This window comes from Streptomyces sp. NPDC025618, from assembly GCF_055558795.1.
In genome coordinates, this window is sequence record NZ_JBVHLW010000007.1 from 1 (window position 1) to 47592 (window position 47592).

At 73.6% G+C, this 47592-nt stretch carries 38 protein-coding genes; 12 read left to right on the forward strand and 26 right to left on the reverse strand.

Going from position 1 to position 47592, the window contains the following annotated elements:
* Positions 1-95: 95 nt before the first annotated feature.
* From ACZ4A5_RS09105 to ACZ4A5_RS09120, 4 genes are all read right to left on the reverse strand, one after another.
* A complete protein-coding gene (locus ACZ4A5_RS09105; protein WP_467580226.1) occupies positions 96-1187 on the reverse strand; it encodes a YlbL family protein in 1092 nt (363 codons plus the stop codon).
* Positions 1188-1310: 123 nt separating this feature from the next.
* Positions 1311-1490 carry a hypothetical protein gene (locus tag ACZ4A5_RS09110; RefSeq protein WP_116215901.1) on the reverse strand — a complete coding sequence of 60 codons (180 nt, stop codon included), beginning with the start codon at positions 1488-1490 and terminating at the stop codon, positions 1311-1313.
* A gap of 288 nt (positions 1491-1778) precedes the next feature.
* Positions 1779-2237, reverse strand: coding sequence for a molybdenum cofactor biosynthesis protein MoaE (locus ACZ4A5_RS09115; protein WP_467580229.1), 459 nt, complete (start codon positions 2235-2237; stop codon positions 1779-1781).
* Positions 2238-2372: 135 nt separating this feature from the next.
* Entirely contained in the window at positions 2373-3500 is a 1128-nt protein-coding gene (locus ACZ4A5_RS09120) for an SDR family oxidoreductase (protein WP_467580233.1), read from the reverse strand.
* A 195-nt stretch (positions 3501-3695) separates the two neighbouring features.
* On the opposite strand from ACZ4A5_RS09120, the gene ACZ4A5_RS09125 reads away from it, so the two are divergent.
* Complete coding sequence (locus ACZ4A5_RS09125; RefSeq protein WP_467580236.1) at positions 3696-5132, forward strand: zinc-dependent metalloprotease; 1437 nt, start codon at positions 3696-3698, stop codon at positions 5130-5132.
* A complete protein-coding gene (locus ACZ4A5_RS09130; RefSeq protein WP_467580239.1) occupies positions 5129-5653 on the forward strand; it encodes an NUDIX hydrolase in 525 nt (174 codons plus the stop codon). The genes ACZ4A5_RS09125 and ACZ4A5_RS09130 overlap by 4 nt, the downstream gene beginning before the upstream one ends.
* A gap of 57 nt (positions 5654-5710) precedes the next feature.
* Here the strand turns inward: ACZ4A5_RS09130 and ACZ4A5_RS09135 are convergent, their stop codons facing one another.
* From ACZ4A5_RS09135 to ACZ4A5_RS09150, 4 genes are all read right to left on the reverse strand, one after another.
* Complete coding sequence (locus ACZ4A5_RS09135) at positions 5711-6472, reverse strand: AIM24 family protein (protein WP_467580242.1); 762 nt, start codon at positions 6470-6472, stop codon at positions 5711-5713.
* A 17-nt stretch (positions 6473-6489) separates the two neighbouring features.
* Positions 6490-7173: an AIM24 family protein gene (locus ACZ4A5_RS09140; RefSeq protein WP_467580682.1), complete on the reverse strand. Its 684-nt coding sequence runs from the start codon at positions 7171-7173 to the stop codon at positions 6490-6492.
* A gap of 17 nt (positions 7174-7190) precedes the next feature.
* A complete protein-coding gene (locus ACZ4A5_RS09145) occupies positions 7191-8945 on the reverse strand; it encodes a TerD family protein (protein WP_467580245.1) in 1755 nt (584 codons plus the stop codon).
* Positions 8946-9061: 116 nt separating this feature from the next.
* On the reverse strand, positions 9062-9658 hold the full coding sequence (locus ACZ4A5_RS09150) for a M48 family metallopeptidase (protein ID WP_398870381.1): 597 nt from the start codon (positions 9656-9658) through the stop codon (positions 9062-9064).
* A gap of 425 nt (positions 9659-10083) precedes the next feature.
* Between ACZ4A5_RS09150 and ACZ4A5_RS09155 the strand changes: the two genes are divergently transcribed.
* Both ACZ4A5_RS09155 and ACZ4A5_RS09160 read left to right on the forward strand, forming a co-directional pair.
* Positions 10084-11211 (forward strand): ThiF family adenylyltransferase, encoded by a 1128-nt coding sequence (locus ACZ4A5_RS09155; protein WP_467580248.1) that lies wholly within the window; start codon positions 10084-10086, stop codon positions 11209-11211.
* A gap of 42 nt (positions 11212-11253) precedes the next feature.
* Positions 11254-12618 (forward strand): ABC1 kinase family protein, encoded by a 1365-nt coding sequence (locus ACZ4A5_RS09160; RefSeq protein WP_467580251.1) that lies wholly within the window; start codon positions 11254-11256, stop codon positions 12616-12618.
* Positions 12619-12636: 18 nt separating this feature from the next.
* Here the strand turns inward: ACZ4A5_RS09160 and ACZ4A5_RS09165 are convergent, their stop codons facing one another.
* From ACZ4A5_RS09165 to ACZ4A5_RS09185, 5 genes are all read right to left on the reverse strand, one after another.
* Positions 12637-12852 (reverse strand): hypothetical protein, encoded by a 216-nt coding sequence (locus ACZ4A5_RS09165; RefSeq protein WP_390749352.1) that lies wholly within the window; start codon positions 12850-12852, stop codon positions 12637-12639.
* Between the two features lie 135 nt (positions 12853-12987).
* Positions 12988-13314, reverse strand: coding sequence for a hypothetical protein (locus ACZ4A5_RS09170; protein WP_467580256.1), 327 nt, complete (start codon positions 13312-13314; stop codon positions 12988-12990).
* Positions 13311-13673: a WhiB family transcriptional regulator gene (locus tag ACZ4A5_RS09175; RefSeq protein WP_116213773.1), complete on the reverse strand. Its 363-nt coding sequence runs from the start codon at positions 13671-13673 to the stop codon at positions 13311-13313. The genes ACZ4A5_RS09170 and ACZ4A5_RS09175 overlap by 4 nt, the downstream gene beginning before the upstream one ends.
* 136 nt (positions 13674-13809) lie before the next feature.
* Positions 13810-14112: a hypothetical protein gene (locus tag ACZ4A5_RS09180; protein WP_467580259.1), complete on the reverse strand. Its 303-nt coding sequence runs from the start codon at positions 14110-14112 to the stop codon at positions 13810-13812.
* 142 nt (positions 14113-14254) lie between these two features.
* On the reverse strand, positions 14255-16450 hold the full coding sequence (locus ACZ4A5_RS09185) for an ATP-dependent DNA helicase UvrD2 (protein WP_467580262.1): 2196 nt from the start codon (positions 16448-16450) through the stop codon (positions 14255-14257).
* A 228-nt stretch (positions 16451-16678) separates the two neighbouring features.
* Here ACZ4A5_RS09185 and ACZ4A5_RS09190 point away from each other — a divergent pair, with 228 nt between their 5' ends.
* Positions 16679-16936: a mycoredoxin gene (locus tag ACZ4A5_RS09190; RefSeq protein WP_467580266.1), complete on the forward strand. Its 258-nt coding sequence runs from the start codon at positions 16679-16681 to the stop codon at positions 16934-16936.
* 217 nt (positions 16937-17153) lie between these two features.
* On the opposite strand, the gene nudC is transcribed toward ACZ4A5_RS09190, so the two are convergent.
* The 5 genes from nudC to ACZ4A5_RS09215 all read right to left on the reverse strand — a co-directional run bounded on the left by nudC (position 17154) and on the right by ACZ4A5_RS09215 (position 27244).
* The gene (gene nudC, locus ACZ4A5_RS09195; RefSeq protein WP_398870375.1) at positions 17154-18101 is read right to left on the reverse strand and encodes an NAD(+) diphosphatase; all 948 of its coding nucleotides are present in this window, start codon (positions 18099-18101) and stop codon (positions 17154-17156) included.
* Positions 18102-18151: 50 nt separating this feature from the next.
* A complete protein-coding gene (locus ACZ4A5_RS09200; protein ID WP_467580269.1) occupies positions 18152-19546 on the reverse strand; it encodes a dipeptidase in 1395 nt (464 codons plus the stop codon).
* A 47-nt stretch (positions 19547-19593) separates the two neighbouring features.
* Complete coding sequence (locus ACZ4A5_RS09205) at positions 19594-23220, reverse strand: UvrD-helicase domain-containing protein (protein WP_467580272.1); 3627 nt, start codon at positions 23218-23220, stop codon at positions 19594-19596.
* A 70-nt stretch (positions 23221-23290) separates the two neighbouring features.
* Positions 23291-26524, reverse strand: a complete 3234-nt coding sequence (locus tag ACZ4A5_RS09210) for an ATP-dependent helicase (protein ID WP_467580685.1) — start codon at positions 26522-26524, stop codon at positions 23291-23293.
* Positions 26525-26839: 315 nt separating this feature from the next.
* Positions 26840-27244 (reverse strand): MGMT family protein, encoded by a 405-nt coding sequence (locus ACZ4A5_RS09215; RefSeq protein ID WP_467580275.1) that lies wholly within the window; start codon positions 27242-27244, stop codon positions 26840-26842.
* Positions 27245-27591: 347 nt separating this feature from the next.
* On the opposite strand from ACZ4A5_RS09215, the gene ACZ4A5_RS09220 reads away from it, so the two are divergent.
* From ACZ4A5_RS09220 to ACZ4A5_RS09250, 7 genes are all read left to right on the forward strand, one after another.
* The gene (locus ACZ4A5_RS09220) at positions 27592-30222 is read left to right on the forward strand and encodes a lysylphosphatidylglycerol synthase transmembrane domain-containing protein (RefSeq protein ID WP_467580688.1); all 2631 of its coding nucleotides are present in this window, start codon (positions 27592-27594) and stop codon (positions 30220-30222) included.
* A gap of 125 nt (positions 30223-30347) precedes the next feature.
* Positions 30348-30743 carry a molybdopterin-binding protein gene (locus ACZ4A5_RS09225; protein WP_398870371.1) on the forward strand — a complete coding sequence of 132 codons (396 nt, stop codon included), beginning with the start codon at positions 30348-30350 and terminating at the stop codon, positions 30741-30743.
* Between the two features lie 20 nt (positions 30744-30763).
* Positions 30764-31528, forward strand: coding sequence for a molybdate ABC transporter substrate-binding protein (gene modA, locus ACZ4A5_RS09230; protein ID WP_467580691.1), 765 nt, complete (start codon positions 30764-30766; stop codon positions 31526-31528).
* Positions 31525-33456 (forward strand): ABC transporter permease, encoded by a 1932-nt coding sequence (locus ACZ4A5_RS09235; protein WP_467580278.1) that lies wholly within the window; start codon positions 31525-31527, stop codon positions 33454-33456. Before modA ends, ACZ4A5_RS09235 begins: the two co-directional genes overlap by 4 nt.
* Before the next feature lie 301 nt (positions 33457-33757).
* Complete coding sequence (locus tag ACZ4A5_RS09240) at positions 33758-35230, forward strand: alpha/beta hydrolase (protein WP_467580694.1); 1473 nt, start codon at positions 33758-33760, stop codon at positions 35228-35230.
* Between the two features lie 106 nt (positions 35231-35336).
* The gene (locus ACZ4A5_RS09245; RefSeq protein WP_467580281.1) at positions 35337-36413 is read left to right on the forward strand and encodes a hypothetical protein; all 1077 of its coding nucleotides are present in this window, start codon (positions 35337-35339) and stop codon (positions 36411-36413) included.
* Positions 36414-36466: 53 nt separating this feature from the next.
* Positions 36467-38020: an alpha/beta hydrolase gene (locus tag ACZ4A5_RS09250; RefSeq protein ID WP_467580284.1), complete on the forward strand. Its 1554-nt coding sequence runs from the start codon at positions 36467-36469 to the stop codon at positions 38018-38020.
* Between the two features lie 127 nt (positions 38021-38147).
* Here the strand turns inward: ACZ4A5_RS09250 and moeZ are convergent, their stop codons facing one another.
* The 8 genes from moeZ to ACZ4A5_RS09290 all read right to left on the reverse strand — a co-directional run bounded on the left by moeZ (position 38148) and on the right by ACZ4A5_RS09290 (position 47553).
* Positions 38148-39326: an adenylyltransferase/sulfurtransferase MoeZ gene (moeZ, locus tag ACZ4A5_RS09255; protein WP_467580287.1), complete on the reverse strand. Its 1179-nt coding sequence runs from the start codon at positions 39324-39326 to the stop codon at positions 38148-38150.
* Between the two features lie 79 nt (positions 39327-39405).
* On the reverse strand, positions 39406-40185 hold the full coding sequence (locus ACZ4A5_RS09260) for a spherulation-specific family 4 protein (protein ID WP_467580290.1): 780 nt from the start codon (positions 40183-40185) through the stop codon (positions 39406-39408).
* Complete coding sequence (locus tag ACZ4A5_RS09265) at positions 40173-41087, reverse strand: NAD-dependent epimerase/dehydratase family protein (RefSeq protein WP_366002751.1); 915 nt, start codon at positions 41085-41087, stop codon at positions 40173-40175. The genes ACZ4A5_RS09260 and ACZ4A5_RS09265 overlap by 13 nt, the downstream gene beginning before the upstream one ends.
* 46 nt (positions 41088-41133) lie before the next feature.
* Entirely contained in the window at positions 41134-42252 is a 1119-nt protein-coding gene (locus ACZ4A5_RS09270; protein WP_467580293.1) for a hypothetical protein, read from the reverse strand.
* Positions 42249-43838: a DUF3492 domain-containing protein gene (locus ACZ4A5_RS09275; RefSeq protein WP_467580296.1), complete on the reverse strand. Its 1590-nt coding sequence runs from the start codon at positions 43836-43838 to the stop codon at positions 42249-42251. The genes ACZ4A5_RS09270 and ACZ4A5_RS09275 overlap by 4 nt, the downstream gene beginning before the upstream one ends.
* A 168-nt stretch (positions 43839-44006) precedes the next feature.
* Positions 44007-45629: an ABC transporter ATP-binding protein gene (locus tag ACZ4A5_RS09280; RefSeq protein WP_467580299.1), complete on the reverse strand. Its 1623-nt coding sequence runs from the start codon at positions 45627-45629 to the stop codon at positions 44007-44009.
* Positions 45626-46615, reverse strand: coding sequence for an ABC transporter permease (locus ACZ4A5_RS09285; protein WP_467580302.1), 990 nt, complete (start codon positions 46613-46615; stop codon positions 45626-45628). Before ACZ4A5_RS09285 ends, ACZ4A5_RS09280 begins: the two co-directional genes overlap by 4 nt.
* Positions 46612-47553: an ABC transporter permease gene (locus tag ACZ4A5_RS09290; RefSeq protein ID WP_467580304.1), complete on the reverse strand. Its 942-nt coding sequence runs from the start codon at positions 47551-47553 to the stop codon at positions 46612-46614. The genes ACZ4A5_RS09285 and ACZ4A5_RS09290 overlap by 4 nt, the downstream gene beginning before the upstream one ends.
* Positions 47554-47592: the final 39 nt, after the last annotated feature.

Consider the following 47592-nt stretch of genomic DNA (forward strand, 5'->3'; position numbering starts at 1 on the left):
GAGGGCCCCTGCCCCCCCCCTCGAAGACACCCCCCCCCCCCCCCCCCCCCCCGGGCCCCCCCCCCCCCCCCCCCCCGCCGGCAAGGGAGTTTCCGCTACTTCCCCGCCGCGCACTGCGTCAGGCCGGCCGTGTCGCCCTTGCGGATCTTCTGCAGGGCGCCGAGGGCGTCCCCGATGGTGTCGACCTTGACCAGGGTGAGGCCCGAGGGCTTGTCCTTCGCGGCGGCCGCGCAGTTGTCCTTCGGCGTCAGGAAATACCGGGCGCCCTTGGAGCGCGCGCCCACCGTCTTCATCTCCACGCCGCCGATCGGCCCGACCTTGCCGTTGTCGTCGATCGTGCCCGTGCCGGCGACGAACTTCCCGCCGGTCAGGTCGTCCGGGGTGAGCTTGTCGACTATCCCGAGGGCGAACATCAGCCCGGCGCTCGGCCCGCCGACGTCCGCCAGCTTGATGTTGATCGAGAACGGGAAGGTGTGGTCGGTCGCGGCCTGGATGCCCACCACGGCCCGCTTGTCGTCAGGGGCCTTGGTCGTGGTGAGGGTGACGGTGTCCTCCCCCTTGGGCTGCCGCTTCTCCTTCTCCGCCGCGGCCGCCTCCTTGGCGGGGACGATCAGGAAGGTGGCCTTCTCGCCGGGCTGGTGCCTGGTGACCAGCTTGGCCACGTCGCCGGGCTGCTTGATCTCCGTACCGTCGACGGACTTGATCACATCACCGGCGTGCAGCTTGCCCTCCGCGGGGCTGCCCTTGACGACGGACGACACGACGACGCGGCTGCCGACCGGGATGTCCAGCTGCTTGAGAGCCGCCACCTTGGCGCTCTCCTGGGACTGGCTGAACTCCTCGGCCGTCTCCTGGTTGAGCTCGTCGGGGCTCTTGTCGTCGGGGTAGAGCGTGCTGTGCGGGACCACCAGATTGTCGTGCCCGAGCCAGCCGGTGATCGCCTCGACCAGATTCATCCGGTACTGGGAGCCGGTCACCCGGACCGTCGTCATGTTGAGGTTGCCGGTCGTCGCATAGGTCTTGCGCCCGGAGATCTGGAGCACAGGCTCACCGTCGTGCTCACCGAGTGTGTTGACCGTCGGCCCCGGGGACATCTCCGCGTACGGCACGGGGATCAGCACACCCACGCAGAGCAGCGCGATGAGCGTCAGGAGGGAAGCGAGCATCGTCGCAGTGCGGCGGGGCATGGAACGACAGTACGGGACGGGTCCGACAGTCCACCTTCGGGGCGGGCCGTCCGGGGAAGCGGTGAGGGGCGCGCCCCGCACACGGGGGCGCCCGGGGATTCCCGAGCGCGGTTCCGGACGGCGCTAGGAGACGCCGCTGCCCGTGTCCGAGCGCTCCATCGCCTCCCGAAAACGCGCATAGCCTGCGAGCTCCGCGACGTCGCCGGATTTGCGGTTGCGGGCCGCCCAAGCTGCCCAGCTTCCCCACATGACGGCGACGATGACCGCGGCGACGGGAATCAGCAACCACACGAGCGCTGCCATGCCACCCTCCCGGCCCCATGCACCACCATGACTGAGTGATGAGCAGATTAATCGTCCGTTCCCTCAACGCTCACGTCAGGGGGGCGGTTACGCAACCGGGGGCGGTCCGTGAGGGGTTGACGCAAGTGACGGGAGGGGAACCTGTGCCGTCAACGGCGGACGCTACGCCCCGACCCTCCCCCAGCTACCGCTGGGAGGTGCCCCCAGATCTCCCGCCCGACGGCGCTACGCGCCGACCCTCCCCCAGCTACCGCTGGGAGGTGCCCCCAGATCTCCCGCCCGACGGCGCTACGCGCCGACCCATTCCTCTGTTCCGTCCGCGAACGTCTGGTGCTTCCAGATGGGCACCTCGCGCTTGAGGTCGTCGATCAGCCGACGGCAGGCTTCGAACGCCTCCGCCCGGTGCGGGCACGACACCGCCACCACGACGGCCAAATCACCGACGGACAGTTCGCCGACCCGGTGCACCGCCGCGAGAGCCCGTACCGGGAAGTCCGCCGCGACCTTCTCGGCGATCCGGCGCAGCTCCGCCTCGGCGGACGGGTGCGCGGAATAGCCGAGCCCGGTGACGTCCGTACCGCCGTCGTGGTCACGCACCGTGCCCACGAACAGCGCGGTGCCGCCTGCGGCGTCGTCCCCGGCCGCGGTGAAGACCTCGTCCACGGACAGAGGGGTGTCGCGGATCGCCAGCAGGCGGATCGGGTCGGCGGCGGCGAGCTCGCCGGGGTGCTCGTAGATCGGTGCCATGCGTCCATCGTGCCGCACCCGGGCGGGCGCCCGGCATGGATGTTCGACAGACCGCCTGTGCGCTCCTGTGGAGGCTCCTCCAGCGCACACGGCTTCCGGATGCGCCGCGGGAGCCCGCACGGCCCGCACGCGGCGCTACAGCCTGCGGCGTGCCTTGCGGGCGCGGCGGACGAGGGCGGCGGTGCCCAGCAGTGCCACGGTCGCCCCCGCGGCGCCCGCGGCGGTGGCGTCCTTGCGGCCGAGCCTGCGGCCCGCGACCGTGTGGCGCCCGGCGACCTCCTCCAGCAGCTCCGCGAGGACCTCTTCGTTGGTCCAGCGGGGCCGCCAGCCCGCGTCGTGCAGCCTGCTGCCGCTGACGACCCACGGGTGCATCGTGTATTCCAGGTCGCCGGCGGGCGAGGGCGTGAGCCCCAGGCGGTGCAGCCGGGAGGCGGCGCCGAGCGCGACGGCCGAGGGCAGTTCCATGCGCCGGATGCCGGTGAGCTCCTCGACCTCCTCCTGCTCCAGCCAGCCGTCGCAGCCCACCGCCAGCTCGCCCTCGGCCTTCTCCAGGGCGGCGAACTCCAGCGCGCTCACGAGGTCCTCCACGTGGCAGAACTGCCACGTGGGCCGGGACCCGGCGACGACCAGGAGGCGGGGCGATTCGAAGTAACGCGTCAGGGCCGTGTCGGTGCCGCCGACGAGGACGGCGGGACGCAGCACCGTGACGTTCAGCCCGGGGTGCGCACGCGGCGCCCGCCGGGCGAGCCGCTCTATCTCCAGCAGATCGCCCACACCCGTCGCCTCCGCGGTCGCCCGCAGCTCCGCGTCCTCGGCGAGCGGCACGTCGTTGTCCGGCAGCGCGCCGTAGACCATCGCTGAGGTGCACAGCACCACGCGGTGCACCCCGGCGGCCGCGGCGGCCGTCAGCACGGTCTGGGTGCCCCGCACGTTGTAGGCGGTGCGGGCCGCCGGGTCGCCCTCAAGGTCGAGGTCGACCGCGAGGTGCACCACGACGTCGACGCCGCGCAGCTTCTCGGCGATCACCGGGTCCCGCACGTCCAGGACGTGCCACTGCGCCTCCAGGATGTCGCCGCGGCGCTCGTCGATGGCGACGACCTGCTTGATCTCCTCGGAGGCGGCGAGCCGCTGCGTGAGCAGCGCGCCGACTCCGCGGGCGGCACCGGTGACCGCTACGACCGGCCGGCGGCGGGCATGCGGGCTCGTACTGTCACGCGCGGAACCGTTTCGCGCTGCGCGAACTTCTCGGTCAGGGGAACTCACCGGGCATCTCCAGCGGTTGTCTTCAGTACGTACGGGTCATGACACGTACGTACCAGGTGACGTCCATCCTGCCGCAGGCCCAGGGTCGGCGAAGCACCAAGCCCGGATACGGGCGGGGGTGTCTACGCTGGGTGGTGTTGTCGGGCATTCGCCGCCGGTCCTGAGAGCCGGCGGCCCTACGAGCCGAGGAAACCCGTGAGTGACACCCCATTCGGATTCGGTCTGCCGCCGGAGGAGCCGGAGAACGGCGGCGACGGCAAGAAGAAGGGCGACGGCCAGGGCGGCCAGGGACCCGCGAATCCGTTCGGGTTCGGCGGTCCCGCGGGCGGTGGGGACAACCCCTTCGCCGCGATGTTCGGTTCCCTGAACCCGAACGACCTGGGCGCGGCCTTCCAGCAGCTCGGGCAGATGCTCTCCTACGAGGGCGGCCCGGTGAACTGGGACATGGCCAAGGACATCGCACGGCAGACCGTCGCGCAGGGCACTGCCGACGGCGGCAAGGACGCCAGCGTCACGTCCGGTGAGCGGGCGGCGGTCGAGGAGGCCGTGCGCCTGGCGGACCTCTGGCTGGACGGCGTGACGTCGCTGCCGTCGGGTTCGGGCACGGCCGTGGCCTGGAGCCGCGCCGAGTGGGTCGAGGCGACCCTGCCGGTGTGGAAGGACCTGGTCGACCCGGTCGCCGAGCGCGTCGGCGCGGCCATGGGCGATGTGCTGCCCGAGGAGATGCAGGCCATGGCGGGCCCGCTGCTCGGCATGATGCGCTCCATGGGCGGCGCCATGTTCGGCCAGCAGATCGGCCAGGCCGTGGGCGTGCTCGCGGGCGAGGTCGTCGGTTCCACCGACATCGGCCTGCCGCTCGGCCCCGCGGGCAAGGCCGCGCTGCTGCCGGTGAACATCGAAGCCTTCGGCTCGGGCCTCGGTGTGCCGCAGGACGAGGTGCGGCTGTATCTGGCCCTGCGCGAGGCCGCGCACCAGCGTCTGTTCGCCCACGTGCCGTGGCTGCGCTCGCACCTCTTCGGTGCCGTCGAGGGCTATGCCCGGGGCATCAAGGTCGACACCTCCAAGCTGGAGGACGTGGTCGGCCAGCTCGACCCCTCGCACCCCGAGCAGCTGCAGGACGCCCTCCAGCAGGGCATGTTCCAGCCGCAGGACACCCCCGAGCAGAAGGCCGCCCTGGCCCGCCTGGAGACCGCGCTCGCGCTGGTCGAGGGCTGGGTGGACGCGGTCGTGCACGCGGCCGCCGCCCCGCACCTGCCGTCGGCGGGCGCGCTGCGCGAGACGCTGCGCAGGCGGCGTGCCACCGGCGGTCCGGCGGAGCAGACCTTCGCCACGCTGATCGGCCTGGAGCTGCGTCCGCGCCGGCTGCGCGACGCCTCCCGGCTGTGGGCCTCGCTGACGGACGCGCGCGGCCTGGAGGGCCGTGACGGCCTCTGGGAGCACCCGGACATGCTGCCGACGGCCGCCGACCTGGACGACCCGGACGGCTTCGTCCACCGCGAGCACCTGGACTTCTCCGAGCTCGACAAGATGCTGGGCGAGGCGGCCGGCGGCACGAAGCCGGACCTGAAGAAGGACTCCGGCACGGAGCCCGGCGCGGGCGACGACTCCGGCGAGGGCGACGACAAGAAGTGAGCCTGCACGAGAACGCCGTCCTCGTGCTGAAGGAGTACGAGGACCAGCCGGAGCTGCGCGGGCTCTATCTGGACCACCTCGCCGCGCATCCGGACGGCATGTGGAAGGCGTGCGGTGCCGGGCACATCACGGCGAGCGCGCTGGTGATCGACCCGGCGGCCGGGCGCGTGCTGCTCACGCTGCACCGCAAGCTGCGGATGTGGCTCCAGATGGGCGGCCACTGCGAGCCGGGCGACAGCACGCTCGTGGAGGCCGCGCTGCGGGAGGCCACGGAGGAGTCGGGCATCGCGGGCCTGGCGCTGCTGCCGGGCGGTCCGGTGCGGCTCGACCGGCACCCGATCCCGGCGCCCTGCCACTGGCATCTGGACGTGCAGTTCGCGGCGCTGGTCCCCGAGGGCGCCGTCGAGGCGATCAGCGACGAGTCGCTGGATCTGCGGTGGTTCCCGTACGACGAGGTGGCCGGCGTCGCGGACGCCTCGGTCGTCCAGCTGCTGGAGCGGACGCTGGCGCGGCTGGCGTAGCGGATTGAGGCATGTGTAAGGGGCGGTCGCAATGGCGACCGCCCCTTACACATGGGTTCAGCGGTTGGACCAGATGTTGCCCTGGTTCTGGCCGTGCGCGCCCTGCTGGCCGATGCCGTACTGCGCCATCAGCCCCTGGCCGATCTCCGCGCCCTGCGGCGGGAGCAGCTCGCTGGGCTGGACGAGCGCGTACCCGTGGCCCTGGAAGTTCAGCTCCCAGCCCTCCCCCGTGCTGCCCCGGCGCCGCCAGACGCCCGATGAGGAGGTGGGTGCCTGCATCTGGACGACCAGGGAGGTCGACCAGGCGACGACGGCGTCCGCGTCGGCGTTGACGTATTTGTCCGGGGTGACCTGGAGCATCAGCGGCTGACCGGAGGTCATCAGGGCGACCTTGCCCTGTCCGCTGATGACGAGGTTGTACGCGCCGGTGCCGGAGATCCCGAACTGGCTGTCCACCGCGATGGCGTCCCAGTGCAGGGTGGAGTCCAGCGCGAGGACGTAGGCGCTGTCGACGGTGAGGCCGTTGTGGTCCACGTCGACCACGTGGATGTACTGCGCGAGGTTGGCGAAGTAGACCGTGCCCTGCCCCGAGCAGCGCATCAGGTCCAGGCCCTCGCCCGTGTGCGCCTGGGCGGTGCGCTGACCACGGGACTGGTACTCGCCGTCGAACTCCATCATGCCCTGGTAGGCGACCATGGAGCCCTTCCGGGCGAGGACGTCGTCGTGGCCGGTGAGGGAGACCCGCAGCAACTGCGGGTTCTGCAGGGCGTAGCGCTCCTGCGTCTGTGCTTCGGTGTGGCCGAAAAGCGGGCTCTGCATGCTGTCTTCGCTTCCCCTCAGCCCCGCGCCCGGAGCCGGTCGGTGCTGTCCTCGCTGGGCTGTACGACCACGAACCCCTGGCCGGAGAAGCCCAGTTGATAGGCTTCCCCGCTGCCCCGGCCGATCATGGAGGATGCCTTGAAGCTGCGCTTCCCCTTCATCTTGAGGCCGGTGGACCAGGCGACGAGCGCGTCCGGGTCCACATAGGTCTCGTCGTCGCCGCGGCCGCAGTCGACGACGATGGGGGTGCCACGGGAGGTGAGCGCCACCCATCCGGTGCCGGAGATGGCCACGTTGAACAGGCCCTGACCCGCGAACTTCGCCATACCCTTCACGCGCTGCACGCCCCACTGCAAGTGGGCGTCGAAGGCGAGGATGTTGGTGCCGTTGACGGAGATCGAGTCGCCGTCGAGCTGGAGGCAGACGACGTTCGCGCCGTAGTCGGCGAGGTAGAGCAGCCCGTCGCCGTGGCACTTCATCAGCGGCATGCCCTCTCCGGTGAGCCACTGGGAGGCCATCTGCCGGAGGGCGGGCGGGTTCGCCTCGTACTGGACGTAGCCCTCGTACGCGACCATCGAGCCCGTCCGGGCGAACAGGTCCTGGCCGGACTGCATGGCGACCTTCAGCATGCTGCTGCCGTGGTTCTCCATGCGTGTCACGACGGGGGTCGGGGCGTAGCCCGCGAACGGTGTCTGGTTCATGGTCATTTCGGGCTCCCTCAGACCTCGTAGGGCTGGACGACGATGAAATTGCCGGGCGCGCCGCGGAATTGGAGGTTCACGGTCTCTCCGCTGTGGCCCGGGTAGGCGTTGCGGCGCAGCCGTACCTGGCTGGAGATGATCACCTGTGCGGCGGCGGACCAGGCGACGATGGCGTTGCTGTCCGCGTACGTCGTCGGGGTGACGGGCAGCACCACGGGGACGCCGTGCGTCTTGACGACGACGGTGCCGTGGCCCTGGAACTGCATGGTGAACAGGGCGCCGCCGGGGATGCCATGGCCCTCGATCCGGCGGACCTCGTGCTGGAGCGACTCGTCGAAGGCGAGCACCGAGTCCGCGGAGACGCAGATGGCGTCGCCCTGGAGCTCGATGGGGTGCACGTGGGAGGCGTTCTCGGCCAGGAACACCTGTCCGCGGCCCGTGCAGCGCATCAGCTGCATCTCCTGGCCGGTGACGCTGCCCATGATGCGCCCGGCGAAGCCCGCGCCCTTGTAACCGAAGTCGACCTTGCCCTGGTAGAGCACCATGCTGCCCTGCCGGGCGAGCACGGGCTGCTGGTCGACGCCGAGGTCGACGCGGATGAGCTTGGCGTTCTGGAGCGTCCAGCGCTGGCCGGTGGGCACTTCGCGGTACTTCTCGAAGGCCGCCTGAACACCGCCGGAGGCGGCGCCGGGCGCCCCCTGGCCGTACGGGGCGGGCTGCCCGGGGTAGGGCACGCCCTGGTGCGGCGCCTGCGGCGGGGCGCCATAGGGCTGCTGCGGTCCGGGGTAGCCGTATCCGCCGGGCTGCTGGCCGTGGGGAGCGTGCTGGCCGGGTACGCCCGGCGGGCCGGGCGGCGGCGGGAGCTGGCCTCCGTGCCCGCTTCCGTGCCCGCCTCCGTGCTCCGCGAAGTAACCGGGCGGGGCGATCGGCGCGGCGAGCGTGGGCGCCGCGTGCATCTGCCCGGGCGCCGGCGGCGGGGTGCTGCCCTGCGGCGGCGGGAAGCCCTGGTGGGGCGGCGGGGTCTGCTGCTGGTACGCGGACGCGGGAGCGGGCGCCGGAGGCGGGGTCTGGAAGGGCGCCTGCGGCGTGCTCGGAACGGGGGGCGGTGCCTGATGGGGCTGTGTCTGCTGGGCCGGTGCCGACTGGGCCGGAGGGGCGAAGGCAGGGGGCGCGACGGCCTGCGCCGGGGGCGCGAACGCGGGGGCGGCCGCCTGGGGCGGCGCCGGGTCGAGCTCGGGCTCTTCCTCCAGCACCTCGCCGCCGAAGTTCCTGAGGAGCGCCTCCAGTCCGCCGTCGAAGCCCTGGCCCACGGCGGCGAACCGCCAGACGTCCTTCATATAGAAGTCGCCGAGCATGACAGCGCGTTCGGTGCTGAATTCCGCACCGGTGAAGGAGTAGCGCGCGACTTCCTCGCCACCCGCGACGACACGGAGATAGCCGGGGCCGATCTGGGACATCTGACCGGCGCCGTCGAGGGTGGCGGTGAAGCTCAGTTTCCGCACCTGCGGGGGAATCCGGTCGAGGGTGACGCGGAAGGATTCCGTGTCACCGGCCTGTGCGCCGAGTTGCTGAATGGCACCCTCGGGAGACGCCGGCTGGTTGAAGAAGACGAAGTACCGGTCGTCGGACAGCCGCTCCTGGGCGTCGAGGCCGAAACAGCTGATGTCGAAGGTCAGGCCGGGACCGGCGATCTGCACACCCACGTACAGATCGGTCCCCGCCGTCAGGTCACTGATCTTGGCCTTGTGGCCGCGCTGGAATTCCCTGGCCATGCGTAACGACCGTCCCCCATCCGAACGTGTGATGAATGCGTCGCGTCAGGCTAACGGCTCAGCCCGGCCCTTACGGCTCCGGGCCGTGCGCACGCCGAGCCGAAACGCCGTCCGCGCTATTCGCTGCGTGCCGCGGGAAGATGGGGAAGCCGGTCGGCGGAGACCACACCTTCGAGGTATCCACGGGCGCGCTCGGTCCTCGGATATGCCTCCAGGAGCCGCCAGAATCCGGGCCCGTGGCCGGGGACGAGCAGATGTGCCAACTCATGGAGCAGCACGTAATCCACGACGTACTCCGGCATGCCCTGCAAACGGTGCGAGAGACGAATGCTGCCCTCGGCCGGGGTGCAGGAACCCCAGCGGGTGTTCTGGTTCGTCACCCAGCGGACCGTCTCCGGGCGGGCCCGGCCGCCGAGATACTGCGCGGAGAGCCGTCCCGCCCGCTCGGCGAGCTCGGCGTCGCCGAGCACCCGCTTGCTCTCCTGGGCCGCGAGCTTGTCGAGCATCACCGTCACCCAGCGCTGCTCCTCCGCCTCCGACATCCGGGCGGGGATCAGCACCACGGTCCGGTCGCCCTCGCGGTACGCGGACACCGTTCTCCGGCGGCGCGCGCTCCGTCTGACCTCGACCGCACTGGTCTCCGATCCGCCGGTGAGCGGGCTCGGAATGCTGCGCGGTGGTCTTGCGGCACTGTGCAGAGGATCGACGGGCACGCCCCGACGTTACCCGCTGGCGGCGCGTGAAGTCCCGCCCATCGCTCCTTGTCGGGGGAAAGACACCGGAGAGTGCACGGCTTGTACGACAATCACCCCGCGCTTGTGGATAACTTCGCACGACCCACCGGCCGTCGGCCCATTCTGGAGGCCGACGGAGGGGGAAGGCCATGCAGACGAACGCAACGCCGTGCACGGAACCGACGCGGGGCGGCGCCGTGCGCGGAGCTGACACACGAGGCGGCTCCGCGCGGGCGACCGTGGATACGACCACGGGTGCCGGCGGTACGGGCTTCGGGCGGGCGGACCAGGATCGTGCGGGGCGGGGGTCCGCGGGCCCGGGGCGGCCCGGCTCCAGGTCCGCGGGCCCAGCGCCGAGAGCCTTCGCGCCACCGGGTCCCGTCCAGCCGGACTCCGCGCATCCGATGCTCAAGCCAGCCCTGCGGCGGAGCTGGCGCAATCGGGACACGGTGCAGTTCGGCGTGGCTCCCGCGCACGCCGTGGCGGTCGGGCCGGTGGACACGGCGACGAGCAGCTTCCTGCCCCTCCTGGACGGCACGCGCGGCATGCCGTTGCTCAGGGAGGAGGCCAGAGCCGTCGGCCTGCCCGAAGGCCGGGCCGACGCCCTGGTCGAGAGGCTGACGCGGGCCGGGCTGCTCGACGACCCGCGAGCCGGGGGCGAGGAGGCCACCGCGCTGCGCGAGCAGGGGCCGGCCATGGAGCGGCTGCGCCCCGACCTCGCCTCCTTGTCGGTGCTCCACGCAGGTGCGGGGGCGGCGATGGGGATCATGGCCACCCGCCGGGCGCTGCGGGTGCGGGTGCGTGGCGCCGGGCGGGTGGGATCGGCCGTGGCGGCGCTGTTGTCGGCGTCGGGAGTGGGCCAGGTCGATGTCCAGGACGGCGGTTGCGTCGAGCCATGGGACGTGGGGCCGGGCGGCGTGGGGCCCGAGCGGATCGGGGAGCGCCGCGACGGCGCCGCCGGACGGGTGGTCCGGCAGGTCGCGCCCGTGCCCCGGCCCCGGGCCCGGGGAGGAGGGAGCAGTGCTGAGCCGCCGCTGGCCCTGGTGGTGTTCGCCCCTCGTGACGGACTCGCCGCCTATGCCCCCGACCCGGCGGCCGCGGAGGAGCTCGTCCTGTCCGGAACTCCCCATATGTACGCGGGCGTCCTGGAAGCCACTGGAGTGGTGGGGCCGTTGGTGCTGCCCGGCGGGACGGCGTGCGCGGGCTGTGTGGAGCTCGGGCGGTCCGAGCGGGATCCGGCCTGGCCCCGAATGCTCGCCCAGTGGCGGTCCGGCCGCGCCTCGGGGGTACCGTCGTGCGACATGGCACTGGCCACGGTGGTGGCGGGGCTGACCGTGGGGCGGGCGCTGGCCTTTCTCGACGGTGGGTCCCCGGCGAGCGCGGGGGTGCGGCTGGAACTGGCCCTGCCGGGCCCGGCCTGGTCCCCGCGGCCCGTCGAGCCGCATCCGCGGTGCCCGTGCGGCGCGGCGGGATCTTCGGATCCCGGATATGCCTCGGCCGCAGGGGTGCCGCACGGGACAATGAGCAGGTAACCGCCGTCCGCGGCGTGGCTGTTCGGCTAGTTGGAGGGGCGCATGTCTGATCTACCCCGCAAGGCGGTCACTCGTACCGCCAAGTTGGCGGCGCTGCCCTTGGGGTTCGCCGGGCGCACGGCGCTCGGGCTCGGCAAACGCATCGGCGGCCGACCCGCGGAGCTGATCGCCACGGAGTTGCAGCAGCGCACGGCCGAGCAGTTGTTCGCCACCCTGGGGCAGCTCAAGGGGGGCGCGATGAAGCTGGGTCAGGCGCTGTCCGTCTTCGAGTCGGCGCTCCCCGAGCAGGTGGCGGGCCCCTATCGGGCGGCGCTGACCAAGCTTCAGGAGGCGGCCCCTCCGATGCCGACGAAGTCGGTGCACGCGGCCCTGGCGGAGCGGCTCGGGCCAAACTGGCGTGATCTCTTCGAGGAGTTCGAGGATCAGCCGGCGGCGGCCGCGTCGATCGGGCAGGTACACCGGGCGGTCTGGCACGACGGGCGCGAGGTCGCCGTGAAGGTGCAGTATCCGGGCGCGGGCCAGGCCCTGCTCTCCGACCTCACCCAATTGGGGCGCTTCGCCCGGCTGCTGGGCCCGCTGATCCCCGGGATGGACCTCAAGCCGCTCATCGCCGAGCTCCGCGACCGGGTGGCGGAGGAGCTGGACTACGAGCTGGAGGCCCGGGCGCAGGAGGAGCACGCCCGGGAGTTCGCGAGCGATCCGGATGTGACCGTTCCACAGGTGGTGCACCAGAGCGACCAGGTGCTGATCACCGAGTGGATGGAGGGAGTGCCGCTGTCCGAGGTGATAACGGAGGGCACCCAGGAGCAGCGGGACCGGGCCGGTCAGCTGCTCGCGCGCTTCCTTTTCTCGGGCGCGGCGCGCACCGGGCTGCTGCACGCCGACCCGCATCCGGGCAACTTCCGGCTGCTGACCGGGGACGCCCCCGACGGACCGCCGGAGAAGTGGCGGCTGGGGGTGCTGGACTTCGGCACGGTGGACCGGCTGCCGCAGGGGCTGCCGCCGACGATCGGCACGGTCCTGCGACTGACGCTGGACGGCGAGGCGGAGGCGGTCCACGAGCTGCTGCGGGACGAGGGGTTCGTCAAGCCGGAGATCGAGCTGGATCCCGGAGCGGTCATGGATTATCTGCTGCCGATCATCGAGCCCGCGCAGGCGCCGGAGTTCACCTTCACCCGGAGCTGGATGCGCGCGCAGGCGACGCGGATCGCCGATCCGCGCTCGCCCGCCTATCAGCTGGGGCGGCAGCTCAATCTGCCGCCGGCGTATCTGCTCATACACCGCGTGACGACCAGCACCATCGGGGTGCTCTGCCAGCTGGGCGCGACCGTGCGGCTGAGAGACGAGATGGAGGCGTGGGTGCCCGGCTTCGCGGCGGCAGACGAGAGTCAGGAGACACCCGCCTGACGGGCCGCAGGTGGGCCCTCACCACCAGGACGAGTCGAGTCGGCTCTCGATCGCTCTGAGGTTGGCGCGGGCGCAGTCGTCGCAGAAATAGCGGCGACTGCCGTTCTCGACGGAGCAGGTCCAGGTCGGCGGCGTACCGTCGGCGGCGGTGCCACAGCGAGCGCACGTCACGGGCGTGGCGTTCTCGGTGGCCTCAGGGTCCAACTGCACTGATTCATGCGTCTTCTGGTCCACTCCCAGACGATATCCCCGTCGACGCGCCGCGAGGGCACAACGCACCCAACGCCCCGCGGGGCCGGTCCGTTCGGACCGGCCCCGCGGGGTCCGGGATGAGCTCCGGGTGAGCCCTGGGCCTGGGCCGGGGCCCGCTCAGTGCATCACGGCCATGGCCAGCGCGCGGCGGGCGCGCAGCGAGGCGCGCTCGGCGCGGCGCTGCATCCGGCGGGCGCTGACCAGCCGCGCGGCCCTGCGTTCGGACTCGGCGGCCCGGAGGCGTTCGTCCATATGGGCACGGGCCAGGGCTTCTGGGATGAGTTGCATTTCGAGGTTCCTGTTCTGACGCGAGGCGGTCGCGCCGGAGGTGTCACGGGTGGGGGCTTCGGAGCCGAACGGCTCGACGGAGGGGCGGTGCATGGTCGGATCCTGCTTCTTGGGGTCGTGCGTGGTGGGGCGGTCGATGGTGCCGAAGAGGTTCATGCGGCGACCGGGTTCTTGCGCGGACGGCCACGGGGCCGCTTGCGGGCCACCACGACGCCCTGGACGAAGAGCTCGCCACCCCAGACACCCCACGGCTCACGCCGGTCCAGGGCACCGGCCAGGCATGCCTCGCGGAGCGGGCAGGTCTGGCAGAGCGACTTGGCGTACTCCACGTCGGCCGGGGTCTCGGCGAAGAAGACCTCCGGGTCGTAGCTGCGGCAGGGGACGGGCGTGCCCAGGTTCTCGATGGCGTCGTCGAGGTCGGTGAGGGCGGTGAGGGGGGTCAAGGAGTCCTCCGTGGGGACAGGCGGGGGGATCAGGTCGGTCGCTACTGACGGGGTGTGTGCCTTGAGTTGCACGGTGTTGGTTCCTCGTCTTGTCTTCCGGCTTGTGGCCGGACTGGTTCCCCCCGCACGGGCGAGGGGGCAAACAAAAGGGCCGCGGATCCCGGTGTGGGTTCCGCGGCCCTGGAAGGTGCCGACCTGATCATGCCGATCAGGCTGGATCTCTCCAGGGTTCGAGCCCACGGAAGGCCCACATCGTGAGGTGCTGCTGCTGCTGCGCGTCCAGGGATCCGGCGCCGTTGGTCGTCGCTTCAATGGCATAGGTCTGAGCCTGTGCCGCTGCTGCTGCCCTTACCGCGGACGCCTTGGTCGGTCGCACATTGACCGGGGCAAAGCCTGCGGTGGACAGACCGGTGCCCTGGAACAGGGAGAGCGAGCCGACAGTGATGCCGAGGGAACGGGTGGCGACGACCGGACGATCGGTCATTTTGCTGCTGGTCTTGAAGCTGATCATTGGTCTCCGCCTCCTCTCGGCGTCTAAGGGGACTGGTCGAAACCAGTCCGGACGGTTCAGTACAGCACGGATCCACCGGAACTCGAAAGAGCCGCTGTCTCCGTGCTCGGAAGGCTATGGGTATGCCCTCCGCGTGCGCAAACTATTTTTCCGGAGTTTCTTCCGAGGCGTCTTCCGAGGCCGCCTCCCCGCCCGCGCACAGGGCCAGGACGTCGGCGCCGAACCTCTCGAGCTTCCGTCTTCCGACCCCTGAGATGCCCGCGAGCTCCGATTCGGTTCCCGGCACGGCCTCGGCGATCGCCAGCAGTGTCTTATCGGTGAAGACGCAGTAGGCGGGCTGGCCCAGCAGGCCCGCCTGCCCGGCCCGCCAGTCGCGCAGCCGCTCGTACAGCGCCTCGTCCAGCTCGACGGGGCAGTCCTCGCAGCGCATCAGCTTGATCTCGCCCGCGTCCGTCAGGGTCTTCCCGCAGACCCTGCACCGCGCGGGCCCCCGGCGCCTGCGCTGCGCGCCGCGCTCGACGCCCGCGCCGCCACCGGTGAAGGCGGCGGCTCCGGCCCCTCCCCCGCCGGGGCGGGCGACGGAGCCGGGCCGCAGCCCGGTCAGGAAGCGGGTGGGGCGGCGGGTCGCCCGGCCACCCGGGGTGCGGGACAGCGCCCACGACAGGGAGAGGTCGCGGCGGGCCCGGGTGACCCCCACATAGAGGAGGCGGCGCTCCTCCTCGACCTGTTCATCGGTCTTGGCGTACGTGATCGGCATCATGCCCTCGGCGAGCCCGACGAGGAAGACTGCGTCCCATTCCAGGCCCTTGGCCGCGTGAAGTGAGGCGAGAGTCACACCTTCGACGGTCGGCGCGTGCTGGGCGGCCGTCCGCTCGTCGAGTTCGGCGACGAGGTCGGACAGGGTGGCCGCCGGTCTGGCCCGTACGAAGTCCTCAGCGAGCCGCACCAGGGCCGCCAGGGACTCCCAGCGCTCCCGGACCGCCCCTGAGCCCGCGGGGGGCTCCGCGGTCCAGCCACGGGTGCCGAGCACGGCCCGCACCTGGGAGGGCACATCGTCGGCATCCGCCAGCTGGGGGTCGGAGTGCCCTCCCGCGCGGGCGGCGCCGCGCAGCAGCAGGGTGGCCTCGCGGACCTCCGGGCGCTCGAAGAACCGCTCGGCGCCGCGCAGCTGACAGGGCACCCCGACGTCGGCCAGGGCCTGCTCATAGACCTCGGACTGGGCGTTGATGCGGTAGAGGATCGCGATCTCGCTGGCCGGGACCCCGGAGTCGATGAGCTCGCGGATCCGGCGGGCGGTGCCCTCGGCCTCGGCGGGTTCGTCCGCGAACTCCGTATAGCGGGGCTCGGGGCCCGCCGGGCGCTGCGAGACCAGCTCCAGCCGGTGCTCGGCGGCCCGGCCGCGGGCCTGCGACAGGAGGCCGTTGGCGAGGTGGACCACCTGGGGGGTGGAGCGGTAGTCCCGGATGAGCTTGACGACGGTCGCGTGCGGGTGGCGGGTGCGGAAGTTCAGCAGGTGGTCGGGGGTGGCGCCGGTGAAGGAGTAGATGGTCTGGCTGGCGTCGCCGACCACGCAGAGATTGTCGCGGTCGCCCAGCCACAGCTCCAGGAGCCGCTGCTGGAGCGGGCTGACGTCCTGGTACTCGTCGACCACGAAGTGCTGGTACTGGCGGCGCACGGTCTCGGCGATGTCGTGCCGGTCCTGGAGGACGCCCACGGTGAGCAGCAGGACGTCCTCGAAGTCGATCACGCCGCGGTCGCGCTTGAGCTGCTCGTACGTCCCGTAGATCAGGCCGGTCTCGGCGGGGTCCCGGGGGGCCTCCCGGCCGGCCTTGGCGGCCGCGGGGGCGTAGTCCTCCGGGACGGTCTGGGTGACCTTCGACCACTCGATCTCGCCCGTGACATCGCGCAGTTCATTGCGGTCGAGCCGGACGCGGCAGCGGGCCGCGGCCTCCGCGACGAGCTGGACCTTCCGCTCGAGCAGACGCGGCAGCTGGCCGCCCACGGCCTTCGGCCAGAAATACTGGAGCTGGCGCAGCGCCGCCGAGTGGAAGGTGCGCGCCTGGACGCCGCCCGCGCCGAGCTGGCGGAGCCGGCCGCGCATCTCCCCGGCGGCGCGGTTGGTGAAGGTGACGGCAAGCACACTGGCGGGCTGGAGCACCCCGGAGCGGACGCCGTACGCGATCCGGTGGGTGATCGCGCGCGTCTTGCCCGTGCCCGCTCCGGCCAGCACGCACACCGGACCGCTGAGCGCCGTCGCTACCGCGCGCTGCTCGGGATCGAGCCCGTCGAGCACGGCGTCGGCAGAGTCCGGGACCTGCGGGAAGAGGGTTGCTGTCACCCCGCCATGCTGCCAGGTCGGCGGGGGCGACCGGGAACGTCGTCCACAGGGCCGGCCTTCCGGTCATATGAATGGCCGGAGTCCTCCGGAGCGGCGGACCGGCCCGCTTCCCTGGGCCGTGGGCGGCGCGGTGACCGGGCGGGCGCGGAAACCGCCGGGGAATGGTCCCGCACAGGTGCGCGTTCTACGACTGGCACCACACCCACCACCGAAGGAGCACGAGGACGCATGTCGGGCACCGTGACGATGTACAGCACCACCTGGTGCGGCTACTGCCGCCGGCTCAAGAGCCAGCTGGACCGCGAGGGAATCGCGTACAACGAGATCAACATCGAGCACGACGCCGAATCTGCGGCCTTCGTGGAAAAGGCGAACGACGGCAACCAGACGGTTCCGACCGTCCTGGTCGTCCCCGCGGGCGGCGGCGTTCCGGTCACCATGACCAACCCGTCGCTCGCCCAGGTCAAGCAGGCGCTGGCCTCCTGACCCCGGCACGGCCGCGGGGGGGGGGGGGGGGGGGGGGGGGGGGGGGGGGGGGGGGGGGGGGGGGGGGGGGGGGGGGGGGGGGGGGGGGGAGGGAGGGGGGGGGGGGGGGAGGGCACCCGTCCCCCCCCCCCCCCCCCCCCCCCCCCCCCCCCCCCCCCCCCCCCCCCCCCCCCCCCCCCCCCCCCCCCCCCCCCCCCCCCCCCCCCCCCCGGCCGGCTCAGCTCCAGGCCGGGCCCTGCGGCAGCGGCTCGCCGTACCAGAGCTCCAGCAGGCGGGCCGCGATGGAGATGCCGGTGGGCGGCAGCACCTCGCCGGAGGCGAAGCCCGCCCGCAGCTCCTCCCGCGAGAACCAGCGGGCCTCGTGGATCTCCTCGCCGTCCACCTGGATGTCCGCGGACGTGGCCCGCGCCATGAAGCCCAGCATCAGGCTGGACGGGAAGGGCCAGGGCTGGCTGGCGACGTACTCCACGTCACCGACGACCACGCCCGCCTCCTCGGCGACCTCCCGGCGCACCGCCTGCTCGATCGACTCGCCCGGCTCGACGAAGCCCGCGAGCGTCGAGAAACGGCCCTCCGGCCAGTGCATCTGCCGGCCCAGCAGTGCCCGGTCCTGCTTGTCCGTGACGAGCATGATGACGGCCGGGTCCGTGCGGGGGTAGTGCTCCGCGCCGCAGGCGGGGCAGCGGCGGATGTGGCCCGCGGCCGCCACCACCGTGCGCTCGCCGCAGCGCGAGCAGAAGCGGTGCAGCCGCTGCCAGTTCTCCAGGGCCACCGCGTGCACCAGCAGTCCCGCGTCGCGCGGCGACAGCAGCAGCCCGGCCTCGCGCAGCCCGGCCGGGCGCGCCGACTGGTCCATGCGGCCCGGCAGCGCGTCCTTCTGGAGGGCGAAATAGGCGATGCCCTGCTCGTCCTGGCCGAGGAAATAGCGGTGCGTCTCGGTGACCGGCGCCTCGAACGCCGGGGTCATCACCAGCTCGGTGCGGCCGTCGGGGGTGTCGTCGACCAGCACCTGCCCGCCGGAGACCACGAAGACTCTCGTGGAGGGGTGGCTCCACGCGGCGGCGAGCCACGCCTCGTCGAGGCGGTGGTGCGCGGCGCGGTCGATGCCGCTGTCCCCGCTGAGTGTGATGGGCCGGGCGGCTGACAGATCGGTCCAGGTGGTCACGGCTGCTTCCAACTCCCCCTGCGAATGGTGATGTACGTCGAGAACGCGAGCTACCGGTCGCTTCCGGCCAGGTCGGACCAGAGGTAGGCACTGGTCTCGACGCCCTTCATGAGGAGGTCCAGCTCGACCTTCTCGTTGGGCGCGTGCCAGCCGTCCGACGGCACCGAGATGCCGAGGAAGAGGACCGGCACCCCGAGCACGTCCTGGAGGTCGGCGGCCGGGCCCGAGCCTCCCTCGCGTGTGAAGCGGATCTTCTGCCCGAAGGCACGGCCCATGGCCCGGACGACCGACTGGAGGTATGGGTGGTCGAGCGGGGTCAGGCAGGGGCGGGTCACACCCCAGAAGTTGATCTCGTGGCGGATGCCGTCCGGCAGGGTGTCGGCCACCCACTGGCGTACGGCCCGCTGCACGGCGTCGGGGTCCTGGCCCGCGACGAGCCGGAAGGACAGCTTGAGGCGCGCGGTGGACGGCACGATCGTCTTGCCGCCGGGGCCCTGATAGCCGCCGCCCATGCCGTTGACCTCGGCGGTGGGGCGGGCCCAGATCCGCTCCAGCGTGGTGTAGCCCTTCTCGCCGAGGGAGGCGTGGGAGTGCGCGATGCGCAGCCACTGCTTCTCGTCGAAGGGCAGCTCGGCGAAGAGCTCGCGCTCACGGTCGGTGAGCTCCACGATGCCGTCGTAGAAGCCGGGGACCGCGACCCTGCGGTCCTCGTCGTGCAGGGCGGCGGCGAGACGTGCCGCCTCGGTGGCCGGGTTGGGCACGGCGCCGCCGAAGGAGCCGGAGTGGATGTCCTGCTCCGGCCCGTAGAGGTCGATCTGGCAGTCCGTGAGGCCGCGCATGCCCGTGCAGACGGTCGGGGTGTCCTCGGACCACATGCCGGTGTCGGAGACGATCACGGTGTCGCACGCGAGGCGGTCGGCGCGCTCGCGCACGAGGGCCGGGAAGTGCGGCGAGCCGGATTCCTCCTCGCCCTCGATCAACAGCTTGAGGTTGACCGCCGGGGCGGTGCGGCCGGTCGCGGCGAGGTGCGCCCGCAGGCCGAGGGTGTGGAAGAAGACCTGGCCCTTGTCGTCCGCGGCACCGCGGGCGTGGAGCCGGCCGTCCTTGAGAACGGGCTCGAAGGGCTCGGTGTGCCAGCCGTCCTCGCGGGCGGCGGGCTGCACGTCGTGGTGGCCGTAGACCAGCACGGTCGGTGCACCGGCGTCGCCCGAGGGCCACTCGGCGAACACGGCCGGGGCGCCGTCGGTCTCCCAGACCTCGACGGTCGGGAAGCCGGTCGCGGTGAGCTTCCCGGCCAGCCAGTCCGCGCTGCGGCGCACATCCGAGGCGCGGTCGGGATCCGCCGACACGGAGGGGATGCGGAGCCACTCGACGAGGTCGTCGAGGAAGGCGTCGCGGTGCTCTTCGATATACGCGCGGACAGCGCTGTCCGGGGTGTCGCTCATGACATCGAGCCTATCCGGCCACGCGGCGTGACCATGACCGGGCTTGCTCACGGACCCTCCCCGAACAGCAGCTCTTCGAGCCCGGCGCGGTCCGGCAGGCCCTCGGGGCGGACGGTCTCGCCGTCGCGCACGTAGACGAAGGCGGCCGTGACGGCGGACAGCGGCAGGCCGTGCTGCTCCGCCCAGGCGACGCGGTAGATCGCGAGCTGGAGGGGGTCCGCGTCGTGCGCGCGGCTCGTCTTCCAGTCGACGATCTCGTACGTGTCGCCTTCGGGGCCGCGCTCGCGGTAGACGGCGTCAATGCGGCCGCGGATGACTCGGCCCGAGAGAGTGAGCTGGACCGGCGCCTCGACGCGGTAGGGAGTGCGGTGGGCGTAGGGGGTGCGCTCGAAGGCGTCCTTGAGGGCGGCGAGGTCGCGTTCGTCGGCGATCTCCGGGGCGTCCGCGCCGTCCTCCGTGCCGCCGGGCAGTTCGTCGGGCCCGAGCAGGGGCAGGGGCAGGGCCTCGAACCGGGACTCGATCCAGGCGTGGAAGCGGGTGCCCCGGCGGGCGGCGGGCTGCGGCGGACGCGGCATCGGCCGGGCCAGCTCGTGCGCGAACCCGTCCGGGTCGGCCGCGAGCCGCACCAGCTGCGAGGCGCTCAGGGCGCCGGGCAGGACCACCTCACGCACGCTCGCGCGTGCCCGGCGCAACTCTCCTGCCAGCGCGTCCAGGTCCCGGTCCCAGGACGCGACGAGCCGGGCCTCCTCGGGCACGAGCGAGTGCCCTGCGGGCTGCTCGGCGAAGTGGTCCTCGGCTACTGCGCGCTCGTGGGGCACGGGGGCGTCGTCCGGGTGGGCCGGTGCGTGATCCGGTTCCCCGTGGCCGGTGGCGTCGGCCCGCCGCGCGGGCCCGTCCTCCGTCCGCGCGCCCTCGTCACGTACGCGCGCGTGCTCCGCCGTCCCGCCCTCCTCCGGCGCGTGCCGGGGGGCGGGCAGAGCGTTCTCCGGGCGGGTGGTCGGCAGCGCGTCCCAGTCCGTGAGGTCCTCGTCGGACGGCGGGGCCGGGTCCTCCTCGTAGGCGTCCTGCTCGTAGGGGTCCTCCTCCGGCGGCGGCCAGTCCGGGTCGTGGGCCGGCTCGGGCCGCGGGTCGGGGACGGGCTCGGCGGCCCGGGCCGCCATGCGGTCCAGGTGGGCCAGGACGGCGGCCGCCGCCGCGCGGCGGCGGGTCAGCGAGGCGGGGTCGAGGGGCAGGGGCCAGGAGCGGTCGGTCTCCGGCTCGGCGAGGGCGGGGTTCTCCGCGCCCTCCGCGGGCTCCTCCGCCCAGAACTCGATCTCGCCGTGGCCCGCCTCGCAGTGCTCGCGCAGGGCCTGGAGGAAGTCGGAGGGGCCGCGCGGCTGCTTCTGGCTGGGGCCCCACCAGTGACCGGAGCCCAGCAGCAGGGAACGGGGGCGGGTGAACGTGACGTAGCCGAGGCGGAGTTCCTCGGTGCGCTGGTGTTCCTTCATGGCGGCCTTGAAGACGGCCAGCCCCTTGCTGTCCCACGCGCCGACGTCCGGCAGGGTGTCGGCGTCACCACGCAGGGCGTGCGGCAACACCTTCGCCTGGGCGGTCCACGACTCGCGGGACTGCTCGCTGGGGAAGGTATTGGAGACGAGACCGGGGACGGCGACCACGTCCCACTCCAGGCCCTTGGACTTGTGCGCGGTGAGCACCTTGACGGTGTTCTCCCCGCCGGGCAGGGAGCTGTCGAGGCCCTTCTCGTACTGCGCGGCGGTGCGCAGGAAGCCGAGGAAGGCGAGCAGAGTGGCCTCGCCGTCGACGGACGCGAAGCCCGCGGCGATGTCCAGGAAGTGCGAGAGCGTCTCGCGCCTGCGGGCGGCCAGCGCGTGCGGGGACGCGGACAGCTCGACCTCCAGGCCGGTGGTGGCGAGCACCCGGTGGAGGACGTCCATGAGCGGGTCGGCCAGCGAACGCCGCAGGTCGCGCAGTTCGGCGGCGAGGCGGGCGAAGCGGACGCGGGCCTCGGCCGAGAAGGGCAGGCCGGCGTCCTGGCCGGCCCCCGGCTCCGGCCGGGCGGGGCCACCGGCCGTCAGGAAGGAGTCGAGCGCGTCCGCGAGGGAGACGACCTCGGCCGGGTCGACGCCCTCGACGGCCTCGGCGAGCCTGCGCTCGGGGTCGGCCCCGGCGCCGCCGTAGGGCACGAGCGTCCGGGCGAGGCGGCCGAGCAGCGCCAGGTCGCGCGGGCCGATGCGCCAGCGCGGGCCGATCAGCAGCCGCACCAGCGAGGCGTTGGCGGTGGGGTCCTGGAGGACCTCGCAGACGGCGACGAGGTCGGCGATCTCGGGCAGGTGCAGCAGCCCGGACAGGCCGACGACCTCCACGGGGACATCCCGCTCGACGAGCGCGCCCTGGATCTGCGCGAAGTCGGTGGCGGTGCGGCACAGGACGGCGATGTCACCGGGCCGGGTGCCCGTGCGCACCAGGTGGGCGAGGGAGTCCGCGAGCCACTCCAGCTCTTCCGCGTGGGTGGGCAGCAGGGCGCAGCGCACCACGCCGTCCCGCTCGGCGCCGGGGGCGGGCCGCAGGGCCTCCACGCCCGCGTGGCGCGCGCGCAGCGGGGCGGCCAGGCCGTTGGCGAGGTCGAGGAGGCGGCCGCCGCTGCGCCGGTTCTCGCTGAGCGCGAACCGGCGGGCGGGGCTGCCGTCGGCGTACGGGAAGTGGAGCGGGAAGTCGTCCAGGTTGGCCACGGAGGCGCCGCGCCAGCCGTAGATGGCCTGGCAGGGGTCGCCCACGGCGGTGACGGCGTGGCCGGTGCCGCCGCCGAAGAGGCCGGACAGCAGGAGGCGCTGGGCGACGGAGGTGTCCTGGTACTCGTCGAGGAGGACGACGGCGAACTGCTCGCGCATGATCTGCCCGACCTCCGGCCGGCTGCGGGCCAGCTCGGCGGAGAGGGCGATCTGGTCGCCGAAGTCGAGGAGGTCGCGCTCGCGCTTCTCCTCGCGGTACGCCTCGACGAGGTGGAGGAGCTCGAGCCGGGCGCGCGCGGTGTCGGGCACCCGCCGCAGGTCGGCGTTGGAGAGCCTGGCCCCTTCCAGGGTGCTCAGCAGCTCCTTGTCGTACGCCCGGAGCTCCGCCGTCCGCACAAGGTGCTCGGCGAGCTCGCCGTCGAGGGCCAGGAGGTCGGAGACGAGGTCGCCGAAGGAGCGGGTGAGGGCGGGATACGGGCCCGGGGAGGTGCGCAGGACGCGGGCGGCGAGCTGGAAGCGGGTGGCGTCGGCGAGCAGCCGCGCGCTGGGCTCCAGGCCGAGGCGCAGGCCGTGCTCCTTGAGGAGGCGGCCCGCGAAGGCGTGGTAGGTGGAGATCTGCGGCTCGCCCGGGGCCTGGTCGGGGTCGCCGGGCGCGGGGTCGGGGTCGGTGACCCCGGCCTCGAGAAGGGCCTTGCGCACGCGCTCGGACAGCTCGCCCGCCGCCTTGTTGGTGAACGTGAGGCCGAGGACCTGCTCGGGGGCGACCTGGCCGGTGCCGACGAGCCAGACGACGCGGGCGGCCATGACCGTGGTCTTGCCGGACCCGGCACCGGCCACGATGACCTGCGGGGCGGGCGGCGCGGTGATGCAGGCCGTCTGCTCCGGGGTGAACGGAATGCCGAGCAGCTCCTTGAGCTGCTCGGGGTCGGTCAGGCGCGGGGTCACCCGAAAACGCTAACCGGGGCCACTGACAATCCGGCACCGCCGCAGGTCAGGGCCGGTGGCCGCCGCTCGCTCACTCCACCACCTGCCGGCCCTCGGGCCGTGCCGTGCAGGACGCCCGGAACGAGCAGTGCGCGCAGTGCGCGCCCGGCCGGGGGGCGAAGCGCTCCTCCAGCACCCGGCCGGCCGCCTCGGCGAGCAGGTCGCCGATCCACGCGCCGTCGCCCAGCGGCTGCTGCGCCTGCACCTTGGGGAGGGCGTCGCCGCCGTTCTTCTTGGCCGCGCCCTGCCGCAGCTGTACGAGTTCGGCGCCGCCCGCGACGGGCCGCTCGCCGTCGAAGAGGCCGTCGACGGCGCCCTGTTCGACCGCGAGCTGGTAGACGGCGAGCTGCGGGTGACGGGCGACGTCGTCGGCGGACACCGTGCCCTTGCCGGTCTTGAAGTCCACGACGTAGGCGCGTCCGTGCGCGTCGGCTTCCACGCGGTCCATGGAGCCGCGGATGCGCACCAGGTGACCGTCGGCCTTGAGGGTGACGTCGAAGGGGTGCTCCGTGGCGACCGGGCCGCGGCCGCCGCGCTCCATCACGTGCCAGCGCAGGAAGCGCTCCAGGGCGGCGCGGGCGTTCTCCTTCTCCTGCACCGACTTCCAGGGCGCGTCGAAGGCCAGCGCGTCCCACACGGAGTCGAGGCGCTCCATGAGGACGGCGAGGTCGGCGGGGGTGCGCCCGGCGGCGACCTCGTCGGCGAGGACGTGCACGACGTTGCCGAAGCCCTGGGCGGCGGTGGCGGGGGCGTCCGCCTTGACCTCCCGGCCGAGGAACCACTGGAGCGAACAGGTCCCCGCCGTACCCGCCAGCTGTCCGACGGCCGAGCCGGACAGCGCGACGGGCCGCGTGCGGTCGCGCAGCGGCACTTCACTGTGCGTCGGTTCGTGCAGGCCCCACCAGCGGTAGGGATGGGCGGCGGGGACGAGCGGCTGGCCCTCGTCGTCGTGGAGGGCGGCGAGCCGGGCGAGGCGCTCGGCGGCGGCCGCCCGCAGCGCGTCCGACGCCTGCGGGTCGACCGTGGTGGCACGCAGCTCGGCGACCAGCGCGGCGACGGCCAGCGGGCGGCGCGGGCGCTGGCTGACGTCGGCGGGCTCGGTGCCCAGCTCGGTCAGGAAGCGGGAGGGCTGGTCGCCGTCCTCGGCCGCCGCCTTGACGGCGGTGACGACCAGGCGCTCCCGCGCGCGCGTGGCCGCCACGTAGAACAGGCGGCGCTCCTCCGCGAGCAGGGCGCCGGGGCTGAGCGGTTCGGCCAGTCCGTCGCGCCCGATGCGGTCGGCCTCCAGGAGCGAGCCGCGCCGCCGCAGGTCAGGCCAGAGGCCCTCCTGGACGCCCGCGACGACCACGAGCCGCCACTCCAGACCCTTGGAGCGGTGCGCGGTCATCAGGCGTACGGCGTCGGGGCGTACGGCCTTGCGGGTGAGGGTGTCCGCGGCGATGTCCTGGGCCTCCAGCTCGTCCAGGAAGTTCAGGGCGCCGCGGCCGCCGGTGCGTTCCTCGGCGCGCGCGGCGGTCTCGAAGAGCGCGCAGACGGCGTCCAGGTCGCGGTCGGCGTTCCGGCCGGCGGCGCCGCCGCGGCGGGCGGCGCGCTCCAGCCGCTGCGGCCAGGGGGTGCCGTTCCACAGCTCCCACAGGGCCTGTTCGGCGGTGCCGCCGGCCGCGAGGAGTTCGCGGGCCGTGCGCAGGAGCGCGCCCAGGCGCTGCGCGCCCCTGGCGTACGCCGCGTCGTGGGCGACGAGTCGCTCGGGCCGGTCGAGGGCCTCGGCGATCAGGTCGTCCGAGGGCCTGGGCACGGTGCGGCCGGCGGCCCGCTCCTCCTCCCTGAGGGCGCGGCCCAGCCGACGCAGATCCGCGGCGTCCATGCCGCCGAGCGGGGACGTGAGGAGGGTGAGGGCGGTCTCGGCGTCGAGCCGGGGCCGTCCGTCGCCGCTCCCGTCCTCCGCCGCCGGTTCGGCGACCGCCCGCAGTGCCGTCAGCAGCGGGGCCACCGCCGGTTCGTGGCGCAGCGGGACGTCGTCGCCGTCGACCTCCACGGGGACGCCCGCCGAGCCGAGGGCGCGCCGCACGGCCGGTATGGACCGCGAGCCCGCGCGCACCAGGACGGCCATCTCACGCCAGGGGACGCCGTCCTCCAGGTGCGCGCGGCGCAGGATGTCGGCGATGTTGTCGGTCTCGGCGCCCGCGGTCGGGTAGGTGTACGCCTCCACCCGGCCGCCCTCGCGCACGGCGGCGAGCTCCCGGTGCGCGCGTACGGCCTGTGCGGGGAGGCGGGTCAGCGGCATGCGGCGGGTGAGCAGCCGGGTGGCCGCGAGGAGGTCCGCGCCGGAGCGGCGCGAGGTGGTGAGCACTTCGACGGGCGCCGGTGCGCCGTCCCGGCGGGGGAAGGCGTGCGGGAAGTCGAGGATGCCGTTGATGTCGGCGCCCCGGAAGGCGTAGATCGACTGGTCCGGGTCGCCGAAGGCGACGAGCGTCCGGCCGTCGCCCGCGAGGGCGCGCAGCAGCCGTGTCTGGGCCACGTCGGTGTCCTGGTACTCGTCCACGAAGACGGCGTCGTAGCGCCGCGCGAGCTCCGCGCCGGTCCCGGGCCGCTCGGCGAGGAGCACGGCGCGGTGGACGAGTTCGGCGTAGTCGAGCACGCCCCGCATGTCGAGCAGGTCGAGGTATTCGGCGAGGAAGGAGGCGGCGGCGCTCCAGTCGGGGCGGCCGGTGCGCTCGGCGAAGGCGCCGAGCGCGTCCGGGCCGAGCCCGAGTTCGCGGCTGCGGGCGAGCACCGCGCGCACCTCGTCGGCGAAGCCGCGCGTGGTGAGGCAGGCGCGCAGGTCGCCGGGCCAGCGCACGGCGCCGCGCCCCTCGCGCTCCAGCTCGGCCTGTCCGGCGAGCAGCTCGCGCACGACGGCGTCCTGCTCGGGGCCGGAGAGCAGCCGCAGCGGGTCGATGAACAGGTCGGCGTCCTGGTGGGCGCGGACCAGGGCGTAGCAGTACGAGTGGAAGGTCGTGGCCTGCGGTCCCCGGGCGGTGCCGCCGAGCCGGGCGGCCATCCGGTCGCGGAGCTCGACGGCCGCCTTGCGGCTGAACGTCAGGACGAGGACGCGCTCCGGATCGGTGCCCCGCAGCACCCGGTCCGCGACGGCCTCGACCAGGGTGGTCGTCTTCCCCGTGCCGGGCCCCGCGAGGACCAGCAGCGGCCCTTCCCGGTGGTCAACCACGGCGCGCTGGCGCGCGTCCAGCTCAGGAGGGGCCGTGGGGCCCGGCCGGGTCCGCACGAGGCGGTACGCGCCCGGGGCGGGCCGCTGCGCCGGCCGCGGGCGGACGGCGCCGGCCGTGCCTGGCGAGGAGGGGAAGGAGCTCACGTGGGTTGCCGGTCCTGGTGGGGGTGCGGGGTCGTGCGGCGGGGTGCGCCGGGCGGCCGGGAAGGGGGTCCGGGCGTGACGGCGGTTGTCGACGCTACGCCAGACGGCACGCGAGGCGCAGGGCGTACCGCGGACCGACGCACGGCCCTGCGGCTCCCACCCGTTCGGGTCAGCCCTTGGGCGCACTGGTCACGGCGTGGTCCGGGGGTGCCCGGCCGGCGGATGCCGTCAGGTGTGAGGAGTCACACCGGCCGGGCCGTCACTCTCGGGGGTGCCGTCCCAGCGCGCCCGCGCCATGGCGAGCCGGGGCACGTGTCCCTGCGCGGAGCGGCCGGCCTCCCGCAGCGGTGTGCCCTCCTCGCGGTAGTGGGCGAGCGCGCGCAGCTCGTGGCCGGGCAGCAGGGCGCCGTCCGAGCGGACCACCCGCCACCAGGGCACCGCGCCGCCGTAGAGCGCCATCACGCGCCCCACCTGGCGGGGTCCGCCCTCCCCCAGCCACTCGGCGACGTCGCCGTAGGTCATCACCCGGCCGGGCGGAATCCGCTCCGCGACGGCCAGCACCCGTTCCGCGTACTCGGGAAGCTCGGCGGCCTCTCCCCGGCTCGTCCGTACGTCCTCGCTCACCCGGCCCATCCTGCCGCACCCCGCCGGCGGCCGGTGCGCCGGCCGCCCTCTGGCATCACCACCCGCGCGTACGGCAAGATCACCCAGAGTGCGTACCCGTACTACAGGGCGTACGATCCGGAGTCCGCGCCCCCGAAATACACCCTGATGCCCCCTCGCCCGGCGGGGCCATGCCACCATCTTCCGGGCGGTGACTGGTGATACGAGACCAAGACGAGCAGACGGAGCGACAGCAGGGCGCGGAGCCTCCAGGAGGCGACCGCGCCCCCGAAGCGCTGTCCGGCTCCGGTGAGCCCGCGGCCGAGGGCCCGGAGCGGCCTCCCGCCGAGCGGGCGGCGCCGGCGTGCCCCGAGGAGATGCGCGGCGGCTACTGCGAGGACGGTGAGGCGCACATCGACCAGGTGTCGGGCGACGAGCCGTTGCTGCCCGCCCGCGTCCACCGCCCGGCGGACCTGGTGCGGCTGTTCCTCGGCATCGTCGGCATCGCCCTCGTCCTCGCCCTCGCGGCCTTCGCCCACGGCACCACGCAGGGCCTGGAGAAGGACATCGGCGACAGCACCGGCCGGGCGCCGCAGCTGCTGGCGAACTTCGCGGGGCTCGCCGCCAACATCGCCATCTTCATCGTCCCGGTGGCGTTCGCCATCGAGCGGCTCATCAAACGCGACGGGCTGCGCATCGCCGACGGTGTGCTCGCCGCCGTCCTCGCGCACGGCGTGTCCCTCGCCACCGACCTCTGGGTGGCCGACACGGCACCGGCGTCGATCCGTGACGCGCTGACCCAGCAGGCGCCCACCGGCGGCCTCACCGATCCGGTGCACGGCTATCTGGCCCCTGTGATCGCCTATATGACGGCCGTCGGAATGTCGCGACGGCCGCGCTGGCGGGTCGCGATGTGGGCCGTGCTGCTGCTCGACGCCTTCGCGGTGCTGGTGAACGGCTACACGACACCGTTCTCGATCGTCACCACCGTGCTGATCGGATGGACCGTCGCCTACGGCACGCTCTACGCCGTCGGCTCACCGAACGTCCGCCCCACCGGCCGCCACCTCCTCGCCGGACTGCGCCGTGTCGGCTTCAAGCCGGTCACCGCGCTGCGCGCCGAGGAGAGCGCCGACGCCGTCGGCACCGAGCACTCGCACCCGCACGACCGGGGGCGCCGCTACATCGTCACTCTGGAGGACGGCCCGCCGCTCGACGTCACGGTCGTCGACCGCGAACAGCAGGCACAGGGCTTCTTCTACCGCCTCTGGCAGCGGCTGGCGCTGCGCGGCATCACCCAGCCGCGCAGCCTGCAGTCCCTCCGGCAGGCCCTCGAACAGGAGGCGCTGCTCGCCTACGCGGCCATCGCCGCGGGCGCCAACGCCCCCAAGCTGATCGCCACCTCGGAGCTCGGCCCGGACGCCGTGATGCTCGTCTACGAGCACATCGGCGGCCGCACCCTCGGCTCGGTCCCCACCGAGGAGATCACCGACGAGCTGATGGCCGGTGCCTGGCGACAGGTGCACGCCCTCCAGTCGCGGCGGATCGCCCACCGCAGGCTCGACGGCGACGCCCTTCTGGTGGATCGTTCCGGCAACGTCGTTCTGACCGACCTGCGCGGCGGGGAGATCGCGGCGGGCGACCTGGTGCTGCGCATGGACGTCGCACAGCTGCTGGTGACCCTCGGGCTGCGGGTCGGCGCCGAGCGCGCCGTGGCCACCGGCGTGGACGTGCTCGGCCCGGACGCCATCGCCGACAGCCTGCCGCTGCTCCAGCCGCTGGCGCTCACCCGCATCAGCCGCGCGACCCTGCGCCAGCTCGCCCGGGAGCGCGCGCAGCGGGAGCGTGACACCGTCCTGGAGGCCGCGCGCGCCGCCAAGGAGGCCAAGGAGGCGCGGACCGCCGAACAGGGCTCGCAGGAGTTGCCCGCGGAGGACCGCAAGGCGCTCAAGGCCGAGCGGCAGGCCGAGAAGAAGGCCGTGGAAGAGGCCCTGGAGGAGGCGCGCGAGGAGGACCTGCTCGCGCAGATCCGCCGCCAGGTGCTGCTGATCCGGCCGCAGGCCCCGATAGAGCCGGTGCGCCTGGAGCGCATCAAGCTGCGCACGCTGCTCAGCTTCGTGGCCGGTGCCTTCGCCGCGTACTTCCTGCTGTCGCAGTTCACCCACGTCCAGTTCGGCGATCTCGTCGACCGGGCGAACTGGGCCTGGGTCGCGGTGGCCGTGGCCTTCCAGGTGCTGACGTACGTCGCCGCCACGATGAGCCTGCTGGGCTTCGTGCCGGAGAAGGTCGCGTTCGGGCGCGCCGTCCTCGCGCAGGTCGCGGGCTCCTTCGTGAAGGTCGTCGCCCCGGCGGCGGTCGGCGGCGTGGCGCTGAACACGCGCTTCCTCCAGCGCGCGGGCATCCGGCCCGGCCTGGCCGTGGCGAGCGTGGGCGCGTCCCAGCTCTTCGGCCTGGCCTGTCACATCCTGCTGCTGCTGTCCTTCGGCTATGTGACCGGTACGGAGCGCAGTTCGTCGCTCGGCCCCTCGCGGACGATCATCGGCGGGCTGCTGACGGCGGCCGTGCTCGTGCTCGTCGTGGCGGCCGTGCCGGTGCTGCGGAAGTTCGTCTCCACACGCGTGCGGTCGCTCTTCGCGGGCGTCATCCCGCGCATGCTGGACGTGCTCCAGCGGCCGCAGAAGCTCTTCGCGGGCATCGGCGGCATGCTGCTGCTGACGGCGGCGAACGTGATGTGCCTCGACGCCTCGATCCGCGCGTTCGGCGGGGACCTGAGCTACGCCAGCATCGCGGTGGTCTTCCTGACGGCCAACGCGCTGGGTTCGGCCGCGCCGACGCCCGGCGGCGTGGGCGCCGTCGAGATCGCGCTGACCGGTGTGCTGACGATCGCCGGACTGCCGGCGGAGCAGGCCACCCCGGCGGTGATCCTCTTCCGCCTGATGACGCTGTGGCTGCCGGTGCTGCCGGGATGGGTCTCGTTCAGCTATCTGACCCGCAAGGGAGCGATCTAGCCGACCGGGCGGGGTGCCCGCCGATTCCGGGCACTCCCCGCCCCGGCGCACATCCCGTCGCATCTGCCAGGCGATTCCCCTCGTCGACCTTGCACATGCGACCCACCGCGCCATAGCGTGCGCCCATGCAGACCTACACCATCGGCCGGGCCGCCAGGCTCCTCGGCGTCAGTCCCGACACCGTGCGGCGGTGGGCCGATGCGGGGCGGGTGCCCACCTCGCGGGACGAGGCCGGCAAGCGGCACATCCGCGGGTCCGACCTCGCGGCCTTCTCGGTGACGCTCGCGGCGGAGGCCGGCGAGAGCGAGGAAGCGGCGTACACCACCGCCCGTAACGCCTTCCCGGGCATCATCACCGCCGTCAAGCTCGGCGACGTCGCCGCCCAGGTCGAGATCCAGGCCGGCCCGCACCGCCTCGTCTCGCTGCTGACCCGGGAGGCCGTCGAGGAGCTGGGCCTGGCCGTCGGGATGGAGGCCGTGGCCCGGGTGAAGGCCACCAACGTGCACATCGACCGCGCTTGACCCGGCACCTGGAGAACCCGATGCACCGCACGCCCGTACGCGCCGCCCTGGCCGCCGCGCTCCTCCTGCCGCTCGTGGCCGCCTGCGGCGGCGGTGGGGACAAGGACGACGCCAAGTCCTCCACGACGCTCACCGTGCTCGCCGCGGCGTCCCTGACGGACGTCTTCAAGCAGGCCGGGACGGCGTACGAGAAGGACCACCCGGGCACCAAGGTGAACTTCTCCTTCGCCGGCTCGCAGGAGCTCGCCTCGCAGGTGCGCCAGGGCGTGCCCGCCGACGCGCTGGTCACCGCCGACACCACGACCATGGACGGCCTGAAGTCCGACACGGACAAGCCGGTGGTCATCGCGAAGAACCGGCTCACCATCGCGACCGCCCAGGGCGACCCGAAGGGCGTCAAGGGGCTGGCCGACCTCTCCAGGAGCGACCTCAAGGTCGTGCTGGCCGCGCCCCAGGTGCCGGTCGGCCGCTACAGCCAGAAGGTGCTCGACCAGCAGCACGTCAAGGTCAGGCCGGTGTCCCAGGAGGCGAACGTCCGGGCCGTCCTCAGCAAGGTCTCGCTCGGTGAGGCCGACGCGGGGATCGTCTATCTCACGGACGCGGCGGCGGCCAGGGGCAAGGTCTCCACGGTCACCGTGCCGGACGCGCAGAACGCCGTCGCGTCCTACCCGGCCGCGGCCCTCAAGGGCTCGAAGCACCCCGAGGAGGCCGCCGACTTCGTGAAGTGGCTCGGCTCCGGCGAGGCGCAGAAGCTGCTGCGCGCGGCGGGCTTCCAGCAGCCGTGACGGGCGGGACGCGCCGGGGGCGCACGCCCTGGGCACTCGGGCTGCCCGCCGCGCTCGCGGTGGGCTTCCTGCTCCTGCCGCTGGCGGGCATCCTGGTCCGTACGCCCTGGGCCACCCTTCCCTCGCGCCTCGGCTCGCACGAGGTCACCGAGGCCCTGGGGCTGTCCCTCCTGGTCTCCGGCTGGGCCCTGCTGCTGTCCCTCCTGCTCGGCGTCCCGCTGGCGTGGCTGCTCGCCCGCGTGGAGTTCCCCGGCAAGGCTCTGGTGCGCTGCCTGGTGATGCTGCCGATGGTGCTGCCCCCGACGGTCGCTGGGGTGGCCCTGCTCCAGGGCTACGGCCGCAGGGGTGTGCTGGGCCCCTGGCTGGAGTCCTGGTTCGGCGTCACGCTGCCGTTCTCGACGGCGGGCGCGGTGCTGGCCTCCGCCTTCGTGGCGATGCCGTTCCTGGTGATCAGCCTGGAGGGCGCGCTGGCGGGCCTGCACCCGCGCTACGAGGAGACCGCGACGTCCCTGGGGGCGACCCCGCTGCGGGTCTTTCGCACCGTCACCCTCCCCATGGTGATGCCGGGCCTGGTCGCGGGCGCGGCGCTGAGCTGGGCGCGGGCGCTGGGCGAGTTCGGCGCGACAATCACCTTCGCCGGCAACCTCCCGGGCACCACCCAGACCCTCCCCCTCCAGGTCTATCTGCTGCTCCAGGACGACCCGGAGAGCGCCACGGCGGTGTCCCTCCTGCTGCTGGTCATCGCGACAGCGGTGCTGATCTCCCTGCGCGGGCGCTGGCTGACGGCCGGTAAGCGGTCCGCCCCGCGGCCGACGGCGGACGTGCCGCAGCCTTCCGAGCGCCCCGTACGGACGACCGGAGCCGTACGTCCGGAGGACCCGGACCGCACCCCGCACCCGCTGCGCACCACGGTGACCGGCGCGACGACGGCGGAGCTCAGCGCGGAGGCCGGCACCACCATCGCTCTCGTCGGCCCGAACGGCGCCGGCAAGACCACCCTCCTCCGCGCCCTCCTGGGGCTCACGGACAGAGCCGAGGCCGAGCCTGTGACCATTGGCGGCACGGACGTCTCCAAACTCCCGCCGCACAAGCGGCGCATCGCCTGGGTCCCCCAGGACAACGCCCTCTTCCCCCACCTCACCGCCCTCGCCAACACCGCGTACGGCCTGCGCGCCCAGGGCGTCCCGAAGGCGGAGGCGCACGCCGCGGCCCGGCACTGGCTGGACCGCCTCGGCGTGGGCGGTCTGACCCACCGCAGGCCCGGTGCGCTCAGCGGCGGCCAGGCCCAGCGCGTAGCGCTGGCCAGGGCGCTGGCCGCCCGCCCCCGCCTCCTGCTGCTGGACGAGCCGCTGGCCGCGCTCGACCAGGCCACACGCGCCCAGGTCCGCCACACCCTGCGCACCCACCTGGCGGACTTCCCGGGCGTCTGCCTGATCGTCACCCACGACCCCGTGGAGGCCGTGTCGCTGGCCGACCGGATCCTCGTCCTGGAGGACGGCCGTACGGTGCAGTACGCGTCACCGGTGGAGCTGACCCGGCACCCGCGTTCGTCCTGGGTTGCGCGGATGCTGGGGCGCAACGCCTGGCAAGGCACGTCCACGGCGGAACGCACACTCCTCCTCGACGGCGGCGCGAGCCTCGTCGCGGCGGACCCGCTGCCGGGGCGGGCCACGAGCGGGCTCGCCGTCGTGGGCCCGGAGGCGGTGTCCCTGCACGTCGAGCGGCCGGGCGGCAGCCCCCGGAACGTCTGGCAGGGCACGGTCCGCGAGATCACGGCACAGGGCGGGCGGCTGCGCGTCCTGGTGACGGGCGAACCGGACGTGGTCGCGGAGATCACGCCGTCCGCGGCGGCGGAGCTCGCGCTGAAGGAGGGCCTCCCGGTATGGGTGAGCATCAAGGCCACGGAGGTCACGTTCGTCGCCCTGTGAGCCTCGCGCAGACAGGCGGGACGGCCGCCCTGTGAGCCGCACGGCGCACCGCGTAGGCCGGCCGCCCGGTGAGCCCGACCCGCCACCGGACCGGACGGCCGCCCGTCGCCCTGTGAGCCCCGCGCGCACCACGTGGGGCAGCCGCCCGGCGGTCCACTACTAACCCGTACGCCCGCACCGCGCGCGCCCCTCACCGGCCGCCCGGACGATGGCAGTCCCACACCTGCCGCCGACCCCCGGGAGTGCCGCTGTGTCCAGTTCCGTCAGGGCCGGGGGGCTGCTCACCACCGTGTTGCTGACCATGGCGGCTGTCACCACGGCCGCCGGGTGCGGCGGGAGCGACGACAAACCGGTGGCGAACGTCCAGGACGGCCAGAAGCTGGCGTGGAAAGCGTGCCCGGCGCCGAGCGGCAGCCAGGGCGGCGCACCGGACAAGGCGCCCGGCCGCGAGTGGGAGTGCGCGACCCTGAAGGCGCCGCTCGACTACACGGCCCCCAAGGGCGAGACGATCGACATCGCGATGATTCGCGCGAAGGCCACGGACCCGGCGCACCGGATCGGCTCGCTGGTCTTCAACTTCGGTGGCCCGGGCGGCTCCGGGCTGACCACGCTCCCGGCGTTCGCCGACGACTACAAGAAACTGCGCACGCGCTACGACCTGGTGAGCTTCGACCCGCGCGGGGTGGGCCGCAGCAGCGGGGTCACCTGTCTGAGCGACAAGGAGCTCGACGCCTACTACGCGGCCGACGTCACCCCGGACACCAAGCAGAAGGAGAAGGCCCTCGTGGACCGGGTGGCGGGCTACGCCGCCGCGTGCGCGAAGCACTCCGGGAAGGTCCTGCCCTACGTGGGGACGACGAACGCCGCCCGCGACATGGACCTGATGCGCCAGGCGCTGGGCGAGGAGAAGCTGCACTACTTCGGGGTGTCGTACGGCACCGAACTCGGCGGTGTCTACGCGCACTTGTTCCCGGGCCGGGTGGGCCGCACCCTCTTCGACGGCGTCGTGGACCCGACGAGCGACCCCGTGCAGGGCGCCCTCGGCCAGGCAAAGGGCTTCCAGCTCGCACTGGGCAACTACATGGAGGCGTGCGTGAAGACCTCCGACAACTGCCCCACCGAGCAGCAGATCGGCGACCTGCTGCGGCAGCTGGACAGGAAACCGATCCCCGGCGCGGGCGGCCGCGTGCTGACGCGGTCCCTGGCCACCGGCGGGATCGCCCAGTCGCTCTACTCCAAGGACTTCTGGGACTACCTCACCGAGGGGCTCGAGGACGCCGGCAACGGCGACGGACGGCTGCTGCTCTCGCTGTCGGACTCCATGAACGGGCGCGGCCAGGACGGGCGTTACAGCTCCCTCCAGTCCTCCCTCAACGCCATCACGTGCGCCGACTCCGCCCAGCGCTACACCGCGGCCGAGATCGAGGGGAAGGTGCCGGAGTTCCGCAAGGCGTCGTCCGTCTTCGGCGACTTCATGGCCTGGAGCCTCACGCAGTGCACCGGCTGGCCCGTCAAGGGCGAGTGGCGGACGCCCGACGTGAGCGCGCCGGGCGCGGCGCCCATCCTCGTCGTCGGCAACACCGGTGACCCCGCGACCCCTTACGAGGGAGCGCACCGGATGGCGCAGCAGCTCGGTAAGGGCGTCGGCGTGGAGCTGACCTTCCGCGGCCAGGGGCACGGCGCGTACGACAGCGGCAACGCGTGCGTCAAGGGGGCTGTGGACGCCTACCTGTTGGAAGGTACGGTCCCTCAAGCCGGTAAGATCTGCTCATAGCACACATAGCACTATCACCGGTGGCCGAACGGCATGGATCGAATGTCAGTGGCCCGCACTACGATCGCCCGCACAGCAGTTCCGTGACGGACGGTCGGGGGACAAGGTGTCGTACAGCACGCTTCGCGACCGCGGCCGCAAGGGCCGGGTCCTGACCGGCCTCCTGGCCATCGCCGCGCTGGTGGCCGCCCTCGTGGCGCTCTGGCAGACCCAGTCCACCCCGCTCGCCCGGCGCTCCTACTGCTGGGGCGCCTGGGCCGAGGACGGCGGCCTCTTCCACCGCGGCGACCACGACCGCGTCGCCGAGGAGAGCGCGCCCGCGCCCGGCCGCCCCACCGGTCTGTGCACGCTCCGCTGGCGCGGCGGCCAGGGCTCCGGGGCGTACGAGCAGCGGGTCGAGCTCCGGCTGGGCACGGGGCCCGACGGGGCGGCGGCGCGCCGCGCGTGGCTCGACGGCCTCTTCGAGGGGGGCGACACCGCGCTCCCGGGCCGGCTGCCCGGCTTCACGGCCGCCGGTTCCGGCGCCCTGGTGCTGCCCGCGAGCTGCGACGTGGGCGGCAGGCCGTCCGTCGTGACGTTCACCAGTTCCTACACGGGCACGGCCGGGCGCGCCGCCCGGCCCGGGTTCCCCCCCGGCGCGTCCCCGGCGAACACGGGGGCGTTATTGGTGAGCGCCGCCAACCGGGCCGCCAAGGCGACGGGGTGTTCGTCGGCGCCACCCATGCGGCTGCACGCGCGGGCGAGGACGACGAGGCCCGTACGGGTGAACCCGGGCGCGTCGCCGGGGCGTTGCGCCATCCCCGGGCTGGGGGACGCGAGCGCGCCGGACGACCGGCTGACCGACACCGTGGGCAGCGTCCACGACGACTTCCAGACCTGCGGGGTCTCCGGCGACGGGCAGTGGGCCGCCCGCTTCACCATGGTCGGCAGGCCCAGGATCGTCGCCCTCTTCGACGGACTCACCGGCGACAGCCCGCCAGGCCCCGGCTGGCGGGCGCACGGCCGGATCGACGCGACCGGCGCGCTGATACGTGCCGACTGCGACGGCCGCGCCACGGTCTTCACCATGCGCACCGGCCCCGGCCGCACGCACACCGGCCTGGACGACCCGCGCCGGTCCTTCCCCGCCTTCGTCGACGCGGTGGGCGAGCGCATAGGGTGCGCGCGCCTGCGCGCCCGCTGAGCGCTCCCCCCGCCACGAGGACGGCGGGGCCGTCGCCTCGTAGAGTCGGTGGAATGACTCCCTCGCGGCCACGGGCCGGCGCCCTCCTCCCCACCGCGCTCGCGGTCGTCCTCGCCACCGCCGGGTGCGGTGGCGGCGGTGGCGGCGGTTCGAGCACCACGGATGCCAAGGGCGCCGACGCGTCCGCCGGCGCCCAGGCGCCCCCGCGCTGGTCGGCGTGCGCCGCGCCCACCGACGCCCAGGGCGGCGACGGCAAGGCGCCCGGCAAGGAGTGGGAGTGCGCCAAGCTCGCCGTCCCGCTGGACTACGCCGAGCCCGGCGGCAAGAAGATCGACCTCGCGCTCATCCGGGTGAAGGCGCGCGATCAGAATCACCGGATCGGCTCCCTGGTGTTCAACTTCGGCGGACCCGGCGGCTCCGGGGTGACGACGCTGCCGGGCCTGGCCGCGAGCTACGAGAAGCTGCGGGAGCGCTACGACCTCGTGAGCTTCGACCCGCGCGGCGTGGGCGCGAGCGCGGGCGTCACGTGCCAGAGCGACCAGGAGCTGGACGCCGCCGCCCAGATCGACGCCACCCCGGACGACGACGCGGAGCTGCGCACGACCCTGGCGGCCAACAAGGCGTACGTGGACGCGTGCGCGAAGAACTCGGCCGAGCTGCTCCCCCACGTCGGCACCGTGAACGCCGCCCGTGACATGGACCGGCTGCGCGCCGCCCTGGGTGACGACAAGCTGCACTACTTCGGCATCTCCTACGGCACCGAACTGGGCGGCGTCTACGCCCACTTGTTCCCCAGGAACGTCGGACGCGCGGTCCTCGACGCCGTCGTCGACCCGACGCAGGACCCCCTGCAGGGCAGTCTCGGGCAGACCAAGGGCTTCCAGCTCGCCCTCGACGACTACCTCAAGGACTGCGCCGCCCGCACCCCGCAGGCCGGCTGCCTCTCGCAGGACCGCATCACCACCCTGCTGAAGGACCTCGACGCGAACCCGCTGCCCACCTCGCAGCAGGGCCGCAAGCTCACACAGGACGAGGCCGTCAACGGCATCGCGTCCGCGCTCTACTCCAAGGAGACCTGGCGCTATCTGACCTCGGGCCTCCGCGAGGCCACCACCAAGGGCACCGGCAACACCCTGCTGGTGCTCTTCGACGCTCTCAACGGCCGTAACCCGGACGGCCATTACAGCAATCTCCAGGCGGCCAACCGGGCCATCTCCTGCGTCGACGCCGAGCAGCGCTACACGGTGGACGACGTGAAGAAGTACCTCCCGCAGTTCCGGTCGGCCTCACCGGTCTTCGGGGAGGGCGCCGCCTGGTCGCTCCTCGGCTGCACCGGCTGGCCGGTCAAGGGCGGCTGGAAGACGCCGGACGTCAGCGCTCAGGGCTCGGCGCCGATCGTCGTCGTCGGCAACACCGGTGACCCCGCGACGCCTTACGCCGGTGCGCAGCAGATGGCCCGGCGGCTCGGCAAGGGCGTGGGCGTCGAGGTGACGTACAAGGGCGAGGGGCACGGGGCGTACAACAGCGGCAACCCGTGCATGGTCGACGCGGTCAACGGCTATCTGCTGGACGGCAAGGTCCCCTCCGGGGGGACGACGTGTTCGTGACGGAGGAACGCGGAACGCCGGACGGGCGGCATTCATGCCCGTCCGGCGTTCGAGGACTCCGCTGCGAGGCGGCGGCGCGGAGACGACGGCCCGCGGAGGGCCGCCCGCGCCGGCCGGAGACCCCCGCCTAGTACACCGGCTTCTCGGGCTCGATCTGGTTCACCCAGCCGATGACGCCACCGCCCACGTGCACCGCGTCCGCGAAGCCCGCGGACTTCAGGACGGCCAGGACCTCCGCGGAGCGGACACCCGTCTTGCAATGCAGGACGATCTTCTTGTCCTGCGGCAGGTCCTGGAGGGCGTTCCCCATCAGGAACTCGTTCTTCGGGATCAGCCGGGCGCCCGGGATGGAGACGATCTCGTACTCGTTGGGCTCGCGGACGTCGATGATGTCGATGGTCTCGCCGCCGTCGATCCACTCCTTGAGCTGCTTGGGAGTGATCGTCGAGCCCATGGCCGCTCCCTGGGCCTCCTCGGAGACGACGCCGCAGAACGCCTCGTAGTCGATGAGCTCGGTGACCGTGGGGTTCTCCCCGCAGACCGCGCAGCCGGGGTCCTTGCGGACCTTGACCTGCCGGTAGGTCATCTCCAGGGCGTCGTAGATCATCAGTCGGCCCACCAGCGGCTCGCCTATGCCGGCCAGCAGCTTGATCGCCTCGTTGACCTGGATCGAGCCGATGGAGGCGCACAGCACGCCCAGCACGCCGCCCTCGGCGCAGGAGGGCACCATGCCCGGCGGCGGGGGCTCGGGGTAGAGGCAGCGGTAGCAGGGGCCGTGCTCGGACCAGAAGACCGACGCCTGGCCGTCGAAGCGGTAGATCGAGCCCCAGACGTACGGCTTGTTCAGCAGGACGCAGGCGTCGTTGACCAGATAGCGGGTGGCGAAGTTGTCGGTGCCGTCCACGATCAGGTCGTACTGGGAGAAGATCTCCTTGACGTTCTCCGCCTCCAGGCGCTCCTGGTGGAGGACGACGTTCACATAGGGGTTGATCCCCTTCACCGAGTCCCGGGCGGACTCCGCCTTGGAGCGCCCGATGTCGGCCTGGCTGTGGATGATCTGCCGCTGGAGGTTGGACTCGTCGACCTCGTCGAACTCCACGATGCCGAGCGTGCCCACGCCCGCCGCCGCCAGATACATCAGCGCCGGCGACCCCAGACCGCCCGCGCCCACACAGAGCACCTTGGCGTTCTTCAGCCGCTTCTGCCCGTCCATCCCCACGTCCGGGATGATCAGGTGGCGGGAGTACCTGCGAACCTCGTCAACGGTGAGCTCGGCAGCCGGTTCGACTAGGGGTGGCAGCGACACGGGGTCTCCGTAGGTCGGACGGAAGGGTCGTCCCCGCAGGTGCGGGGTGCTCTTCGGCGTAACACTGCCACGCCCCGCCTCATTCCGAGACACCAGGTCCGATGCGCGAGACGAGTTCGTCCCAGTAGCCGGGCATCACCTCCCAGGGGTCCGATTCGTCCTGGTCCGAGCGGTCGGTGAGGTAGACCGTGCCCGCGCCCTGCCGCCGGGCGGTGCCCAGCGCCTCGGCCAGCTGCTGCCGGGGCACGCCGTGCACGAGGTGGCAGAAGCGCTCGGGCGGGTGGGCGGCCGTCCAGTCGGGCGCCTGGACGCGGCGGTACGCGGACCACGGTCCCCGGAAGGTCACCAACTGGTCGGCCAGGCCCGCGTAGGCGGGGCACGGGTGGGTGCCGTGCTGGAGCACCACATAGGCCCGCTCCAGCAGCGTGCGCAGGCCCGCGACGGTGCGCCGGGTGCCGGGCAGCGCGGCCGGGTCCGTGGGGGCGGCGTCCACCGAAAAGCCGTCCACCTTGTACCAGTTGAGGTAGCGCTGCGCCTCCGACAGCAGCTCCGCGAAGGGCCGCGCCCCGAACGCCGCGTCCAGGTGTCCGAGGACGCGGACGCCCGCCTCGCGCAGCCGGCCGGCGGCGGCCAGGCAGTGCGGGTCCGGGCGGGTGCCGGGGCCGCCCGACGCCTTGCCGCACTCCCCCAGCGCCCCGGCCCCGAACACCACCCAGTCCACGGGCACATCGGGCCGCACGAGCTCGCCCCACTCGGCCGGCGCGAGCAGCGGGTGCGCGAAGCCGGGGACGCCGAAGCGCAGCGGCCGCGCGGCGGCGCGCGCGGCGCCCCGGTGGCCCGAGGGGCTCAGATGCGACACGCGGCCTCCATCCAGATGTCGGCCAGTGACTCCTCCAGCCCGATTCTGGGGCGCCAGCCGAGCCGGTCGCGGGCGGTGCGGACGTCGGCCTGCTGCCAGCTGCCGCAGCCGTCGGGGTACGGGTACGCGGGCGGGGAGCCCAGGTGCGGGTCGTCCAGCTCGTGCAGGGCGCCGCCGAAGCCCGCGACCCTGGCCAGCAGGGACGCCGCGTCCCGCAGGCGCACCGCGCGGCCGGTGCCGATGTTGACGGCGCCCTGGGCGGCGGACAGGGAGGCGGCGTGGACGGCGCGGGCGACGTCCCGCACGTCGACGAAGTCCCGCTGCACGCCGAGGCCGCTGAGCTTCAGCTCGCTGTCGCCGCTCTGCATGGCGCGCCGCATGGCGTCGGCGAGCCGGCCGAGCGGCGACCCGGCGGGCGTGCCGGGTCCGACGGGCGAGAAGACCCGCAGCACGATGGCGTCCAGGCCGGAGCCCAGCACGAGTTCGGTGGCGGCGAGCTTGCTGACGCCGTACGGGCCGCCGGGGCGCGGCACGGCGTCCTCCGCGGTGGAGGAACCCGGCTGCGAGGGCCCGTACTCGGAGGAGCAGCCCACCTGCACCAGGCGGGCGCCGCAGCCGCTGCGGCGCAGCGACTCGCAGACGGTGGCGACCGCGACGGTGTTGTGCCGGGTGAGGTCGCGGGCACCGCCCCGGGTGGCGCCCGCGCAGTTGATCACGACCCCGGGGTGCACCGCGTTGAGGAACCGGGTGAGCGCTCCGGGGCTGCCGCTGGCGAGGTCGAAGCGGACGTCCGCGTCGTCGCCGCGGCCGAGGGCGGTGAGCTGGACGGCGGGGTCGGCGAGCAGCCGGTCGGCCACGTAGCGCCCGAGATAGCCGTTGGCGCCGAGCAACAGGACCCTCATCGGTCGCGCCCTCGCTCTCGCCCGGCGGTGCGGGTGGGGTGAACGGTCATCTTCCTTGCTCCTCTGACGGGGTGTGCGGCTCGGGGTGCGGTGGCCGGGCCGGGGTCCCCGGTGCCTGCGGCAGGGGGGAGGTGTCCGGGCCGGCGGGGTCGGTGATCGCGGGCGCGCCGCGCCGGTGGGCGGAGGCCCGGGACAGCGCGGGGAGGGCGCGGCCCAGCAGGACCAGCGCGGGGACGGCGCAGGCCACGAGGGGTACGACGGCGGGGCCGTGGGTGGCGGCGGCCCTGGCGAGCGCGCCCGCGGGCCCGCCGCCGCCCGGCAGCCAGGCCCCGAGCAGGGGCACGGCTTCGGCCGCGCAGGCGGTGAGGACGGCGAGGGCGGCCGCTCTGGCGCAGCCGCGCACGGCCGTCAGCCGGGCGAGGAAGAGCAGCCCGCCGAGTGCCGTGGCGGCGCCGAGCGGGGCCGCGGGGTACGGGAGGGCGTGCCGGTCCAGTGCCGCGTGCAGGGCCCACAGGAGCGCGAGCAGCGCGCCGAGGAACAGCCCGGTCGCGGTCATGAGGACGGGCCAGGCGCGCGTACGGAAGGCGCCCAGGGTCCGGCTGACCGCCAGCGCGTGGCACACGCGCAGGGCGTACCAGCGCGCGCACCAGGCGGCCAGGGGGACGGCACAGGCCAGGGCGACGGCGGTGGGGGCGGCGGCCGACAGGGCGCGGGGCAGGTCGAGTCGACCGGCCGGGCGGCCGTCGAGCAGCACGGTGAGCAGCGGGTCGCCGAGGAGCGCGTAGGCGGCCAGCCAGAGGGCCGCGCACCGCCCGGCGGTCCACCAGCCGTCCGGGCCCGAAGGGGGCGCGGGTGCCGCTCGCCCGGGCGCCGCGTGTGCGCCGGAGCCCCACGCGGCCGGTGCCGGGTCGCGGCGCACGCGCGCGTAGAGCTCCTCGGCGAGGGAGAAGACATCGCGGTGCCGGCATTCGGCGGCCACGCGTTCGGCGATGCCCCGGGCCTCCAGGACCGCCGCGATCTCCAGTGGGTCGACCGCCCGGACGCACAGTTCGCGGTGGCGGTGCAGGAGCGCCTTGACCGGGTCGGCGGGCGCCGCGGCGCTGGTGCCGGCGGAGGGTATGCCGGCGGCTGTCGCGGCGCCGCTGTCGCGCAGGGGTGTGCTCATCGGCGGCCCGCCCAGGTGGGTGCCTGGCGTGCGGACCAGGAGAGCGGGGGGTGCGCTCCGGCGGCGTGGGCGAAGGGGACCGACGGGTCGGCGGGGGCGTCCTGCCGCACCGGCGCGTGGGAGATGAGTTCGAGATAGATGCCGCCGAAGGCCGTCACATGCCGTTCCACGGTGAAGAGTTCGAGGGCCCGGGCGCGCGCGGCCGCGCCGAGGCGGGCGCGCCGCTCGGGGTCGCGCAGGAGGGCGAGGCAGGCGTCGGCGAGCTCGCGGGGGGCGCGCGGCGGGACGACCAGGCCGGTGCCGCCGATGACCTCCCGGACGGTGCCCGCGTCCGGTGAGACGGTGGCGCGGCCGCAGAACATCGCCTCCACCAGCGGCAGCGGGAAGCCGTCCGCGGCCCCCGCGAGGACGACGCTGCCCGCCGCGTACGTCTCCGGGCTCGCGGACTCCTCGAAGCGGACGCCGTCGGGCGGCTGGTTGCCGGGCAGCGGGGTGCCGACGACCCGCAGCCGGACGCCGGGCTCGGCCGCGCGCACCAGGGCGAGGGCCTCCCACAGATACGGCTCGGTGCGCCCGCCCGCCCACACGAGCGTGCGCCCGTCGTCGACGACCGTGCCCTCGGCGCCCTCGCCGACGTCCTCGTAAGGCCGCTCGTCGACTCCGGGGGGCACGGTGCGCAGCCGCTCGCGGTCGGCTCCGCAGCGCTCCTGCCAGCGCCGCACCTGCGCGTCGCCGGGGGTGATGAGATCGGCGCGGCGGTAGACCTCGGCGGTCAGCAGCCGGTGGAAGGCGGCGAGCAGGGTCCGTACGGGCAGGGACAGGCCGGCGGCGCTGGCGGCGCTGTTGAGGAAGTAGGCCCGGAGCCGGACCTCGTACTCGGTGACGAGGAGCGGGGTACCGAAGAAACGCTTGGCCAGCAGGCCCGGGAGGGCGGCGGGCCCGGCGGAGGTGGCGTGGCAGAGGTCGACCGCGGCGAGCCCCCGGTCGCCGTCGGTCGCGCCGTACCAGTCGAGGGACAGCGGCCGCAGCGCGCGCTCCAGCAGCGCGGAGGCGGCGAGCAGGTCGGCGACGCGGGTGCCGTAGACCGCCGGGTGTGCGCCGGGCGCGCGGCAGGCCGCCTCCAGGGCGCGCAGGGCCTGCTCCGAGCGGAGGGCGGTGCCGAGTCCTCCGGCGTCGTACGCCAGGTCGGCGAGGCCGTGGAGAGCGTCGGCGAAACGGTACGCCTGATCACTGGAGCAGCCGGTGGGGCCCGGGTCGTCGGCCGGTCCGGAGGGGGGCGCGCCGACCGAGCAGACGGCCGCCGCGAACTCCGCGAAGTGCTCGCCGAACCGGCGCCGTTCGCGCTTGCCGTACGCCCCGCCGGGCGCTCCCTCCCAGACCTCCGGCGGGTCGCCCCACAGGGGGGCGGTGCGCACCCGCCGGACGTGCTCCGGCAGGCCGTACCACCCGCAGCGCTCCTGGCGGGCCCCCCGGCTCAGCGCATAGATCTCGAACTCGTGCCCGGCCAGCCCGCGCACCAGTTGGTCGCACCACTGACCGCCCTCGCCCGCGGCATACGGATACCCACCCTCCGTGAGGAGTCCCACGCGCACGCACGCACCCCCGTCTGTCCACTGTGGCCACGCCGACCGCCGCCGAACGGCAGCGGGAGCACGCTATGCGCGCCGCCACGGGGCGCGACGGACGGTTGTCCGTCGCGCCACCGGAAGGGGTGAACAGAGGTGACTTTCCCGGAGATGGGACGTTGCTTCGCGCTATGCGGCGGCTTCCTCCTGTTCGAGCCGCGGCACGGCCGCCAGCAGGCCCCGCGTATAGGGGTGCCGGGGGTTCTCGTAGACGGCGTCCGCCGGGCCCTCCTCCACGATCCGCCCGCCGCGCATCACGACCAGCCGGTCGCTGACCTGGCGCACGACGGCGAGGTCGTGCGCGATGAAGACGAGCGCGAGCCCCAGATCGCGCTGGAGCTCCCCGAGCAGCTTCACGACCTGCGCCTGGGTGGTGACGTCGAGGGCGGACACCGGCTCGTCGCAGACGATCAGCTTCGGCTCGGGCGCGAGCGCCCGCGCGATGCCGACGCGCTGCCGCTGGCCGCCGCTGAACTCGTGCGGATAGCGGTCGTAGGAGCCGGGGTCGAGCCCGACCCGCTCCAGCAGTTCGCGCACCCGGGCGACGATCTCGGCGTCCGTGAGCTTCCCCGCCACGCGCAGCGGGTCGGCGATGGACTCGCCGACGCTGCGACGCGGGTTGAGCGAGGAGACCGGATCCTGGAAGACCATCTGGAGCTCGGAGCGGAAGGGCCGCAGCTCGCCCGCCGTGAGCCCGCCGATGTCCCGTCCCTGGTAGCGCAGTTCGCCGCCGGAGGGCTCCAGCAGCCGTACGAGCATCCGGCCCAGCGTCGTCTTGCCGCTGCCGGACTCCCCCACGACGCCGACGGTCTCACCGGCGCGTACGGTCAGCGAGACCTGGTCGACGGCGGTGACGGCCCGCTTGCCGCGCCCGAACTCCCGGGTCAGGCCGGTGGCTTCGAGCAGGGCCCCGTCTTCAGGGCCTTCGGGCCGCGCGGGGCGTACACCCGGACGGCGGACGTTTATCCGCGGCACGGCCGCCAACAGGTCACGCGTGTAGTCCTCGCCGGGCGCGTCGAGGAGCTCGCGGACCGGGCCGCGCTCGACGGCGCGGCCGTCCTTCATCACCAGCAGCTCCTCGACGCTGTCGGCGGCCACCCCCAGGTCGTGGGTGACCAGGATCAGGCCCATGCCGGTCTCGGCGCGCAGTTCGCGCAGCAGGCCGAGGATCTGCGCCTGCACGGTGACGTCGAGCGCGGTGGTGGGTTCGTCGGCGACCAGGAGCCGGGGCTCGCAGGCGAGCGCCATCGCGATGAGGGCGCGCTGGCGCATGCCGCCGCTGAACTCGTGCGGGCGGGAGCGCGCGCGCCGGTGCGCCTCCGGGATGCCCACCCGGTCGAGCACCTCGACGGCGCGGGCGCGGGCCGCGCGCCGGCTCGTGCCGCGCCGGTGGACGCGGTGGACCTCGGCGATCTGGTCACCGATGGCCTGATAGGGGTCGAGCGAGGAGAGCGGGTCCTGGAAGACCATGGCCGCCACCCCGCCGCGCACCTGCCGCAGTTCGGCCTCGCCGGCGGTGAGCACGTCGTGGCCCGCCACGCGTAGGTCACCGGTGACGCGGGCGCCGGTGGAGCGGTGCAGCCCGAGCAGGCCGTACGCCACCGTGCTCTTGCCCGAGCCGGACTCGCCGACGAGGGCGAGCGCCCCGCCGTGGGCGAGCTCGAAGGAGAGCCCGTCCACGGCGCGCACGAAGCCGTCGCCGGCCGGGAAGGAGACGGCGAGGTCGGTGACCTTCACCAGGGGTTCGGTCATCGCAGGGCCACCCTTCGGTCGGCGACGGCGTAGAGCAGGTCGCCGACGATGTTGGCGATCACCACGGCGGCGCCGATGAGCATGACGACGGCGACGACGACCGGCAGGTCGACGGTCTGCACGGCGTGCACCAGCAGCTGTCCGATGCCGGGCAGGCCGAACATCGTCTCGGTGAGCATCGCGCCGCCCAGCATCGAGCCGAAGTCGACGGCCGACATCGCGATGACCGGCGCGACCGCGCCGCGCAGCGCGTGCTTGCCGATGATCGCGCGCTCGGTGACGCCGTACGCGCGGAAGGTGCGGATGTGGTCGTCGGCGAGGGTCTCCAGCATGGCGCTCCGCGTCATCCGGGCGTACTTCGCGGATTCGAGCAGGGCGAGGGCGACCCACGGCAGCAGCATGTTCCAGGCCCACTGCTCAGGGTCGTCGGTCAGCGCCACGTAGGACGGGAAGGGCAGCCACTCCAGATACGCGCAGAAGACCATCAGCAGCGCGAGTCCGCTGATGAAGACCGGGGTCGCGATGCCGGCGAGCGTGAACCACGTGAGCAGGCGCTCGACGGTCCCGCCGCGCCGGGCGACGGACAGCAGTCCGGTGCCGACGCCCAGCAGCAGCCACAGGACCATCGCGCCGGACGCGAGGGAGAGGGTGGCGGGCAGGCGCTGCGTGATCAGGTCGGTGACCTGCTGGTCGTTCTGGTACGACAGGCCGAAGCAGGGCGCGTCGCAGTGCATCACGCCGGTGCCGGTGGAGTAGTCGTGCCCGACGAAGACGCTCTGCAGGAAGTGCCAGTACTGCGTGTACACCGGGTCGTCGAGGCTGAGTTGTTCCCGTACCTGCCGCAGCTGTTCGGGGCTGCAGCGCGGTCCGCACGCGAGCTTCGCGGGGTCGCCGGGTGCGACGTAGAAGGTCGCGTAGATGACCACGGAGATCACCAGGAGCACGAGGACGGCGCCGAGCGCGCGGCGCAGGAAGTAGAGCGTCATGCCGTCTCTCCCCCCGCGGGGCCGGTGGCGGCCTTGCTCTTCCGGGCGCGGCCGACCCGCAGCCTGGACGCCTCGCGCGGGTCGAGCGCGACGCGCACGGCGTCACCGAAGACGGTGAAGGCGAGCGTGGTGACGAACAGCAGCAGCGCCGGGAGCAGCACGTACATGGGGTCCGCGCGGAACCACGTCGTGGCCGACGAGAGCATCTGTCCCCAGGAGGGGGTCGGAGGCTTGACGCCGACGCCGAGGAACGACATGGACGCCTCCAGGACGATGTTGGACGGCAGCAGGTAGACCGCGTAGGTGATCACGGGCGCGGCGAGTCCGGGCAGCAGTTCGCGCCGGGCGATGCGCCAGGTCGAGCCGCCTGCGAGCCACGCGGCCGAGACGTAGTCGAGCTTCTTCAGGCTGAGCGCCTGGGCGCGGACGACCCGCGCCAGGCCGCCCCAGGAGATCAGGCCGATCACGAGGATGAGCAGGACGGGGCGGGGGAAGCCGGTGGGGACGACGGCCGTCAGCGCGATCGCGAAGACCAGCAGCGGCAGCGCGATCATCACCTCGGTGATCCGGCTGAGCAGGCTGTCCACGAAGCGGTTGCCGAGCGCGGCGGCGATGCCCACGGTGACGGCGACGAGCACCTGCACCAGCGTCGCCCCGACGGCGACCATGAGCGAGACCCGCGCGCCGTACAGGAGGCGGACGAACAGGTCGCGTCCGGTGCCCGGTTCGACGCCGAGCCAGTGGTCGGCGCTGACGCCGCCGAAGGAGCCGAGCGGCACTCCGCCGCGCGCGGAGTCCACGAGCGTGTCGTGGTAGGCGTTGACGTCCTGCCCCTCCAGCGCGGCCAGCAGGGGCGCGCCGAGGGCGAGGAGGATGAGCAGGCCCAGCACGGCGGGGGGGGGGAGGGGGGGGGTGGGGGGGGGGGGGGGGCGCCCCACCCCCCCCGAGGGAGAAGGGGGGGGATCCGCAGGAGGTCA

Excerpts from the sequence above, each read along its gene's own strand:
- ACZ4A5_RS09105 (WP_467580226.1), bottom strand. The coding sequence starts at position 1,187 with ATGCCCCGCCGCACTGCGACGATGCTCGCTTCCCTCCTGACGCTCATC.
- ACZ4A5_RS09110 (WP_116215901.1), bottom strand. The coding sequence starts at position 1,490 with ATGGCAGCGCTCGTGTGGTTGCTGATTCCCGTCGCCGCGGTCATCGTC.
- ACZ4A5_RS09115 (WP_467580229.1), bottom strand. The coding sequence starts at position 2,237 with ATGGCACCGATCTACGAGCACCCCGGCGAGCTCGCCGCCGCCGACCCG.
- ACZ4A5_RS09135 (WP_467580242.1), bottom strand. The coding sequence starts at position 6,472 with ATGCAGAGCCCGCTTTTCGGCCACACCGAAGCACAGACGCAGGAGCGC.
- ACZ4A5_RS09140 (WP_467580682.1), bottom strand. The coding sequence starts at position 7,173 with ATGAACCAGACACCGTTCGCGGGCTACGCCCCGACCCCCGTCGTGACA.
- ACZ4A5_RS09145 (WP_467580245.1), bottom strand. The coding sequence starts at position 8,945 with ATGGCCAGGGAATTCCAGCGCGGCCACAAGGCCAAGATCAGTGACCTG.
- ACZ4A5_RS09155 (WP_467580248.1), top strand. The coding sequence starts at position 10,084 with ATGCTCAAGCCAGCCCTGCGGCGGAGCTGGCGCAATCGGGACACGGTG.
- ACZ4A5_RS09160 (WP_467580251.1), top strand. The coding sequence starts at position 11,254 with ATGTCTGATCTACCCCGCAAGGCGGTCACTCGTACCGCCAAGTTGGCG.
- ACZ4A5_RS09170 (WP_467580256.1), bottom strand. The coding sequence starts at position 13,314 with ATGAACCTCTTCGGCACCATCGACCGCCCCACCACGCACGACCCCAAG.
- ACZ4A5_RS09180 (WP_467580259.1), bottom strand. The coding sequence starts at position 14,112 with ATGATCAGCTTCAAGACCAGCAGCAAAATGACCGATCGTCCGGTCGTC.
- ACZ4A5_RS09190 (WP_467580266.1), top strand. The coding sequence starts at position 16,679 with ATGTCGGGCACCGTGACGATGTACAGCACCACCTGGTGCGGCTACTGC.
- ACZ4A5_RS09200 (WP_467580269.1), bottom strand. The coding sequence starts at position 19,546 with ATGAGCGACACCCCGGACAGCGCTGTCCGCGCGTATATCGAAGAGCAC.
- ACZ4A5_RS09215 (WP_467580275.1), bottom strand. The coding sequence starts at position 27,244 with ATGGGCCGGGTGAGCGAGGACGTACGGACGAGCCGGGGAGAGGCCGCC.
- ACZ4A5_RS09220 (WP_467580688.1), top strand. The coding sequence starts at position 27,592 with ATGCGCGGCGGCTACTGCGAGGACGGTGAGGCGCACATCGACCAGGTG.
- ACZ4A5_RS09225 (WP_398870371.1), top strand. The coding sequence starts at position 30,348 with ATGCAGACCTACACCATCGGCCGGGCCGCCAGGCTCCTCGGCGTCAGT.
- modA (WP_467580691.1), top strand. The coding sequence starts at position 30,764 with ATGCACCGCACGCCCGTACGCGCCGCCCTGGCCGCCGCGCTCCTCCTG.
- ACZ4A5_RS09240 (WP_467580694.1), top strand. The coding sequence starts at position 33,758 with ATGGCGGCTGTCACCACGGCCGCCGGGTGCGGCGGGAGCGACGACAAA.
- ACZ4A5_RS09250 (WP_467580284.1), top strand. The coding sequence starts at position 36,467 with ATGACTCCCTCGCGGCCACGGGCCGGCGCCCTCCTCCCCACCGCGCTC.
- ACZ4A5_RS09265 (WP_366002751.1), bottom strand. The coding sequence starts at position 41,087 with ATGAGGGTCCTGTTGCTCGGCGCCAACGGCTATCTCGGGCGCTACGTG.
- ACZ4A5_RS09270 (WP_467580293.1), bottom strand. The coding sequence starts at position 42,252 with ATGAGCACACCCCTGCGCGACAGCGGCGCCGCGACAGCCGCCGGCATA.
- ACZ4A5_RS09280 (WP_467580299.1), bottom strand. The coding sequence starts at position 45,629 with ATGACCGAACCCCTGGTGAAGGTCACCGACCTCGCCGTCTCCTTCCCG.
- ACZ4A5_RS09285 (WP_467580302.1), bottom strand. The coding sequence starts at position 46,615 with ATGACGCTCTACTTCCTGCGCCGCGCGCTCGGCGCCGTCCTCGTGCTC.